At 66.8% G+C, this 57671-nt stretch carries 45 protein-coding genes (2 of these 45 cut by a window edge); 25 read left to right on the top strand and 20 right to left on the bottom strand.

The features are described from left to right. Window positions 1-1723: the 3' portion of an NAD-binding protein gene (locus AC5Y4H_RS18330; RefSeq protein WP_499983782.1), read on the top strand. 5 nt of this gene lie to the left of the window's left edge; 1723 of the gene's 1728 nt are visible here — the last part of the coding sequence; its start codon lies off the left edge, out of view; it ends in the stop codon at window positions 1721-1723. A 30-nt stretch (window positions 1724-1753) separates the two neighbouring features. Here AC5Y4H_RS18330 and AC5Y4H_RS18325 read toward each other — a convergent pair whose 3' ends face one another. Next, window positions 1754-2632, bottom strand: coding sequence for an LLM class flavin-dependent oxidoreductase (locus AC5Y4H_RS18325; protein ID WP_499983812.1), 879 nt, complete (start codon window positions 2630-2632; stop codon window positions 1754-1756). 66 nt (window positions 2633-2698) lie between these two features. Here AC5Y4H_RS18325 and AC5Y4H_RS18320 point away from each other — a divergent pair, with 66 nt between their 5' ends. Together AC5Y4H_RS18320 and AC5Y4H_RS18315 are read left to right on the top strand one after the other, a co-directional pair. Beyond that, window positions 2699-3112, top strand: a complete 414-nt coding sequence (locus tag AC5Y4H_RS18320; protein WP_499983781.1) for a VOC family protein — start codon at window positions 2699-2701, stop codon at window positions 3110-3112. Between the two features lie 48 nt (window positions 3113-3160). Next, on the top strand, window positions 3161-3550 hold the full coding sequence (locus tag AC5Y4H_RS18315; RefSeq protein WP_499983779.1) for a VOC family protein: 390 nt from the start codon (window positions 3161-3163) through the stop codon (window positions 3548-3550). Between the two features lie 17 nt (window positions 3551-3567). Here AC5Y4H_RS18315 and AC5Y4H_RS18310 read toward each other — a convergent pair whose 3' ends face one another. The 3 genes from AC5Y4H_RS18310 to cysD are packed head-to-tail and all read right to left on the bottom strand — an operon-like array spanning window position 3568 to window position 6893. After that, the gene (locus tag AC5Y4H_RS18310) at window positions 3568-4053 is read right to left on the bottom strand and encodes an Rrf2 family transcriptional regulator (protein ID WP_499983778.1); all 486 of its coding nucleotides are present in this window, start codon (window positions 4051-4053) and stop codon (window positions 3568-3570) included. A gap of 57 nt (window positions 4054-4110) precedes the next feature. Next, on the bottom strand, window positions 4111-5952 hold the full coding sequence (gene cysC / locus AC5Y4H_RS18305) for an adenylyl-sulfate kinase (protein ID WP_499983777.1): 1842 nt from the start codon (window positions 5950-5952) through the stop codon (window positions 4111-4113). Then, a complete protein-coding gene (gene cysD / locus AC5Y4H_RS18300; protein ID WP_499983775.1) occupies window positions 5952-6893 on the bottom strand; it encodes a sulfate adenylyltransferase subunit CysD in 942 nt (313 codons plus the stop codon). The genes cysC and cysD overlap by 1 nt, the downstream gene beginning before the upstream one ends. A 187-nt stretch (window positions 6894-7080) precedes the next feature. On the opposite strand from cysD, the gene AC5Y4H_RS18295 reads away from it, so the two are divergent. After that, window positions 7081-7518, top strand: coding sequence for a PaaI family thioesterase (locus tag AC5Y4H_RS18295; RefSeq protein WP_499983771.1), 438 nt, complete (start codon window positions 7081-7083; stop codon window positions 7516-7518). Window positions 7519-7521: 3 nt separating this feature from the next. Here AC5Y4H_RS18295 and AC5Y4H_RS18290 read toward each other — a convergent pair whose 3' ends face one another. Then, window positions 7522-8013: a beta-class carbonic anhydrase gene (locus AC5Y4H_RS18290; RefSeq protein ID WP_499983770.1), complete on the bottom strand. Its 492-nt coding sequence runs from the start codon at window positions 8011-8013 to the stop codon at window positions 7522-7524. A 212-nt stretch (window positions 8014-8225) separates the two neighbouring features. Here AC5Y4H_RS18290 and AC5Y4H_RS18285 point away from each other — a divergent pair, with 212 nt between their 5' ends. The 4 genes from AC5Y4H_RS18285 to AC5Y4H_RS18270 are packed head-to-tail and all read left to right on the top strand — an operon-like array spanning window position 8226 to window position 13639. After that, window positions 8226-9203 (top strand): ABC transporter permease, encoded by a 978-nt coding sequence (locus AC5Y4H_RS18285; RefSeq protein WP_499983768.1) that lies wholly within the window; start codon window positions 8226-8228, stop codon window positions 9201-9203. Continuing rightward, entirely contained in the window at window positions 9200-10126 is a 927-nt protein-coding gene (locus AC5Y4H_RS18280; protein ID WP_499983766.1) for an ABC transporter permease, read from the top strand. The genes AC5Y4H_RS18285 and AC5Y4H_RS18280 overlap by 4 nt, the downstream gene beginning before the upstream one ends. Continuing rightward, the gene (locus AC5Y4H_RS18275; protein WP_499983765.1) at window positions 10123-11961 is read left to right on the top strand and encodes a dipeptide ABC transporter ATP-binding protein; all 1839 of its coding nucleotides are present in this window, start codon (window positions 10123-10125) and stop codon (window positions 11959-11961) included. The genes AC5Y4H_RS18280 and AC5Y4H_RS18275 overlap by 4 nt, the downstream gene beginning before the upstream one ends. Then, the gene (locus AC5Y4H_RS18270; protein ID WP_499983764.1) at window positions 11954-13639 is read left to right on the top strand and encodes an ABC transporter family substrate-binding protein; all 1686 of its coding nucleotides are present in this window, start codon (window positions 11954-11956) and stop codon (window positions 13637-13639) included. The genes AC5Y4H_RS18275 and AC5Y4H_RS18270 overlap by 8 nt, the downstream gene beginning before the upstream one ends. On the opposite strand, the gene AC5Y4H_RS18265 is transcribed toward AC5Y4H_RS18270, so the two are convergent. From AC5Y4H_RS18265 to AC5Y4H_RS18255, 3 genes are all read right to left on the bottom strand, one after another. Continuing rightward, window positions 13626-14870 (bottom strand): alpha/beta hydrolase, encoded by a 1245-nt coding sequence (locus AC5Y4H_RS18265; protein ID WP_499983763.1) that lies wholly within the window; start codon window positions 14868-14870, stop codon window positions 13626-13628. The genes AC5Y4H_RS18270 and AC5Y4H_RS18265 overlap by 14 nt on opposite strands. A 104-nt stretch (window positions 14871-14974) precedes the next feature. Further along, window positions 14975-17593, bottom strand: coding sequence for an AAA family ATPase (locus tag AC5Y4H_RS18260; RefSeq protein ID WP_499983762.1), 2619 nt, complete (start codon window positions 17591-17593; stop codon window positions 14975-14977). Beyond that, window positions 17590-18738 carry a metallophosphoesterase family protein gene (locus AC5Y4H_RS18255; RefSeq protein ID WP_499983761.1) on the bottom strand — a complete coding sequence of 383 codons (1149 nt, stop codon included), beginning with the start codon at window positions 18736-18738 and terminating at the stop codon, window positions 17590-17592. Before AC5Y4H_RS18255 ends, AC5Y4H_RS18260 begins: the two co-directional genes overlap by 4 nt. A gap of 1312 nt (window positions 18739-20050) precedes the next feature. On the opposite strand from AC5Y4H_RS18255, the gene AC5Y4H_RS18250 reads away from it, so the two are divergent. Beyond that, window positions 20051-20554: a SixA phosphatase family protein gene (locus tag AC5Y4H_RS18250; protein WP_499983759.1), complete on the top strand. Its 504-nt coding sequence runs from the start codon at window positions 20051-20053 to the stop codon at window positions 20552-20554. Window positions 20555-20567: 13 nt separating this feature from the next. Here AC5Y4H_RS18250 and AC5Y4H_RS18245 read toward each other — a convergent pair whose 3' ends face one another. Both AC5Y4H_RS18245 and AC5Y4H_RS18240 read right to left on the bottom strand, forming a co-directional pair. Then, entirely contained in the window at window positions 20568-21128 is a 561-nt protein-coding gene (locus AC5Y4H_RS18245; protein WP_499983758.1) for a DUF3558 domain-containing protein, read from the bottom strand. Between the two features lie 8 nt (window positions 21129-21136). Then, window positions 21137-21694 (bottom strand): DUF3558 domain-containing protein, encoded by a 558-nt coding sequence (locus AC5Y4H_RS18240; protein WP_499983757.1) that lies wholly within the window; start codon window positions 21692-21694, stop codon window positions 21137-21139. Between the two features lie 182 nt (window positions 21695-21876). On the opposite strand from AC5Y4H_RS18240, the gene AC5Y4H_RS18235 reads away from it, so the two are divergent. From AC5Y4H_RS18235 to AC5Y4H_RS18215, 5 genes are all read left to right on the top strand, one after another. Continuing rightward, window positions 21877-23643 (top strand): ABC transporter ATP-binding protein, encoded by a 1767-nt coding sequence (locus AC5Y4H_RS18235; protein WP_499983756.1) that lies wholly within the window; start codon window positions 21877-21879, stop codon window positions 23641-23643. Next, window positions 23640-25553, top strand: a complete 1914-nt coding sequence (locus AC5Y4H_RS18230; protein WP_499983755.1) for an ABC transporter ATP-binding protein — start codon at window positions 23640-23642, stop codon at window positions 25551-25553. Before AC5Y4H_RS18235 ends, AC5Y4H_RS18230 begins: the two co-directional genes overlap by 4 nt. A gap of 131 nt (window positions 25554-25684) precedes the next feature. Further along, the gene (locus AC5Y4H_RS18225) at window positions 25685-26041 is read left to right on the top strand and encodes a DUF732 domain-containing protein (RefSeq protein WP_499983751.1); all 357 of its coding nucleotides are present in this window, start codon (window positions 25685-25687) and stop codon (window positions 26039-26041) included. A gap of 150 nt (window positions 26042-26191) precedes the next feature. After that, the gene (locus tag AC5Y4H_RS18220; protein ID WP_499983750.1) at window positions 26192-27373 is read left to right on the top strand and encodes a BTAD domain-containing putative transcriptional regulator; all 1182 of its coding nucleotides are present in this window, start codon (window positions 26192-26194) and stop codon (window positions 27371-27373) included. A 167-nt stretch (window positions 27374-27540) separates the two neighbouring features. Beyond that, window positions 27541-29415 carry a serine/threonine-protein kinase PknH/PknJ gene (locus tag AC5Y4H_RS18215; RefSeq protein WP_499983749.1) on the top strand — a complete coding sequence of 625 codons (1875 nt, stop codon included), beginning with the start codon at window positions 27541-27543 and terminating at the stop codon, window positions 29413-29415. A 23-nt stretch (window positions 29416-29438) separates the two neighbouring features. Here AC5Y4H_RS18215 and abmR read toward each other — a convergent pair whose 3' ends face one another. Further along, window positions 29439-30023 carry an ATP-binding transcription factor AbmR gene (abmR, locus tag AC5Y4H_RS18210; RefSeq protein WP_499983747.1) on the bottom strand — a complete coding sequence of 195 codons (585 nt, stop codon included), beginning with the start codon at window positions 30021-30023 and terminating at the stop codon, window positions 29439-29441. A gap of 325 nt (window positions 30024-30348) precedes the next feature. Next, window positions 30349-31485 carry an adenylate/guanylate cyclase domain-containing protein gene (locus tag AC5Y4H_RS18205; protein ID WP_499983744.1) on the bottom strand — a complete coding sequence of 379 codons (1137 nt, stop codon included), beginning with the start codon at window positions 31483-31485 and terminating at the stop codon, window positions 30349-30351. A gap of 25 nt (window positions 31486-31510) precedes the next feature. Here AC5Y4H_RS18205 and AC5Y4H_RS18200 point away from each other — a divergent pair, with 25 nt between their 5' ends. Then, window positions 31511-32035 (top strand): DNA-deoxyinosine glycosylase, encoded by a 525-nt coding sequence (locus AC5Y4H_RS18200; RefSeq protein ID WP_499983742.1) that lies wholly within the window; start codon window positions 31511-31513, stop codon window positions 32033-32035. A gap of 49 nt (window positions 32036-32084) precedes the next feature. Here AC5Y4H_RS18200 and AC5Y4H_RS18195 read toward each other — a convergent pair whose 3' ends face one another. Next, window positions 32085-33428 (bottom strand): amidase, encoded by a 1344-nt coding sequence (locus AC5Y4H_RS18195; RefSeq protein ID WP_499983811.1) that lies wholly within the window; start codon window positions 33426-33428, stop codon window positions 32085-32087. Between the two features lie 124 nt (window positions 33429-33552). Here AC5Y4H_RS18195 and AC5Y4H_RS18190 point away from each other — a divergent pair, with 124 nt between their 5' ends. Then, the gene (locus AC5Y4H_RS18190; protein WP_499983741.1) at window positions 33553-33987 is read left to right on the top strand and encodes an HIT family protein; all 435 of its coding nucleotides are present in this window, start codon (window positions 33553-33555) and stop codon (window positions 33985-33987) included. A gap of 97 nt (window positions 33988-34084) precedes the next feature. Here AC5Y4H_RS18190 and AC5Y4H_RS18185 read toward each other — a convergent pair whose 3' ends face one another. From AC5Y4H_RS18185 to AC5Y4H_RS18175, 3 genes are read right to left on the bottom strand one after another with little or no spacing between them, the layout of a single operon-like run. Continuing rightward, window positions 34085-35116, bottom strand: a complete 1032-nt coding sequence (locus AC5Y4H_RS18185) for an LLM class flavin-dependent oxidoreductase (RefSeq protein WP_499983739.1) — start codon at window positions 35114-35116, stop codon at window positions 34085-34087. 53 nt (window positions 35117-35169) lie between these two features. Beyond that, window positions 35170-36300, bottom strand: a complete 1131-nt coding sequence (locus tag AC5Y4H_RS18180; RefSeq protein WP_499983738.1) for an FAD-binding protein — start codon at window positions 36298-36300, stop codon at window positions 35170-35172. Further along, a complete protein-coding gene (locus AC5Y4H_RS18175) occupies window positions 36297-37124 on the bottom strand; it encodes a uracil-DNA glycosylase (protein ID WP_499983736.1) in 828 nt (275 codons plus the stop codon). The genes AC5Y4H_RS18180 and AC5Y4H_RS18175 overlap by 4 nt, the downstream gene beginning before the upstream one ends. 61 nt (window positions 37125-37185) lie before the next feature. On the opposite strand from AC5Y4H_RS18175, the gene tap reads away from it, so the two are divergent. The 4 genes from tap to AC5Y4H_RS18155 all read left to right on the top strand — a co-directional run bounded on the left by tap (window position 37186) and on the right by AC5Y4H_RS18155 (window position 41713). Continuing rightward, on the top strand, window positions 37186-38451 hold the full coding sequence (gene tap, locus AC5Y4H_RS18170; protein WP_499983733.1) for a multidrug efflux MFS transporter Tap: 1266 nt from the start codon (window positions 37186-37188) through the stop codon (window positions 38449-38451). Further along, window positions 38448-39815 carry an FAD-binding oxidoreductase gene (locus AC5Y4H_RS18165; RefSeq protein WP_499983730.1) on the top strand — a complete coding sequence of 456 codons (1368 nt, stop codon included), beginning with the start codon at window positions 38448-38450 and terminating at the stop codon, window positions 39813-39815. The genes tap and AC5Y4H_RS18165 overlap by 4 nt, the downstream gene beginning before the upstream one ends. Before the next feature lie 81 nt (window positions 39816-39896). Continuing rightward, window positions 39897-41138, top strand: coding sequence for a cytochrome P450 (locus AC5Y4H_RS18160; RefSeq protein ID WP_499983727.1), 1242 nt, complete (start codon window positions 39897-39899; stop codon window positions 41136-41138). Further along, entirely contained in the window at window positions 41138-41713 is a 576-nt protein-coding gene (locus AC5Y4H_RS18155; protein WP_499983725.1) for a TetR/AcrR family transcriptional regulator, read from the top strand. Before AC5Y4H_RS18160 ends, AC5Y4H_RS18155 begins: the two co-directional genes overlap by 1 nt. Before the next feature lie 192 nt (window positions 41714-41905). Here the strand turns inward: AC5Y4H_RS18155 and AC5Y4H_RS18150 are convergent, their stop codons facing one another. Next, on the bottom strand, window positions 41906-43045 hold the full coding sequence (locus tag AC5Y4H_RS18150) for an acyltransferase family protein (RefSeq protein WP_499983724.1): 1140 nt from the start codon (window positions 43043-43045) through the stop codon (window positions 41906-41908). Then, entirely contained in the window at window positions 43042-44745 is a 1704-nt protein-coding gene (locus tag AC5Y4H_RS18145) for a DEAD/DEAH box helicase (RefSeq protein WP_499983721.1), read from the bottom strand. The genes AC5Y4H_RS18150 and AC5Y4H_RS18145 overlap by 4 nt, the downstream gene beginning before the upstream one ends. A 165-nt stretch (window positions 44746-44910) precedes the next feature. On the opposite strand from AC5Y4H_RS18145, the gene AC5Y4H_RS18140 reads away from it, so the two are divergent. Then, entirely contained in the window at window positions 44911-45504 is a 594-nt protein-coding gene (locus tag AC5Y4H_RS18140) for an LppP/LprE family lipoprotein (protein WP_499983720.1), read from the top strand. Between the two features lie 59 nt (window positions 45505-45563). After that, on the top strand, window positions 45564-48980 hold the full coding sequence (locus AC5Y4H_RS18135; protein ID WP_499983718.1) for a TM0106 family RecB-like putative nuclease: 3417 nt from the start codon (window positions 45564-45566) through the stop codon (window positions 48978-48980). A gap of 52 nt (window positions 48981-49032) precedes the next feature. On the opposite strand, the gene AC5Y4H_RS18130 is transcribed toward AC5Y4H_RS18135, so the two are convergent. Both AC5Y4H_RS18130 and AC5Y4H_RS18125 read right to left on the bottom strand, forming a co-directional pair. Next, window positions 49033-50250 carry an N-acetylmuramoyl-L-alanine amidase gene (locus AC5Y4H_RS18130; RefSeq protein ID WP_499983716.1) on the bottom strand — a complete coding sequence of 406 codons (1218 nt, stop codon included), beginning with the start codon at window positions 50248-50250 and terminating at the stop codon, window positions 49033-49035. Window positions 50251-50483: 233 nt separating this feature from the next. After that, complete coding sequence (locus AC5Y4H_RS18125) at window positions 50484-52469, bottom strand: MFS transporter (RefSeq protein ID WP_499983715.1); 1986 nt, start codon at window positions 52467-52469, stop codon at window positions 50484-50486. A gap of 269 nt (window positions 52470-52738) precedes the next feature. Here AC5Y4H_RS18125 and AC5Y4H_RS18120 point away from each other — a divergent pair, with 269 nt between their 5' ends. The 3 genes from AC5Y4H_RS18120 to AC5Y4H_RS18110 form a co-directional block, all read left to right on the top strand. Next, window positions 52739-53518, top strand: a complete 780-nt coding sequence (locus tag AC5Y4H_RS18120; protein WP_499983712.1) for a hypothetical protein — start codon at window positions 52739-52741, stop codon at window positions 53516-53518. A 257-nt stretch (window positions 53519-53775) separates the two neighbouring features. Next, window positions 53776-57495: a multifunctional oxoglutarate decarboxylase/oxoglutarate dehydrogenase thiamine pyrophosphate-binding subunit/dihydrolipoyllysine-residue succinyltransferase subunit gene (locus AC5Y4H_RS18115; RefSeq protein ID WP_499983710.1), complete on the top strand. Its 3720-nt coding sequence runs from the start codon at window positions 53776-53778 to the stop codon at window positions 57493-57495. Window positions 57496-57589: 94 nt separating this feature from the next. Further along, on the top strand, window positions 57590-57671 hold the 5' end (the start) of the coding sequence (locus AC5Y4H_RS18110) for an SDR family NAD(P)-dependent oxidoreductase (protein WP_499983709.1). 746 nt of this gene lie beyond the right edge of the window; the window shows 82 of its 828 coding nt (coding positions 1-82); it begins with the start codon at window positions 57590-57592; its stop codon lies off the right edge, out of view.

Raw genomic sequence — 57671 nt, 5'->3', positions numbered from 1 at the left:
CACACGCCGACACATCATCGTCAGCGGTGAGGATGTGCTCGCGACCACGATCGCGGAGGAATTGAACCGCGCGGGCGCCACGATCGTCAAGCTGCACAGCGAGGAGCTCAGCGGTGCCGACCTTGCCCGCGCAAGCGCCATCGTGTGCGCGGGGGCCGACGACGCGAAGAATCTCGAAATCGCTTTGCTGGCAAGGAAAACGAATCCCAACGTGCGGGTGGTTGCCCGCCTGGGCAACGACGTGCTGCGCGCAGCGGTGGCCGCCGACAACGGTCCGGGCGCCATCTTGGACGTCGCCGACCTTGCGGCGCCGTCGGTCGTCGAGGCGTGCCTGTCGAGCCACACGCACCCGGTCGAGGCGGCCGGGATCGAATTTCTGGTGTCGGGGGCCGAAGCGCCCCGCGACGCGACCCTTCGCGAAATCTACGGCGACCTGGCGCCGGTAGCCGTGATTCACGGCGAGAACTCCGCCACGCCCGCCGAGGTGGTGCCGTGTCCGGGACGAGATCATCAGGTGCGTGCCGGTGACTGGACGGCCATGATCGGCAGCGCCGATGAGCTGGCCGCGCGCGGGATAAAGACGCCCCGGCCGAGCGCCACACGCTCTCGGCAATCGTGGATGCGGCGCATTTCAGACGCCGCGCGGGCGATGCGCGACGACGTCAATCCCATGCTTTTCCCCGCGATACTGCTCGCGATCAGCCTCTTGCTCGCGTCGACGGTCGTCGTGCACTTCTCCTATACGAAGCCGCGGCTGTCCTGGCTGGATGCGCTGTATTTCACCGCGGAGACCATCACCACCGTGGGCTATGGCGAATTTGGCTTCGCCCAACAATCGGCGTGGTTGCGGATATTCGCCGTCGCCTTGATGTTCGCAGGCGTGACGACCACCGCGCTGCTCGTCGCGTTCCTGGCGGACTTGCTGCTGTCACGTCGCTTCCTGCAGTCGGCTGGGGTCCGGCGGGCGCGCCATCTGCGCGACCACATCATCGTGGTCGGGCTGGGCTCGTTCGGCAGCCGCGTCGTCGGTGACCTGACCGCCGCCGGATATGACGTCGCGGTGATCGAGCGCGACGAGAACAACCGGTTCCTGTCGACCGCAGACGAACTGGACGTGCCGGTGATCTTCGGGGATGCAACCCTGCGCCAGACGCTGGAGGCGGCCCGCGTCGACCGCGCCCGCGCCGTCGCGGTGCTGACTCAGGACGACATGGTCAACATCGAGACCGGAATCGTGCTGCGCGAGATGCTCGGTCCCCGGGTGATGCCTGAGGTCAACCGGCCCGACGTGCCGATCGTGCTGCGAATCTATGACCGTACCCTCGGCGACGCGGTGGCCAAGCGGTTCGGTTTCGAGAACGTTCGCTCGACCGTCGACCTCGCCGCGCCCTGGTTCATCGGAGCCGCGATGGGCCTGCAGGTGCTGGGGACGTTCTCGGTCGGGCAGCGTTCGTTCATGGTCGGCGCCATGCACGTGGCGGACGGTAGCGAACTCGACGGGCTGCGGATGTTCGAGATGTCCACCCAGACTCGTGTCATCGCGATCACCCGCCGGGACACGCCCCTCGAGCTGCACCCACGCCGGGACGCGTGGCTTCGCGGCGGCGACACCGTGTACCTGGTGGGGCCGTACCGCGAGCTGCTGGAGACGCTGCGCAAGGGACAGCCGCCCCAGGAGCCTGCGGCGAATGACGAGCGCCGGACCGACAAAGCGACGACCTGAGGCCGGCCGGTTCCGCCATGGCGCGGGAGACTACAGCCGTGCCGCCACGTCCGCGGCGCGACGAAGCTGATCGACATCCGAGCTCGTCGGGATGAGCTGAACCTCGTCGGTGCCGATCGCCTCGAAGCTGCGCAGCACGTTCAGCAGCTCGTCTTCGCTGCCGGCCCAGCCCGTCATCGGCGCCATCGCGTCGACGTATTCGGCCGGAATCCAGTTCATGTAGCGCCGCAGATGACTGTGGATCTGGGCGCGAGACCCCTCGGGCGACCCGAACGCAAACCAGAACGACGTGATCAGGTGCGGTTTCGGCTTGCCGGCCTCGACCCAGGCTGCTCGGGTCACGTCGAACAGCTCGTTCTGCTTGGCGACGTCGAGGTCGAGGGTGGTGCCGGCCAGCCCGTCGGCCCACGCGGCCGCGCTGCGGATGGTTTTAGGCCCGATAGTCCCGACGAACAAGGGCGGCCCGCCGGGCTGGACCGGCGCCGGCCCGACCGGCAGCACCGAGTCCGAGGTCTTCTCCCCCGCCCAGACGCGCCTCATCACCGCCACGCGTTCGGCCATGCCGCGCATCGTCTGTGTCGCCGGATCGGCGCTCACGGCGTGGTAGTCCTCGTGCCGGCCGCCCACCCCGATGCCCACGGTCAACCGGCCGCCGCTGAGCAGATCGCCGGTGGCCAGGCCTTTGGCGAGCATGACGGGATCATGTAGCTGCGGCACGATGACGGTCGTGAGCAGCCGCACCCGGTTGGTCCAGGCGGCCAGCGCTCCCAGGAGTGTCAAATTGTCCGGGTTGTCGAAGGCGATCCGCTCGCCCCAGCACAGCGACGAGAAGGGTCCCTCGTCGATGGCCCGCGCCCACGTCTCGAGCACCCTCGCGTCCAGATCCGGCTCCATCACCGGCATGGTCATCGCAATCCGCACGACGGCGATTCTGGCATGTTTAACATGCGGCCTTTCAGTGGAACCATGGTGCGAATGGCGTTCACGAGTAGTTCCATCGCGCATGTGCGACTGACCGTCACCGATATCGAGCGGTCGCGGCAGTTCTACGAGAGCGTGTTCGGTTGGCCGGTGCTGCTGGAAGTCCCCGAAAACGCCGACGAACCCACCCGCAATCAGTTGAGCTTCCTGTTCGGCGGCGTCATCTACGACCTCGGCGGCACGCTGCTCGGGCTGCGGCCGGTCGCCGCTGACCGCTTCGACGAGGATCGTGTCGGGCTGGACCACATTGCCTTCCGCCTCGCCAGCAAAGATGAATTGGATTCGGCGGCAGCGCATCTCGATGACCTCGGCATCGTTCACGAGCCGGTCAAAGACATCGGGCCCTCCTACATCCTGGAGTTCCGCGACCCCGACAACATCGCCCTGGAGCTAACCGCGCCGAAGTAACGCGGGCGTTGGCGGGCCGGGCATCGGAGTGGTTGACTGGAAAGAACTATGACCATCAGCTTCAACCACACCATCGTCGCGTCACGGGACAAACGCGAATCCGCCGAGTTTCTCGCCGAGCTCCTCGGTCTGCCGAGCCCAAAGCCGTTCGGCCACTTCATGGTTGTCGAACTCGAGCACGGCGTGAGCCTCGACTACGCGGACGCGCCCGAAGGCGCGGACATCCCACGGCAGCACTACGCGTTCTTGGTTTCCGAGCAGGAGTTCGACACCATCTACGACAGGATCCGGTCACGCGGTCTGCAGCACTGGGCCGATCCGGGCGCCAAGCGCCCCGGCGAGATCAACCACAGCCACGGCGGCCGGGGGGTTTATTTTCCGGATCCCTCCGGCCATGCCATGGAGATCCTCACCAGCCCGTATGGATCGGCGGGCTGAGCGAGCGACCGCTGCGCCTAGTCGCCGGTGCGGGCTGTGCCGTGTCGCCGGCTTTCCTGGTCGCGATAGTCGTCGGCCAGCTGCACCACATGCTTGGGCAGGCCACCGGTGGCGACGTCGGCCAGCGTCGTTTCTTCGAGCACCGACCGCATGCTGGCCCGCAGCGCGCGCCAGACATCGGTGAGCGCCGCCGTCGGTCCGGAGTACGGCAAGTCGCCGAGTCCGATGTCGCGGACACTGGCCAGCGGTCCGTCGATACAGCGCAGCACGTCGGCGATGCTGATGTCTTTCCCGGAGCGGGCCAATTCGTAGCCACCCTCGCGACCGCGATGGCTTCGCACCAGCCGGTCGGTGCGCAGGTTGGTCAGGATGTCGACGAGGAATTGCGGCGGAATGCCCTGGGCGTGGGCGAGATCGTCGGTCTTCACCAGCGTTCCGTCGGGCACCGTGGCGAGCTGAATCATCGCCCGCACGGCATACTCCGCCTTCGCCGACATGCGCACGCACAGGATTGTGCCACCCGACGACACAAATTCGGCGCAGCCTGGCTGATCCGGCGGCTAACCGCGTGATTCGAGCAGGTCGATGAGCGCCTGGGCCTGCTCCTCGACGGTCGCGTCCGGGGTGAGCCGAAGATCGGGGTGCACCGGCACCTGATATGGGCTGTCGATGCCGGTGAACTGGCTGATCTCCCCCGCGCGCGCCTTGGCGTACAAGCCCTTGGGATCGCGCTTCTCGCATTCCTCGATCGGGGTGTCACAGAAGACCTCGATGAAATCGAAGCCGGCGTCGGCGTGCACATTGCGGGCCAGTGCGCGTTGCTCGGCCAGCGGACTGATCGCCGGCACCAGCACGACGTTGCCACAGTCGGCCAGCAGTGCCGCAACGTGCGCAAGCCTGCGCAGGTTTTCGGCTCGGTCGGCCATGGAAAAGCCCAAGTCGGCGTTGAGCCCGTGCCGCAGATTGTCACCGTCGAGAACGTAAGCCAGAGCTCCCCTTTCGAGCAGCTTCTGCTCGACCAGCATGGCCACCGACGACTTGCCGGAACCGGACAAGCCCGTGAACCACACCGTCTTGCCCCGGGGCCGGGCCTCGGCGATCGCGGATGACTTGTGCCGCACGGTGTTCGGGCTCGCGGCCTGCGCGGACGCGTCGCGCAACACCATGCCGGCCGCCACCGTTCCGTTGGTGTGCGGGTCGATGAGGATGAACGACCCGGTGCTGGGGTTGCGGGTGTACTCGTCGAGCAGCAGCGGGACCTGGGTGCGCAACGAAATGCGGCCGAGTTCGTTGAGCTGCAACGCCGTTGCTGACTTGTCGCGGTGCAGCGTGTTGACATCCAGTCGGTAGTCGAGCGCGGTCACCTTGGCGTGCGTGGTGCGGGTGGTGTGCTTGATGACGTAGTCCCGCCCGGGTTCGAGAGTCGCGGTGTCGGCCATCCAGCACACCGTCGCATCGAACTCCCGCGCCACCCGGGGCTGATTGTGGGTGCGGGCGATCAGATCGCCGCGCGAAATGTCGATCTCGTCGGCCAGGGTCAGCGAAACGGCCATGGGCGGGAAGGCTTCTGCCACTGGACCGTTCGGCCCATCGATGGCGGTGATGCGGGTGCGCTTGCCGACCGGCAGCACCACCACTTCGTCGCCGGGGCGCATGACCCCGCTCGCAACGGTACCCGCGTAGCTGCGGTGGTCCTGGTGCTCGCGAGTGTGCGGGCGGATGACGTACTGAACCGGGAATCGCACGTCGACCATGTTGCGGTCACCCGCGATGTACACCTCTTCGAGGTGCGAGAGCAACGCCGGGCCCTCGTACCAGGGGGTGTGGTCCGACTTGGTCACCACGTTGTCGCCGTGCAGCGCCGAAAGCGGGATGGTGGCCACGTCGTGCACGTCCAGGCGTGCGGCGAAGGCGTGGAATTCATCCCTGATCGCCTCGAATTTTTCTCTGTCCCAACCGATCAGGTCCATCTTGTTCACAGCGAGCACGATGTGCTGGATGCCCAGCAGGGACGCCAGAAAGGCGTGCCGGCGGGACTGCTCGAGCAGGCCGTGCCGCGCGTCGACCAGCACGATCACCAGTTGGGCGGTAGATGCGCCGGTCACCATGTTGCGGGTGTACTGGATGTGGCCGGGAGTGTCGGCGATGATGAATTTCCGCTTGGGAGTGGCGAAGTAGCGGTAGGCGACGTCGATGGTGATGCCTTGTTCGCGCTCGGCCCGCAGGCCGTCGGTCACCAGCGCCAGATCGGTGTAGTCGTGTCCGCGGTCCTTGGACGTCTGCTCCACCGCCGCCCACTGGTCTTCCATGACGGCCTTGGAGTCATACAGCAGGCGACCGATCAGCGTGGACTTGCCGTCGTCGACGGAACCCGCTGTCGCCAGGCGCAATAACGTGGTCATCAGAAGTATCCCTGCCGTTTGCGGTCTTCCATGCCTGCCTCAGAGATCCGGTCGTCGGCCCGGGTGGCCCCGCGTTCGGTCAGCCGCGACACCGCGGTCTCGGCGATGACCTCGTCCACCGTCGCGGCCTCGGACTCCACGCATCCGGTGCATGTGACGTCCCCGACGGTGCGGAAACGCACGGTCGTTTCGAACACCGGCTCGTCGGCACCTGGGCGCATGTTGCGGTCCACCGCCAGCAGCATGCCGTCGCGGCGAAACACCTCGCGCCGGTGCGCGTAATAGATCGAGGGCAGCGCGATGTTCTCGGCACCGATGTAGGACCAGATGTCGAATTCGGTCCAGTTGGACAACGGGAACACCCGGATGTGCTCGCCCTTGTGATGGCGGCCGTTGTAGAGGTTCCACAGCTCGGGGCGCTGGGCCTTCGGATCCCACTGACCGAACTCGTCCCGGAAGCTGAACACACGCTCCTTGGCGCGGGCCTTCTCCTCGTCGCGCCGCGCTCCCCCGAACGCGGCGTCGAACTTGTTCTCCCGGATGGCGCGCAGCAGAGTCACGGTCTGGATCGAGTTGCGTCCCTGGCGTGGCTCGACGACCCGCCCGGCGTCGATGTCCTCCTGGACCGAGGCGATCACCAGGCGAACACCGTGCTCGGCCACCAACTCGTCGCGGGTCGCGATCACCTCGTCGAAGTTGTGGCCGGTGTCGACGTGCATCACCGGGAAGGGCAGCCGGCCCGGACGGAACGCCCGCAGCGCCAGATGCAGCATGACGATGGAATCCTTGCCGCCGGAGAACAGCAGCACCGGCCGCTCGAACTCGGCGGCCACCTCACGAATGATGTGGATCGCCTCTGCCTCCAGCGAGCGCAGATGACTCAATTCGTACTGTCCGGCGGCGGGGGCCACCTGCAGATCACCGGCCATAGCTTTCCTCATAAAACTTGGTAGAACTGGCCATATTTAGCATCTTAACAAGCTATAAGACCAGTTCGGGCCGGCGCTGTCAACCTCAGCGCTTGCGACGGTCCGCACCGCGTGACGCGCACGCCAGACGCCGGACACATCGGGCCACGAGTCGCGGCGGCACTTTCCCGCCCGTCCGGGGGTACGACAGCATGGACGGATGACCGTCTCCCCCGAACCTGTCTCGTCCGCACCGAGCGGTCGCGACGTCATCGCGCAGTTCCTCCCTCACTCCCCGTTCGTCGTCAAGCTGGGCATCGTCGCCGACCGGCTCGAAGAGGGCGAAGTGCGGTTACGGCTGCCCTGGGACCCTGCCAACGTGACCATCGGCGACATGGTCCACGGCGGAGCCATCGCCACGCTCGCCGATCTCACCGTCATGGCGGCGGCGTGGTGCGGCGCGCAGGCGCCGCCCGAGCTGCGGGGCGTAACGGTGTCGATCACGCTCGACTTCATGGCACCGGCCCGGGCCACCGACCTGATCGGCGTCGGCCGGGCGCTGCGGCGCGGCCGGTCACTGGTCAATTGCGAGGCCGAGATCGTCGACCCGCAGGGCACGCTGGTCGCCAAGGCGCTGGCGACCTACAAGGTCGGCTGAGCCCTAGAGCGTGACCTCGTCGAGCTTGCCGGTGGCCACGTCGAAGACGAATCCGCGCACGGAGACGTGCTTGGTGACGAACGGGCTGCCCTCGATGCGGCGCAGCGATTGCCGGACATCCTCGGCGAGGTCGCCGAAAGCCTCTGCCGCCCATGGCGGTTTGACCCCGGTCTCCTCCTGGATACTGCGCTTGAAGTCGTCGTCGGTGAAGGTGAGCATGCCGCAATCGGTGTGATGGATCAGGATGATCTCCCGCGTCCCGAGCAAGCGCTGGCTGATAGCCAGCGAGCGGACGACGTCGTCGGTGACCACCCCGCCGGCGTTGCGGATGACGTGAGCCTCCCCTTCGTTGAGCCCGAGGATGCGGTACACGTCGAGCCGGGCATCCATACACGCGACGACCGCGACATGTTTGCCCGGCGGCATCGGCAGCGGACCCTCGAAGGTGCTCGCATATTCGGCGTTGTTGGCCAGGTATTCGTCGGTAACCGTCACGCAAGCCTCCTCGACAGTGTCACGGCCTGATCCGTGCTGCGTTTGCTGCACGGCTCGGCACCGCGGTGGATCCTAACAACCGATCACACGCGATTCACGCATGAGAATCAACCGGATCCGAAGGCGAAACAACGCGCCGGGCGCCGCAGGAGCGACGCTGTGCTGCCGGCTCGATAGCCTGTCCCAATGCGGCGTGGGGTGTGCGGGCGGCAATGACTCGGTTCCTGGCACGCCGGTTGCTCAACTACGTTGTGCTGCTGGCGTTGGCATCCTTTCTGACGTTTTGCCTGACGTCGGTGGTCTTCAGGCCACTGGACAGCCTGTTGCAGCGCAACCCCCGCCCGCCGCAAGCCGTGATCGACGCCAAGGCTCACACGCTCGGTTTAAACGAGCCGATACCGATCCGCTACGCGCATTGGGCGTCGCACGCGGTGCGCGGAGACTTCGGCAAGACCGTCACCGGGCAGCCGGTCGGAACGACGCTGGGTCGTCGCATCGGGGTCACCCTGCGCCTGCTCGTCATCGGTTCGCTGGTGGGGACCGTGCTGGGCATAGCGGCCGGGGCGTGGGGTGCCATTCGCCAGTATCGACTCAGCGACCGCGTGGTCACCATGGTGGCGTTGCTGGTTCTCAGCACGCCGACATTCGTGATCGCCAGCCTGCTGATCCTTGGCGCACTGCGGGTGAACTGGGCCGTGGGCGTCCACATCTTCGACTACACCGGGGAGACCTCACCGGGGGTGAGCGGTGGGACGGGCGCGCAACTGCTCGACCGGTTACGGCATCTGGTCTTGCCGTCGCTGACGCTGGCGCTGGCCGCCGCGGCGGGATACAGCCGATATCAGCGCAACGCGATGCTGGACGTCCTCGGCCAGGATTTCATTCGCACGGCGCGCGCAAAAGGGCTCACCCGCCGGCGGGCGCTGGTCAAGCACGGGCTGCGTACCGCACTGATCCCGCTGGCCACCCTGTTCGCCTATGGCGTGGCCGGACTGGTCACCGGCGCGGTGTTCGTGGAGAAGATCTTCGGCTGGCACGGCATGGGCGAATGGCTGGTGCAGGGCATCGCGACTCAGGACACCAACATCATCGCGGCGATCACGTTGTTCTCCGGCGCCGTGGTGCTGCTGGCCGGGCTGCTGTCGGACGTGTTCTACGCGGCCCTTGATCCACGGGTGCGGGTGTCATGACATCCCAGGCGAACATCGATGCCGCCCACGGGTTTTCGAGCCACGAAGTCGCGGACTTCACCTCACGCCGCACCCTGGTGCTTCGGAGGTTCGCCCGCAACAGGTTCGCGGTGGCATCGCTGACGTTGTTGGTGTTGCTGTTCGTCGGTTGCTACGCCTTGCCCGCGGTGCTGCCCTATTCCTACGAAGACCTCGATTTCACCGCCCTGCTGCAGCCGCCGAACGCGCGCCACTGGCTGGGCACCAACGCCCTGGGTCAAGACCTGCTGGCGCAAATCCTGCGCGGGATGCAGAAGTCGATGCTGATCGGTGTCTGCGTGGCGGTCATCTCCACCGGCATCGCCGCCACCGTCGGGTCCGTGGCAGGCTATTTCGGCGGCTGGCGCGACCGCGTGCTGATGTGGCTGGTCGACCTGCTGCTGGTGGTGCCCAGTTTCATCCTCATCGCCATCGTGACACCGCGAATCAAGAACTCGGCCAACGTCTTGATGCTGGTCCTGCTGCTGGCCGGATTCGGCTGGATGGTCAGCTCGCGCATGGTGCGCGGTATGACCATGAGTCTTCGGGAACGCGAATTCATCCGGGCTGCAAGGTATATGGGGGTTTCCAGTCGCCGCATCATCGTCGGTCACGTGGTGCCCAACGTGGCGTCGATTTTGATCATCGACGCCGCGCTGAACGTCGCATCGGCTATTCTGGCCGAAACCGGCTTGAGCTTCCTCGGTTTCGGCATCCAGCCACCGGACGTGTCGCTGGGAACGTTGATCGCCAACGGCACCCAGTCGGCGACCACCTTTCCCTGGGTGTTTCTGTTTCCGGCGGGGGTGCTGGTGCTGATCCTGGTGTGCGCCAACCTCACCGGCGATGGCCTGCGGGATGCGCTCGACCCGGGCAGCTCGGTGCTGGGCGGTGGTGGTCGATGAGCACGCTGCTCGAGGTGACCGACTTGGCGGTCACCTTCCCGACGGGTGGCGCGCCGGTGACCGCGGTGCGCGGTGTCAGCTACCGCATCGAACCGGGCGAGGTCGTGGCGATGGTCGGCGAATCCGGTTCGGGCAAGTCTGTCTCGGCCATGGCGGCCATCGGCCTGTTACCCGAGTACGCGCGGGTGCGCGGCTCGGTACGGCTGCATGACACGGAACTGCTGGGCCTTGGCGACGACGCGATGTCGCGCTTCCGGGGCAAGGCAGTCGGCATGGTTTTCCAGGATCCGATGTCGGCGCTGACACCCGTGTACACGGTCGGCGACCAGATCGCCGAGGCGATCGAGATCCACCAGCCGCGGGTGGGCAAGAAGGCCGCCCGCCGCAGAGCGGTCGAATTACTCGAGCTGGTGGGAATCGCGCAGCCAGAGCGGCGCGCCCGCGCGTTTCCGCATGAGCTATCCGGTGGCGAACGACAGCGGGTGGTCATCGCCATCGCCATCGCCAACGACCCCGACCTGTTGATCTGCGACGAACCCACCACCGCGCTGGATGTCACGGTGCAGGCGCAGATCCTCGAGGTGCTCAAAACGGCACGCGACATCACCGGCGCCGGGGTGCTCATCATCACGCATGACCTCGGCGTGGTCGCTGAGTTCGCCGACCGCGCCCTGGTGATGTACGGCGGGCGGGTCGTCGAATCCGCTTCCGTACGCGACCTTTACCGGGATCGTCGAATGCCCTACACCGTAGGGCTGCTGGGCTCGGTTCCGCGGCTCGACGCCGCCCAGGGCACGCGGTTGGTGCCGATCCCCGGAGCGCCGCCATCGCTGGCGGCCCTGGATCCGGGGTGCCCCTTCGCTCCACGCTGCCCGCTGGCCATCGACGAATGTCGGCTCGAGGAGCCGGAATTGGTCTCCGTGGGCACCGACCACCGGGCGGCGTGCATCCGCACCGACGAGGTCGACGGGCGCAGTGCCGCGGACATCTACGGCGTGCGCACCGAAGCTCGCCCAGCGGAAGAATCCGCTGACACATCGGTAGTCGTCCGCGTGCGTGACCTGACCAAGACCTACCGGCTGACCAAAGGCGTGTTCCGCCGCAGCGCCGGCGAGGTTCGCGCCGTCGACGGCGTCAGTTTCGAATTGCGGCAGGGCCGCACCCTGGGGATCGTCGGCGAGTCCGGTTCGGGCAAGTCGACCACCCTGCACGAGATCTTGGAACTCGCCGGGCCCCAATCGGGTTCGATCGAAGTGCTGGGCACCGATGTCACCGCGCTGAGCGCCGCCAGCAGGCGATCGATGCGGCGCGACATCCAGGTCGTGTTCCAGGACCCGGTCGCCTCGCTGGACCCGCGGCTGCCGGTATTCGAGCTGCTCGCCGAGCCCCTGCGGGCCAACGGATTCGACAAGGGCCGCGCCAACGTGCGCGTGGCCGAGCTACTCGACACCGTGGGACTGCGTCGCGCCGATGCAGACCGATACCCGGCGGAGTTCTCCGGCGGGCAAAAGCAGCGCATCGGCATCGCCCGCGCCCTGGCATTGCAACCGAAGATCCTGGCGCTCGACGAACCGGTTTCCGCGCTCGACGTGTCCATTCAGGCCGGGATCATCAACCTGCTGCTCGACCTGCAAGAGCGGCTGGACTTGTCTTACCTTTTTGTCTCCCATGATCTTTCAGTGGTCAAGCACCTCGCGCACCACGTCGTCGTGATGTATGCCGGCGCCATCGTGGAGCAGGGCGACAGCCGCCAGGTCTTCGCCCATCCGCAACACGAGTACACCCGCCGCCTGCTGAACGCGGTGCCGCAACCGGATCCGGGCCGGCGTGGCTAGCCGGGTCCTCAAGGCGGCCCGGGTCGCGACGGCTTTTGCCGCGATCGCCCTGGCGCTCGCGGGCTGCTCGCCGGCCGTCAACCTGATTCCGGAGACCGGCCACAACGCGCAGATCGGTTCGACGAGCGACGTCAACCCACACGATCCGGCGACCCTGCAAGACGGCGGCGACCTGCGACTGGCGCTGACCGACTTTCCGCCGAACTTCAACATCCTGCACATCGATGGCAACTCGGCCGACGTCTCCGCGATGATGAAGGCCACCTTGCCACGGGCTTTCATCATCGGGCCGGACGGCTCGACGACGGTCGACACCGACTACTTCACCAGCATCGAGCTCACCGGCACCGCGCCGCAGGTGGTTACGTACACGATCAACCCCCGTGCGGTGTGGTCCGACGGCACGCCGATCACCTGGGAAGACATCGCCAGCCAGATCCACGCTTTGAGCGGGGTCGACAAGGCCTTCGAGATCGCCGGGCCGAGCGGCGCCGACCGCGTCGCGTCGGTGACCCGTGGTGTCGACGACCGCCAGGCAATCATGACGTTCGCCAAGCCCTACGCCGAATGGCGGGGCATGTTCGCCGGCAACGGAATGCTGCTGCCCAAAAGCGTGACGGCCACGCCGGAGGCGTTCAACAAGGGTCAGCTGGAGGGACCAGGGCCGTCGGCCGGCCCGTTCGTCGTCTCCTCGCTGGATCGGACCACCCAGCGGATTGTGTTGAGCCGCAACCCGAAGTGGTGGGGGACGCGGCCTCGCCTGGACACCATCACCTACTTGGTGCTCGACGACGCCGCGCGGCTTCCGGCGTTGCAGAACAACACGATCGACGCGACCGGGGTAGGCACGATCGACCAGCTGACGATCGCTCAGCGCACCAAGGGGATCGCGATCCGGCGCGCGCCCGCCCCCGCCTGGTCGCACTTCACGTTCAACGGCGCCCCGGGCTCGATCCTGGCCGACAAGGCGCTGCGCGTCGCGGTGGCCAAGGGCATCGATCGGCAGACCATCGCCAAGGTCGTCCAATATGGCCTCACCAGTGACCCTGTGGCACTGGGCAATCACATCTATGTCGCCGGGCAGCAGGGCTATCAGGACAACAGCGCGGTCCTGCCCTACGACCCGGCAGCCGCCAGCCGGGAGCTTGACGCGTTGGGCTGGAAGCGAACCGGACAGTTCAGGGAGAAGAACGGACGCCGGCTGGTGATCCGCGATTTGTTCTACGACGCCCAGGGCAGCCGGCAATTCGCCCAGATCGCCCAGCACAGCCTCGGCCAGATCGGCGTCAAGCTCGAGCTCGTCTCGCGTTCGGGCAGCGGCTTTTTCACCAACTACATCAACGTCGGGGCCTTTGACATGGCTCAATTCGGTTGGCTCGGAGATGCTTTCCCGCTCTCGTCGCTGACCCAGATCTACAAGTCGGACGGCGAAAGCAATTTCGGTAAGATCGGCAGTGAGCAGATCGACGCCGCCATTGAAAGCACGCTGGAAGAACTCGATCCGGCGAAGGCGCGAGCGTTGGCCAGCGATCTCGACAAGATGATCTGGGCGGAGGGATTCAGCCTTCCGCTGACCCAGTCGCCCGGTGACGTCGCTGTACGCAGCACGCTCGCCAATTTCGGCGCGGCCGGTCTCGCCGACCTCGACTACACCGCCATCGGTTTCACGCGGAGTTGACCCGCCGCCGCAGCCGGTTCGGAATCGGTAGGGCGCCCTCGGCGACGGCCGCCGCTGCCAGCGCCTTCCACAGCAGCCGCACCTCGGGACGCGGCGGGAGCGCGTCCAGCGCCGATGCCTGTGCAGCAAGGCCATTGAGGTCGCCCCGCCGCACCGCATCGGCACTGGCGAGCGCCACGGGCTCACGAAAGTCCAGCGCGCTGTGTGCCATGTTCGGCAAGCTCAGGAGCACCGCATTAGGCAGCAGCGACGCGACACGTTGCGCGATGGCCGGAGGGGTGATCAGGTCACGGCCCCCGGAAACCACCGCGGTGGGCCAGGAGAATTTCGGCATCTCGGCCGGCAAGTCGTACGGCTCGTCCTCGAAAGTTACTCGCTGCGTGCGCGTTCTACTTTCGGCGACCGCGGGATCGAGCGGTAGGCCGTCAGGTTCCGCAGCGTAGTCCAGTTCGCGAAACGCGATGCGGCTCACCAGGTCTTCTTCATAGCGGAACGGCAGGTTGCTCAGGCTGGTGAACCGGGATAGCGTCCACCACAGCAATTTTCGACCGTCTAGCAGCAGGTCGAGTTGACGCTCGAGCAGGTCGGTTCCGCCGTAGCCGTAGATTGTCGCGACGACCTGGGTGGCCGTGGCATCCATGACGCCCGCATCGACGAGTTTGCGCATTTTCGGTGCTACCGAAGCGGTCTCGGGGCTTTCGCCCTTCAGCAGCAGCCGCCGGATCGCCCGGCGCACGATGACAATGTCGTGCCGGGACAGCAGCGGTGAATCGAGCACCATGCCGCGAACCCGATGTGGATGACGCACGCCGACGCCTGCCGCGATGTAAGTGCCGTAGGAGGCCCCGTAGATGACGGCCGACTCGACTTGGGCGTCGTCGAGCACCGCGGCCACGTCGTCGACCACCTGGTTCACGGTCATCGATTGCGGCGGCAGATCCGCGCCCGAATCGTCGTGGCGCGACATCCCCACCCCGCGGTGCTCGATCATGATGACGTCGAGACCGGCTACGGCGGCGCGCCGCCGTAGCCCTTTGTACATCTGCACCGACGCGACTCCCGGCCCGCCGGGGATGATGACCAGCGGATTGGCGGACTTGCGACCCGAGCGAACGTAAAACAGATCGAACTCTGCGGCACTGTGCGGTGAGATCGGCCGGCGCACGGGCCGAACGCCCGGCAGTTCGGCCAGCTTCTCCTGTATCCGGCTGCGCTTCGCGTTCGTCGTCATCAGTTCGGGTCCACCATGAGCCCATTCTGCAGGCAAGGCGACAGCGCGCGGCACCAAATCGCTCTGACCAGCGGTACCGGCGGTGGGCGGCCGGGCCGCCAGGGCTAAGCGCTGAGAACGATGCGGTGCGCGCCTTTGACACCGTCATAGCGATCGGGGCTACAGGTGAGCACGATCACCTGTCCATGGGCACCCACGGTGTCGAACAACTCCCCCATCTTGGTCAACCGGTCCGGGTCGGTGAAACCGAGCGCGTCGTCGACCACCACCGGGACGGCGTCCTCCTTGGCGACCAGGGCCGCGCCGGCCAGCCGCGCCAGGATGCCGAGTTGCTCCTTCGCGCCACCCGATAAGGATTCGTAGGGCACCGTGATCCCATTCAGGGTGCGGCTGCGGATGCACAGGTCGCTGTCGATCTCGACCTCGAAACTCGGGCCGAACACCGGGCGGCCGAGCCTCTGCAGTTCCGCGCGGTAGGGCTCAACGTAACGCTGCCGGGTGGTGTCGCGGTGGCGCGTCATGACCGAGCGCAACAGCTGCGCGGCCCGTGCGCGGCCGCCGACCTGGCTATGTTCGGCGGCGGCGTGCTCGCGTTCAGTTTCGGCGGCGTCGAGCTTGCCTTGGCGACCCTCACCGCCGAACACCGAGAGTTCGATGGTGATCTCACGCAACACGCGCGCGGCTTCTTCGTAGCGCTCGCGCACCGACTCGGCTTCGCCCTTTGCATCGGCCAGTTCAACGGCGACCGCGTCGGGTGCGGCCGCGGCCAGGGCGCCGGCGAGTTCGGTAACCCGTTGTTGCGCGGCCTGAGCCGTAACCAGCGCTGTGGTTACCGAGCCCGCGAGTTCGTCGTCACCGGCCGACGCGCGCTCGGCCGCCAGCCGGGCGGCGGCGGCGTCCAGCTCGGCGCGCTGAGTCTCCAAGCCGCTCTGCAGAACCGTTGCCCGCGTGGACAACTCGGCGAGCGCGGTCGCGGCAGCGGTGACCGCCTCGCGGTGGGCCTCGCATTCGCTCGACGCGGTCGCGTGGGCCTGAAGGAACGCGGCGAGTTCGGTGCGGGCGGCGCCGATATCCGTGGGAACGAGTTCAGCGCCGGCGAGGTCTTCATGCAGCTGCGCCAGCCGCGACCGCAGCTCGTCAACCTGTTCGTCGCCGCACAGGCCGGCCAGAGTCGCGATGAGCTGATCGCGAATGCCGTGCAGCTCGCGGCGACGCTGATCGGCGGATCGCGCCGCGGCGAGGTCGGACACCTCACCGGCCGCCAACGCGGCTGCCAACTCCTCTTGTGCCGCTGCGTATTTGGCGTGGATGTCTAGTGCGTTGGCGCTCGGAATGACCCTGGCGGTCAGGATGCCGGGAACTTCCACCGCGGTGGGCCCTGCGGCGGTGATCGACCAGCTTTGCCCGGCAGACAGCGTGATCTGTTCGCCGCCGACAACCAGTTGAATGTCTGCGGCAGCGCTGAATTCGATGGCCGCCGACGTCAGCGCCAGCTGGTCGCGGCTGCGATCGGCGAGGGCCGCGGCATCCTCGATTCGTCGCAGCAGCGCCTCGGTGATGGCGATGGTGCCGAGCTCGGCGCCAATCCGCTCGCGATGCTCCTCGATGGCGTCGATCTTGGCTAACCGGGCGGTCAACCGGTCGGCCTCTTCGCGGTTGGCGAGTTGGTCGACCGTGCGTCGCGCGAATTCGGTCCGGCGTTGCAGCTCGGCAAGGGCCGCGGTGGCCTGCTGCAAAGCGGCGCCGGCCGCTTCGGCCTCCGCACGGGCCGCGGCTTGGGCTTCCGCGGCTTCCAATGCCTGCGTTTGCATTTCGGCAACTGCGCCGGCCCGGGTATCGATTTCGGTGAGCAGTTGCCGACGTGCGTTGTGGGCGCCGTTCGCCGCTGCGGCGGTCGCGGCAGCGGCCTCGGCGACAAGCTCAGCTTCACGCCGCTGTGCTGTCAGCGCCGCAATTTTGTCGGCGGCTTCCTGCGCGGCGGCAACCCGCGGCCCGACGGCGATCCGCTGCTGCGAGAGTGCGGCAACCTGCTCGGTCAACATGGCATGTCGACCCACCCGGTCGTCGACCTCGGCGACGGCCGCCGCACTCTCGGCGACCGCGGCCTCGGCGTCGGCCAGCCGGGTTATCGCGGCGGCCCACTCGCCCGTCGGCCGCCCGGTCGGGGTGAAGTAGCGTGCGTACTCGGCGTCGATGCGTTCGATCAGCAACGGCTCGGTGCCGCACAAACTCCCTATATCGTTGGCGGCAACATCGAGCGCGCGCGAGAGCGCGTCACACCCGGACAAGTCCACCGCCGCAGTCGACGCCGACTGCAGGACCCGCTGGGCGTGCCACAGGTCGCTGTCCACCGTCTCGGCCAGCATCGCTCGGACCCGTTCGTGTGCTTCGTCGCCGGTCAGCTGTTCGCGGCACGGCCGGATCACCGTCAGCTCCGTCTCGCACTTCTTGTGAAATCGCTTGCGGTAAACGAAACGGTAAGGGCCGCAACTGATTTCTGCGGATACCTCCGAACCCACATCGCTGTGAGTGGGTTTGACCTGCTTGACTTCCTTCTTCGTCGAGCGATCCCGCGCCTCCAGGAGGAGGTCCAGGGCTTCGATCATCGACGACTTGCCGATCTCGTTCTCGCCGCACACCACCACGACGCCGTGGTCGGGAAATTCGATTTCTCGGTGCGAGATACCGCGGTAGTTGGTCAGGGTCAGCCGGTGCAGCTTCACGCCGCGCCCCGGTCGGTGAGGCGTAGCAGTAGCGCCAGCGCCGCCTGCGCATCGGCTGCGGTCGCGGAGTCCTCTCGCGCGGTGGTCACCAGCTCCTCGACCGCCGCGGCGGCGAAGCCTCCGATACCGAGGTCGCTGAATTCGCCGTCGGCCGGGATCACCGCGAGGTCGGTGCGGCGTTCCCATGGGCCCAGCCAGGCGAACAGCCGCGCGTACTTGTCCAGGCAGGCGTCCAGCGCGGCGCGATCGGTGACCGTCAGCGAGCCGGCCAGCCCCAGGCGCACAACGGTTCGCTCCTTGTCGGTGATCAGGTCAAGGTTCATGTCGAGGTCGGCGATGTCGCGGCTGCTGTCGACCTGCCGATGTATCGTGACGAAACGCCAGCTTCCGACGTGCTGCGGCGAGACGGCGACCGCCCGCTGCTGGTCGGCCTCGTCGATGTGAACGATCAGGACGTGACCGGGGTCGGATTCGACGTCGTCGAAATTGGTGACTTCCGGGGAGCCGGAGTACCAGATCCGCCCGCTGTCGCCGACCCGGGTGAGTGAGTGCTTGTCCCCCAGCGCCACATAGTGCACCGCGCCGCGGGTCAGCGCGTCGTCGATCTTGGCGAGCCGGATCAGCGAGGGCTTGTCACGATCGGGATCCAGGACGTCGACACCGCCGTGCGCGACGAGGATCCGGGTGCCCGCACCCGCGGGCAGGTCGTCGAGGACGTCGGCCACCAGGTCGGTGGTGGGCACCTTCGACCGCCACGGCGCGGCGACGATCTCCAGCCCTGGACGCACCTGATGCACCCCGGCCCGATCGAGTACCACGATGTTGTCGGGACGCTCGGCGGTGAACAGTGCGCTGGTGTACACCGACGAGGCGTCCAGGGGATCGTGGTTGCCCGGCAACAGGTACACCGGAATTCCGATGGCGCGCATGGCTTCCAGGGACTGCCCGATCACCTTGGGCGGAAGTTGATTGTGTTCGAAGACATCACCCGACACCACGACGAACTCGGCGCCGACTTCCGCGGCCAGCGCGCCCAGGCCGGCAACCGCGTCGCGCCGCGCCGCTGAATAGCGCGGCTGCGCGTCACCGGCGAGAAAGTGCCTGGTCATGCCCAGCTGCCAATCGGCCGTGTGCAGGAATCGCATGCCCGCTTGCCCCCCTTCGAAGTGCGTGTTTACCAGGGCATCGCGAGTTTAGGTCGGCCCACCGACAAGACGCGGGACCTCGATCGGCAGGTCTTGGCCCGAGAAATCCGGCGCCATCCACGGGGGCCCTGATCCGCGGGGCGAATGATGTGAAACCGGCTCAAGGCCCCAGTCAGGAACTGCTCGCGACAATGCCTCAAATGAGTTGCGCGACTGTAATCCATTTGGCGGCCTGCACAAGCTCACCATTCACGAGCCCGACCGAACCACATTGGCGAACAACACTTTCAATACGATCTCGCGAAACCCGATGAGCTTGTAGCTGCTGTGACGACCGATGCGCGTCGCGCAATGTTTGTCAGATTGGCACCGACCGGAGTCTGTTTGCGCCTGATGCGCCGTCTGCGCCGCACGCTCGAGAAGAAGCGAAGCTGGAGATGGGTGCGACACAAGCTAACTTGGCGGGTTCACCGGCCTGCCGGGATTCGGAAACGCCGGGTTCGTGTAGGCCGGTGTCTGTGGCTCATCGCCGGGATTCGGAGTCATTACCGGTGGTGGTCCGGACTCTGGCTCGGCTGATGGAGGCGGGGGTGCCCGATGTTCGGGCGGTGGCGGCTTGGGTACCAAATAGTTCTTCCACGCGCCGGGTGGATTCGGTGCAGGGCCGACGGTGTTATCCGGCCAGCGCCATGAACAGCTACCGGAAGCGCCCCCGAAATCGCCTGCAGGAATGGTCAACCCGAAACCCATGAAGCTTCCACCGATGGGGGCGTTGCCACCTGGGCCGCCCAGGTTCCATCCGCCATATTCGCAGTGCCAGTGCGTGCTGTTCTCTTCGAGAGGAAAATCGCAGTAGTACGTCGTGGCCCCCGCCTCGAAAGTACTTCCGCCAACACCGGGATAGTCACACACGCCGGGGCCTGGAAGGTTGCCGCCCGGCCCGGCCCAGGCCACCGGCGAATTGGAGATTACCCACGCGGTAACCCCCAGTGCCGCAAGTAATCTAATTTCCGTGCGCAACGACTCTTTCACTGTGACGCCTTCTGGCTTCGGCAATGGCAGCGTGTGCCTTGAGCGGCGGACTGCTATTCCAAGTTCTACAACGCTCGGGACAAATTCGCAGAGGATTTAGGATTCGTCCTCACCAGCTTGGTTCTGGCCATCGCGGGCGCGACTGTGCTGGCTCTCGGCCGACCATCTCCACTCGTCGCGCCGGCCGGATACAACCGAGCTCGGCCACTTCGTCTGCGGACCAACACGGGGGCGATGGTCATGACGATGACTCGCGCCGCACTGATTAATCTGATTTCTCGTGACCGGGAAGCGAACGTTGCTGTTGATGCGGCATGCCAAGTCCGATTACCCGCCCGGTATCACCGACCACGATCGGCCGTTGGCGCCGCGCGGCATCCGGCAGGCCGGCCTCGCCGGCGACTGGCTGCGCGCCCATGCGCCCACCATCGACTACGTACTGTGCTCCACGGCTACGCGCACCCGCGAGACGCTACTGAATACCCGCATCGGTGCGCCCGTGCGATACAGCGAGCGCCTCTATGCGACCACGCCGGGCACGATGATCGACGAGATCAACACGGTGGACGACAACGTCAGCACACTGCTCGTCATCGGCCACGAGCCGACGGTGTCGACCCTGGCGCTGGGACTCGGCGGTGCCGAAGATGCGAATACTTCCGCGGCCGAACGTATTTCAGCAAAGTTCCCAACATCGGCGATCGCGGTGCTTACTGTGCCGTGCGCCTGGAAAGAGCTGGAACTCGGGGTGGCGACGCTGATCGACTTCGAGGTGCCGCGCTGAAGCGTCAGCGCAGCTAGGAGTTGGTGGCCAGCGTCAGTTCCATCAGCTTGATGGCTTGCCCACACGCATCGATGCCCGGCGCCTGCGGGTTGATCCACCATCCGACCACCCCGGCCGCGTCGCTGGCGACACCGCACGCACCATTGGCGTCGTCGGGCCGCATCACGATCGAGTCGATGCCGGCGATCGAACGCGTCTCGATCTTGTACTTCAAGAATTCGGCGACCTTGCGCTCGTTGGACAGGCTGCCCTGCTCGAACCAGAACCGGGTGATGTCGATCAGGCCGGCCGGATTGGCAGCCTGCCAGCGGCAGATCGCACCTACGAATGTGCTCTGAATGTCGAGCGGGTCGGCGCCCACGGTCTTGGCCAGGATGTCACTGGTCAAGACCTCGCATTCCTTGAGCAGGTTCGGATACTGCTGCTGGGAGTTGTTATTGCGCGGCGCATTGCCACCCGCCTTGACCGCGTTGCCCCCGATCGAGCGCGAACAGCCGGTCAACACCAGCAACGCGGCGACCACCACGGTCGCGGCAATGCGGGCAATCCTCCTGCTGCGCGATTCGGCACGCATCACGGCTATCATTTCGAGTTCGCAATCGATTGACGAGCCAATTCTTTCGCTATGTCGCACGGCGGCGGGAACGGCTTCTGACTGAAACTGATCGACCACTCAATAAAGTCGTCCTGGAACTGAATGCCCACCTCGCACAGCGAGTCACCCAGGTTCGGCTCGTTGCCCACGGCGATGAAACCGCCGTGCCCGTTGATGTTGATGTCGTCGACGCTGGCACGCGAGAGTTCCTCGGTCTTGCGTTCGCGTCCGATGGGGCTACCGCGATACCAGGAAAAGGAGAAGTGCGGCCCGAGGATGCCGCCGCCCGCGAGCCATTGGCACCCGACGGAATTGCGGGCCGTGTTGATCAGGCCGGTGACCTTGGTCAGCTCAGCTACGGTCTGGTCGCTGATGCCGCCGCATTGCGGGAACATCGCACCATGGCTGCCCTGGCCGTTCTGCGGCGTCGACGACGCCGTCGCTCCAGGTTTGTTGCCGCCGGAATCCGAGCAGCCCGCGGTCGCGGGGATCAGGATCGCCAATGCTGACGCCACAAGAGCCAGCGCCCTCGTGTCACGCCGCACCGCTACCCTGCTTCCGTTCCGCCCACTGCTGGTCCACACGATGCACTGTAGCGGCAGCCCAGCGGGTCAACCACCGACGCGCCTGAGCAGGTAATTCGAGGCCGCCAACAAGGGCGGCGCGGACTTTGACCGTCCGGCGGTTGGCGGGGACGGCCGGGCGGACGGTATGCGACAGTTACCCAATGCTCCTGGCACTGCTGCGCCAGTACGTCCAGCCGTACCGACGGCTGGTGGCGGTGCTGATGGCGCTGCAGCTGATCAGTAACCTCGCATCCCTGTATCTGCCAACCGTCAACGCCGCGATCATCGACCATGGCGTCGCCAAGGGCGATACGACCACGATCGTCCGGCTCGGCATGGAGATGCTCGGGGTCACCGCGGTGCAAGTCGTGTGCTCGGTCGGGGCTGTCTACTTCGGCTCGCGCACCGGAATGGGCTTCGGACGCGACCTGCGCGCGGCGATGTTCGACCACGTCACCACCTTTTCCGAACGCGAGACCGCCCGATTCGGAGCGCCGACGCTACTGACACGCAGCACCAACGACGTGCGGCAGATCCAGTATCTGGTCCAGATCACGGGCACCGTTCTGGTGACGGCCCCGATCATGTGCCTCGGCGGGATCTTCATGGCCATCCGCCAAGAGGCTGCGCTGACGTGGCTGCTGTTGGTCAGCGTGCCGATCATGGCGGTGGCCAACTACTGGGTGATGTCGCACATGCTGCCCCTGTTCCGTCGCATGCAGGGCCTGATCGACGGCATCAACAGAGTGATGCGTGACCAGCTGGCCGGCGTCCGGGTGGTCCGGGCATTCGCCCGGGAGGATTTCGAGCGTGACCGCTTCGCTCGCGCCAACACCGCGCTCTCGAAGACCGCCCTGACCGCGGGCAACTGGCAAGCCTTGATGCTGCCCGTCACCACGCTGACCATCAACGTGTCCAGCGTTGCGCTGATCTGGTTCGGCGGATTGCGCATCGACCGCGGGCAGATGCAGGTCGGCTCGTTGACCGCCTTCCTGGCCTACTTCACCCAAATCCTGATGGCGGTGTTGATGGCGACGATGACGCTGGTGGTGTTGCCGCGGGCCGCCGTCTGCGCCGAACGGATCACCGAGGTGCTCAGCACCCGCCCCGCCGTCACCGACCCCCCGAATCCGCGGTCCCCACGCGGCGCGATCACCGGGGCGGTGCGCTTGGACGACGCAACGTTCACCTACCCGGGTGCCGATCGCCCAGTCCTGCAGGGAATTTCCCTCACCGCGTCGCCCGGAACCACCACCGCGGTCGTCGGCAGCACCGGTTCGGGCAAGTCGACGCTGGTCTCACTGATCTGCCGGCTTTACGACGTGACCGGCGGAGCCGTCACGGTCGACGGCATCGACGTCCGCGATTACCAGACCGAGCGGTTGTGGTCCGCGATCGGCCTGGTTCCCCAGCGCGGCTACCTGTTTTCCGGGACGGTCGCCGACAACCTGCGCTATGGGGCCGTCCCACACCAGCCCGTCACCGACGAACAGATGTGGGAGGCGTTGCGGGTAGCCGCCGCAGACGATTTCGTGCGAGCCCACGACAACGGGCTGCACATGCGCGTGGCCCAGGGCGGCATCAACTTCTCCGGCGGACAACGCCAACGACTCGCCATCGCCCGGGCGGTGATCCGCCGCCCGGCGATCTACTTATTCGACGACTCGTTCGCCGCGCTCGATGCGCGCACCGACGCACGGGTCCGTGCCTCGCTGCGGGACGCTTGCGGTGATGCCACCATCGTGATTGTCACACAACGTATCTCGATCGCTGCCAATGCCGACCAGGTGGTCGTGATCGACAACGGGAACCTGGTGGGCGCGGGCACGCACGAATCGCTGCTGACCGACTGCGCGACTTACGCCGAATTCGCCGATTCGCAGTCGGTCGGCGCCGTGCGATCGGGCCGAGTCGGGGGCCCGCCGTGACCCGCGCGACCGTCCAGGCAGCCGGCCGGCCCACCCCCGGCACCCGGTCGCGTGACTTCTGGGGCTCTGCCGCCCGTTTGGTGAAACAGCTTGCGCCGCAACGACGGCTGTGCGTCGCGGTCATCACCTTGGGAATCACCGGCACGGCGATCGGGGTGGTCGTTCCGCGGATCCTGGGGCATGCCACCGATCTGCTGTTCAACGGCGTCATCGGACGCCAGCTCCCCGCGGGGTTGACTAAGGCGCAGGCGGTCGCCGCCGCACGCAGCCGAGGCGCCAACACTTTCGCCGACTTGCTGTCCGGAATGAACGTGGTGCCGGGCCACGGCGTCGACTTCGGGGCGGTCGCCCGGACCCTGACGCTGGCGTTGGGCCTTTATCTTGTTTCCGCGGTGCTGCTTTGGGCTCAGGCCCGGCTGCTCAACGTCACCGTGCAGCGCACGATGGTAGCGCTGCGCTCCGATGTCGAGAACAAGATCCACCGGTTGCCCTTGTCGTACTTCGACGGCCGCCAGCGTGGTGAATTGCTCAGCCGCGTCACCAACGACATCGACAACATCCAATCGTCGCTGGCGATGACGATCAGCCAGCTGCTGACATCGATTCTGACCGTGGTGGCGGTGCTGGCGATGATGCTGTCCATCTCGCCGCTGCTGGTGGTGATCACCGTGCTGACGGTGCCCTTGTCACTATTGGCGACGCGGGCGATCGCGCGGCGTTCCCAGCGGCTGTTCGTCGCCCAATGGTCCAGCATCGGTCGCCTCAACGCCCACATCGAGGAGACTTACAGCGGTTTCACCGTGGTCACGACATACGGGCACCAGGCGGCGGCGCGCGAGCAATTCCGCGCCCTCAACGAGGACGTCTACCACGCCAGCTTCGGCGCTCAATTCTTCTCCGGGCTGGTCGCACCAGCGACAACGTTCATCGGCAACCTCGGCTACGTCGCCGTCGCGGTGGTGGGAGGTCTGCAGGTGGCCACCGGTCAGATCACGCTGGGCAACATCCAGGCGTTCATTCAATATGTGCGGCAATTCAACTCACCACTGAGCCAGCTGGCGGGGATGTACAACACGCTGCAATCGGGGGCGGCCAGTGCCCAACGCGTCTTCACGCTGCTCGACGAACCCGAGGAATCGCCGGATTCCGCGCCTGCCGCGCAACCCAGGCCGGCCGCCACCGCACCGCATCAGGGGGGACGGGTCGAATTCGCCAACGTGAGCTTCTCCTACCGCCCGGGCACTCCGGTGATCGAAGACCTGTCCATGGTGGCCGAACCGGGCAGTACTGTGGCGATCGTCGGGCCGACCGGAGCGGGCAAGACCACGCTGGTGAACCTGCTGATGCGGTTCTATGACGTCGATGCGGGCCAGATCCTGCTCGACGGTGTCGACATCACCACGATCGACCGCCGGTCGCTGCGATCGCGAATCGGCATGGTACTGCAAGACACCTGGCTTTTCGAAGGGACGATAGCGGAGAACATCGCCTACGGACGTCCCGATGCCGGCGACGACGAGGTTCGCGACGCCGCGAAGGCCGCGTACGTCGACCGTTTTGTGCGGGCGCTACCGGCCGGCTATCTGACGCGAATCAGCGGCGACGGCGGCAACATCAGCGCCGGAGAAAAGCAGCTGATCACCATCGCGCGCGCATTTCTCGCCCGCCCACAATTGTTGATCCTCGACGAGGCGACCAGTTCGGTCGATACCCGCACCGAGGCGCTTATCCAGCACGCGATGTGTGAACTGCGTCGCGATCGCACGAGTTTCATCATCGCGCACCGACTTTCGACGATCCGCGATGCCGACCGAATCTTAGTGGTCGAGGCCGGCCGGATCGTCGAACAGGGCAATCACGCCGAATTGCTGGCACGGCGCGGCGCGTATTACGCGATGACCCAGGCATAGGGCCGCGGGTCCGGCAGTCGCATCGACAAGCGGCCGCGATCGCTGCCAAGAAGTTATTGAGAAGACACCCAGGAACAAACGAGACGCTGGGATCGTCCTACTCAGGAACGCACCTGAAAGGGGTGGCAGCAATGTTCTCCCGCCGCATCATCTCCCGCCTCATCACCATGGCCACCACCGCCATCGGCAGCGCCGCCGTCGGGCTTGCGGCCGTTGGCATGGCCGGCAGCGCCGCAGCGATGTCAGTGCAGACCGCGGATCAGGCGTTCCTGGGCCAGATGCAAAGCCTCGGCGTCGCTTTCCCGTCGACGCAAGATGCCGTGCGAGCGGGCCACGAGGTGTGCACCGGCCTAGCCGCCGGCCAGACCCGGATCGCCGTCACGGTCCAGATCTTCCGTCACACGAACCTGACTCCGCCGCAGGCGGCCGAGGTGGTCAGCGCGGCGACCGACGCCTACTGCCCGCAATTCTCCGGACAGCCCGCCTAGTCGACCCGCCGGCCGCTGAAACAACTCCTCGCGTCGCGCTGCGTACGAACAGATTTCAGTCATTCGGTATCCATTGCGGTGATGCGGCGAGGTTTGTCGCAATCGTGCCCGAATCCGCGCGGTTGGCGTCACAATCACAAACGTGAGCTCATGGCATCCGGCGCCGCGGACGCGGAAAGCCTGGTAGGCGCGATGGCGGACAAACGTCTCGAATTCGGTCTGCTCGGACCGTTGGAGTTGGGCGTTGACGGTGCTCTGGTGCCGTTGGGCACGCCCAAACAGCGAGCGGTGCTGGCCATGCTGCTGATGAACCGCAACGGTGCGGTCGGCGTGGACCGGCTGATCACCGCCCTGTGGGACGAGTCGCCACCGTCGGGGGCGCGGGCCAGCATTCACTCCTACGTCTCCAACCTGCGAAAGCTGCTGACCGGTGCGGGCGTCGACCCGCGCACGGTGTTGGTCGCGGCGCCGCCGGGTTATCGGCTCAACATCCCCGATGGCGCTTGCGATCTCGACCGCTTCACCGCCGAGAAGTCCGCCGGCGTGCACGCGGCGGCCGCGGGCCGCTTCGAGCAGGCCAGTCAGCACCTGTCGGCCGCCCTGGCCGAGTGGCGCGGCTCGGTGCTCGGCGATCTGGAAGACTTCCGCTTCGTCAACGCCTTCACCACGTCCCTCGTCGAGGAGAAGATACTGGCCCACACGGCGCAGGCCGAGGCCGAGATCGCCTGCGGACGTGCCCATACCGTGATCACCGAATTGGAAGCCCTGACGGCAGAACATCCTTACCGCGAGCAGCTATGGGCTCAGCTGATGACCGCCTACTACCTCACCGATCGCCAATCCGACGCGCTGGCCGCATACCGCCGCGTGCAAAAGTCGCTTGCCGACGACCTCGGAATCGACCCAGGCCAGAACTTGCGGACGCTCAATGACCGGATCCTGCGCCAAGAACCGCTGGACGCCAAGAAGATCGCCATGACGACCGCGGCGGTGGCGATCACCGTGCTCGAGCAGTACACGTCAGAGAACAGGGCGGTCGCCTACCTGCACGAGATGTCCGGGCGCAGGTATCCACTGCAAGGGTCGACAACGATTGGGCGGCTTGGCGACAACGACATCGTCCTGGACTCTCCCAAGGTGAGCCGCCACCACGCCGTCATCGTCGACACCGGAAGCGGTTACATCATCGACGACCTGCGGTCCTCGAACGGCGTGCACGTGCAGGACCAACGAATCCGTTCGGCCGCGACCTTGCGGCACGGCGACCGCGTCCGGATCTGCGACCGCGAATTCACCTTCCAGATCGCCGCTCACAACGGCGGCGAGGGGTAGGACCTCAGCACCCGCCCCGACACGCGCGGCAATTGTTCCCGTTATCGTGCGGTGGGACGCCTGCGCGCTTACCGTCATGATTGCTCAGTCACGGGTTGCGATCATGTTCGGTCCGCAAAGTCTTGGATGAGACCGGCGGGCCAGGGGTTGGGTTGGAAGGATGAGGAATGAGTGACGAGCAGTCCTCACGGGCGGGGTCGATGTTCGGTCCCTACCACCTGAAGCGGCTGCTGGGCCGCGGCGGGATGGGTGAGGTCTATGAGGCCGAACACACCGTCAAGGAGTGGACGGTCGCGGTCAAACTTCTCTCCGAAAGCTTCAGCAGAGACCCGGTGTTTCGCGAGCGTTTGAAGCGCGAGGCGCGCACCGCCGGTCGTTTGCAGGAACCGCACGTGGTGCCGGTGCACGACTACGGCGAGATCGACGGCCAGATGTTTCTCGAGATGCGCATGGTCGAGGGCACCGACCTGGACAGCGTGCTCAAACGCTTCGGCCCGCTGACCCCGCCCCGCGCGGTCGCCATCATCACCCAGATCGCCTCGGCGCTCGACGCCGCCCACGCCGCCGGAGTGATGCACCGCGACATCAAACCGCAGAACATTCTGGTCACCCGTGACGACTTCGCCTACCTGGTCGACTTCGGCATCGCCAGCGCCACCACCGACGACAAGCTCACGCAGCTCGGCACCGCGGTCGGTACCTGGAAATACATGGCGCCAGAACGGTTTTCCGACGCAGAGGTCACCTACCGCGCCGACATCTACGCACTGGCCTGCGTGCTGTTCGAGTGCCTGACCGGATCCCCGCCCTATCGTGCCGACAGCGCCGGCGTCCTGGTCTCCGCGCACATGATGGACCCCATTCCCGCGCCGAGCGAGCAGCGCCCCGGCGTCCCCAAGGCCTTCGATGCGGTAATCGCTCGCGGCATGGCCAAAAAGCCCGAGGACCGCTACGCCAGCACGGGTGACCTGGCCCTGGCCGCCAAGGAGGCGCTCAGCAACCCCGACCAGGACCGCGCCGCCACCATCTTGCGCCGCAGCCAGGAAGCCGCAGTGCCCACCGTGGACATCCCCGGCGCGCAGGCCCACGCCGCCCCAGCGTTTCCGCCGGCGTACCAGCCCACGTTCAACACCCCACCGCCATCGCCCTTCGAGCCGCCGTCTGCGCCCAGTTCCGGTCCGATACCGTCACAGGGCGCTCAGGCGTGGACCCCTACCAGCGGGCCGATCCCGGCGGCCGGACAGCCCGGGCCGCCCTATTATCAAGGCGGCAATGCCAATTGGGGCGGCCCGCCACAGTTCACCAGCTCGACGCCGTGGGGCCAACCCGCGCCCAAGCCCCACCGCAATATCTGGCCCATCGTCGCGGCCGTCGCCGTGGTGCTCGTGGTCATCGCGAGCGGGGTGGGTATCTGGCTCGTCTTTCGGCCCAAACCGGAACCACCGCAGGCGGCGCCGTTGGGGCCTGACCGCCTCAGCGGGCTGCTACTCAGTCCGGCGGACATCAACACCGTGATGGGCTCGTCATCGATGCAGCCGGGCAAACCGATCACGTCGACGGACACCTCCTCGGTGACGGTGTCCGCGCCCGATTGCCAGGGCGCGCTCTACACCACCCAGGATCCCGTGTACGCGGGCACCGGTTACTCGGCCGTGAGTGGACTGGTGTCTTCGGAGGCGGGCGACAACTACGACCACTGGGTCAACCAGGCCGTGGTGTTGTTTCCGTCCGCCGAGAAGGCCAAGAGCTTCGTGGAGAACTCCGCGGAGAAGTGGAAGGGCTGTGCCGGGAAGACGGTGACCGTCACGAACAAGAGCAAGACCTATCGGTGGACGTTCGCCCAGGTTCAGGGTGCCCCACCGAAGGTCACGCTGATGGACACGCAGGAGGGCGCGGACGGCTGGGAGTGCCAGCGCGCGCTCAGCGTGGCCAACAACGTGGTCGTCGACATCAACGCGTGCGGGTACCACATCAGCGATCAGGGCGGCCAGATCGCCGACAAGGTCGTCGCCAAAATCGACAGCGAGAAGCCGGAAGGCTGACCGCTACGGCGCGACGGCCGTGGTCACGACGAAAGATCGGGTCCCTGCGCGCGGAGGTCATCGACCGCCGACATCGCGCCGCGCAATTTGGCCAGCCACTCGTCGGCGTGTTCACCCACCAGCTTCACCGACCACGCGAGGGCGTCGGCGCGCGAGCGGGCGACACCGGCGTCGACCAACGTGTCCAGCACCTGGCGTTCGGGTTGCTTCAGCCGCGTCATGACGGGTACGGCGATGTGGGTGAACAGAATTCGCTCGGTGCCCGTCGTGGAGCCGACCTCCACGCCCCAGGAAACCTTGCGTCCATAGCGATCCTGCGCTTCGTCGGCGATATGCATCCGCTCCGACCGGGTGTCTTCGCGGAATCGTGAAGCTCGCCCGGCCGCGCGGGCCTCGCTCGCTTCACTTTCGGTGCTTCCCGGATCCGGGAGCTTCCCGATGACGGTGATTTCTTCGCGGTCCACGACGACCGTGGGGTCGCCATCGAACCAACTATCCGGAAGGCGTCCGGCGAACCATTCTGCGGCGTCGCCGGCGTCGGGTTGCTGGGCTTGCTGCCAGCCCCCGGAGCGGCCGTAGCGCCGCCCGTGTGTGTGATGAGGCTTCATGATTACATGATTACACCGTTACAAGTCCGAGGGAATAGCGTTTCACCGGCGGCGAACACGGGTCGGGACGAGGAGCCGCCTCCCGCGGTCCGGCTCCCCGGGCAAGGGGTCTGTGAGGACACAAGCCGACCGAGGAAACCCGTTGATCTGGGTTGTTCGACGGCGTAGTTTGGGGAGCGAAGCAGGCCCGGAAGCGACCAATTCGAAGCGCCGGAACACGGGGTAGGAATCCGGCCGCGTAGGACACGCGTAAGACGGAGTCAGACGCCCCCTGGAGTCGCGCCGGGCCTGCCCATGTACCGGTCGCCGGCCGGACAGCGTGCCATCAATCGTCGCCGCCCCGTCGGATGCGAAAGAGTTTCACCTCGTTCTTGATGCCCTTGAGGCGACGGGCGCCCGCGAACGACCCGGAGAACTCCCCGCCGTCGCCGATCTCGTCCCAGACCGAATCCGCGACCAGGACGGTGCCCGGGCGCGCAACATTGGTGACGCGGCTTGCCACGTTGACGGGACTGCCGAACCAATCGCCGGCCCGGCTCACCGCCATGCCGGACGCCAATCCTGCTCGCAATCGGGGAAAGTCGTTGTCGGTGTCGACGGCTTCGACGAGCTTCACGATGACGTCGAGCAACGGCAGCGGGTCGGGGCAGACAAACATCACCGCATCACCGATGGTCTTGATGAATCGCACCGGTGGCACGGTCATGTCCCGGGCGAGGATCGCCAGCCGGTTGGCCAGGTGGCCAAGCTCTTCGGGCGTCACCGCCTCGCCGATCCGGGTGAAGCCGACCAGGTCCGCGAAGGCCACGGTGATCTGGCGCGCACCGGGGAGTGGCTTACCGGCCGCGCGCTCCGCGGCATTGACCGCCTCGGTCTCCATCATGTGCCGCAGCTGCATGAACAACATGTGCTCGATCATGGGGCCCAGTATGGGAGCGATCTCGGTCACCAAAGCCTTTGATGCTTTGGCGATTTCGAGCTCGGTGGCCCCGGGGCGCATGATCGTCGACAGCGCCGTGTATCGCATGACTTCGGCCGCGCGTGACAGGCCCTCGGCGAGTACCCGGACCACCAGAACCAGCTGTTCGGGATCCAACCCCAGCTCCACGAATCGCTGAGTGAAGGCGGCGGCCTCACCGTCGGCACGCATGTGCACCACCGCGTCGGGGTCGTCCACACGGACCAGGCCGATCGCGCGCTGCACGCGCTGCAACAGCCCCAGGTCGATGCCATGGGCCTCGCTGATCTCGCGGGTGGACACGTAGGTGCCGTCGTCGCCGATGAGGTGTCGCGTGGCCAGCAGCAGCGGCGGATTGGTCGCGCGGATCTCCTCGGCCGTCACGCCCTGCTCGAACAGCCATTTCACCAGTTCGGCCCGTTCGGTGCGTGCGCTTCCCTCGAGCCCCTCGAGCAGATCGTCGATGTTGTCGTCGGCCCCGTCCTGCACGTCGCCAACGTACATCGCGGACGAGCCATGATGTGAGGTGATGAGCACACCGCTGCTGCGGGGATTCCCGCCGGTCGTCGATGAGCGCGCCAGATTGCTGATCCTGGGTTCGTTTCCCAGTGCGCAATCACTGGCGGCGGGCCAGTACTACGCCAATGCGCGCAATGCGTTCTGGTCGATCACCGGTGAGCTGTTCGGCTTCGAAGCCGCCGCACCCTACGACAGGCGGCTGGCGGCTCTGCAGTCACATGGTGTCGCGGTTTGGGATGTGATTCACGCGTGCCGCCGGGTCGGCAGCGCCGACTCGGCGATCGAACTGAAGAGCTTGGTTGCCAACAATTTTGGTGATTTTTTCGCGCAGCACCCGACCATCACGACGGTGTACTTCAACGGAGTCAAGGCCGCCGACCTCTTCCGCCGGTTGGCGCCGGCACCCGATCGGATCCGGTATCAGCGCCTGCCGTCGACCAGCCCGGCCCACGCGGTGCGGCCGGGCGCCAAGCTCGCGGCCTGGCGGGTGATCGCGAGCGCGGCGCAGCCGGGCGAAGCGGGTCACCGCCCATAGACCCAGCGGGTGATCGCGAGCGCGGCGCAGCCGGGCGAAGGGTAAGCGCCTATGACACCGGCGGCCGGTGGACCGCCCACGGGTGAGCCGCTTCGATCTGCGCCGACAGCGACAGCAAGGTCGCTTCGTCGTATGGCCTGCCGACGAGTTGAACCGACATCGGCAGGCCGTCGCCGTCGAAGCCCCACGGCACCACTGCTGCGGGCTGTCCGGTCAGGTTCCAGACCTGTTGATAGGGAACGTATCGTCCCACCCTCAGCAGCGTCGACACGGCGCCGCGGCGTTGATAGGCGCCGATACGGGAAGGGCCGGTCGCGGTCCCGGGGGTGACGACGACGTCGACATTGTCGAAGATCGCCTGAATCCGCGAGACCACCGCACCCTCGTTCGCCCGGATGGCCTCCATTCGCCGGTCCGAGAAGAAAGATCCCAGTCGGGCGATGGTGCGGGTGCGCGGTTCCAGCCGTTCGGGGTGAGCGAGGGCGTCCGCGTCGTCGCAGATACCGCGCAAATAGCGGGGCAGGTAGTTGGTGAGGATCGCCGAAACCGGATATTCGGGGTCGGCCGTGATGACGTCATGGCCAAGGTCGCGAAGCAAGGCACCGGCCTGGTCGACCGCAGCCAACTCCGCCTTGCCGACCCTGACCGGCAGCGGGGTTGGAACCTTAATGCTCAACGCGATTCGCAACCGGGCCGGACTGCGCCCCGCCGCGCTCACGAATTCGCCTTCGGGACCGGACACCGTCGACGTCGCATCCAGGAACACCGCCGCATCCATCACCGTCCGCGCGATCGGGCCGTTGACGCTCAGCCCATACCAGGCATCGTCGTGCGGTTCCAGCGACACGCGATCGCGTTGCGGCTTCAGGCCGAACAGGCCACACCACGTCGCCGGGATGCGAATCGACCCGCCCCCATCTGACCCCAATGCCAGCGAAGCCAACCCCGCGGCGACCGCGGCGGCGCTCCCACCGCTACTGCCGCCCGGGGTGCGGGTCAGATCCCACGGATTACGGGTGGCTCCAAAGTTGGTCGACTCCGTGTAGGGCAGCATCATGAGCTCGGGCACGTTCGTCTTGCCGATGATGACCGCACCCGCGGACCGCAACCGGCGCACCACCTCCGCGTCCGAGGTGACGGCGGGCCGGTGACCACCGCTGCCGAACGTCGTCACCTGGCCGGCGACGTCGACATCGTCTTTGATCGCGATCGGGACCCCGAGCAGCGGTAGCCGCTCGCCCGCATCCAGGCGCTCCTGCGCCACCGCGGCCTCATACCGAGCCTGATCGGCGAGCACCACGCGGTAGCACCGCAGCTGGCTGTCCAGCCGGGCGATCCGCTCCAGGTAGACCTCGAGCAATTCCGGCGCGGTCAGTTCACCGTCGGCGAGCATGCGCGCGTGTGCCGCCGCGCCGGCGAAGACGAGATCGTCCACCGCGGCAGCGTATCCCCCCAATCGCAGCAGGCCGCGACTGGTCTCGCGTGGCGATAACGCAGCAACCAGTACCGTGGGCGACATGTCCTGCGTGTTCTGTGCGATCGTCGCCGGCGAAGCCCCGGCCATCCGGATCTACGAAGACGACGACTACTTGGCCATCCTCGACACCCGCCCGTTCACCCGAGGCCACACGCTGGTCGTGCCGAAACGGCACAGCATCGACCTCACCGACACGGCGCCGGAGACACTGGCCGGCATGGTCACGCTGGGCCAACGCATCGCCAGGGCCGCCCGCACCACCGAATTGGCCGATGCGACCAACATCGCCATCAACGACGGCAGCGCCGCGTTTCAGACCGTATTCCACATCCACCTGCATGTTTTGCCACGGCGCAACGGCGACAAGCTGTCGGTAGCCAAAGGACTGCTGCTGCGCCGCGACCCCGACCGGGAAACCACCGGCCAGATTCTGCGCACCGCATTGGCCCGCATCGATGCGAGTCAGTCGGATTGAGCCCATCGTTGGGCGTCCAACGGTCCGCGCGACCAGAGCGGCGGCCAGGCGCTCGACCGTTATCGCGACAGGTCCGCCACGCCGGCGCGTCGGAAGGCTAAAACAGCTCCTTGGCCAGTAGCTCGAGCGTGGCGACGCGTCCCGGTGCGGTGGCAGGATCGGTGCCGCGGCGGGCCGAGGCCACCGGGTTCACCATGACTTCGTCGACGACAAACCGGTCGGCCAGTGCCCGGATCTGGTCGGCGGCCTCGGCCGGTGCCCCCAAAACGGCGCGTTGCAAACCACTCTCGACGATCCGCTGTTGTTGGCCGGTCAGCTGGGCGACCGCAGCCTCCTCGACGAGTGGCACGGGCCCGAGTGGCTGGCCGGTCCGGAGCCGGGCCATCATCTGCAGGTTGGGCAACATCAAAGCCGTTGCCTCTTCCCGGGTTTCGGCCACCGCCGCATTCACCGTCAGAAACGTCAGCGGCTCGGCCGTCAGCTTACTGGGCTTGAATCGCGAGCGGTACAGCTCGAGCGCCTCTTCGGTTCCGTTGCCGGAGAAGTGATGCGCGAACACGTACGGCAGGCCCTTGGCAGCGGCCAGGTGCGCCGAGTACATCGACGAGCCCAGCAGCCACAGGCGCGGTTCAGCTACCGCGGCCGGGGTGGCCTTGAGGGTGTAGTCACCCGAGCGCAGCGGAACCCGCACGCCGCGTGCGCTCATCAGCGCCGCCACGTCGTCGAGGTATTCGGGGAAATTCTCGATGTCGCGATCGTCCCGGGCTCCGCGCAGCGCATAGGAGGTCACGGGATCGGAGCCGGGCGCCCGGCCGATGCCGAGGTCGATCCGGCCCGGGGCGGCGGCTTCCAGGAGTGCGAACTGCTCGGCCACCGCCAACGGGGCGTGATTGGGCAGCATGACGCCACCCGAGCCCAGCCGCAGCTGCGAGGTCTGCGCGGCCAGGTAGGCGAGCACCACCGGTGGGCTGGTGGCACCCACCGACGGCATGTTGTGGTGCTCAGCGACCCAGAAGCGGGTGAAACCCAGCCGATCCGCGGCTTGCGCCAGCTGCACGGTGGCCGCCAGCGCGTCAGCGGTCGTCTGGTCGGTGCGCACCGGGATGAGGTCAAGGACGGAAAGACGCACGATGGCGTCAACGCCCGCGGGCCCGCAAACGTTCCCGCTCCCCTTGATCCGGCTCAGTAGTCCTTCAGCGTGATAGAGGCGACTATCCGGTCGAATACCTCTTGCGGTATCGGCGCACCGCCCGGAATGTTGTCCACCACCAACCACTGATTGCGCTTGACATAGTCGCTGAATTCGCGGTGATAGTTGGCGAACGCGGCTTCGTAGTCGACCGTCCCGTCTCGCGAGGCCGCCTTGAGCTCACCGGCCAGGATGTAGGCGCCCAGCAGCGCGACACTGGTGCCCTGGCCCGACAGGGGCGAACAGCAATATCCGGCGTCGCCGACCAGCGCCACCCTCCCCCGCGACCAGCGATCCATCTTGATCTGCGACATCTCGTCGAAGTAGAAATCGGGCGCGCCGCGCATGTACTCGAGCAGTTGCGGGCGCACCCAGCCGTCGCCGGCCATCCGCCGCTCCAGCTCGGCGAACTGCGCCGCGGTGTCGCGGTAGTCGATCCGCAGGTCGGTGTCCATGAAGCCGATCATGGCCCGCGCCTCGGCGTTGTTGCGCGCGCTGTAGACCCCCGCCATGCTGGCATCGCCGTAGTGCCACATCTGCCAGTAGTCCAGATCCAGGAAGTTGGGCACCGTGAAGATTGCCGCGTGCGTGCCCAGCCTCTCGATGAAATCCTCTTCGGGCCCGAAGACCAATCGCCGCACATTCGAGTGCAATCCGTCGGCGCCGACCACGAGGTCGAAGTTGCGCGGCGCGGCGCGCTCGAAGGTGACGCGAACCGCCGCGCCATCGTCCGCCACGGCGGTGATGGTGTCATCGAAGAGATATTCGGCCGTCCATTGGCTTGCGCCATAAAGCAATTCGACCAGGTCGTCGCGCAGCAGCTCGATGTTGGGGCTATCAACGGGCCCATCGGTGGGTGTCGATTCGGTGTCCCGGGACAATTCGTTGCCGTCGCGGTCTACGACGGAGGAGCCCTGGATTTGCGTCTTGCGTTTCTGGGCCGCGCCCAACAACCCCATGCGCTCGAGCACCGTCAGCGCCGGCCCCCGCACGTCGATCGCCTGACCGCCCGGCCTCGGCCCCCGATGGCGCTCGACCACGGTCACCGAAAAGCCGTGCCGCCCAAGCCAAAAGGCCGCCGCCGCACCCGCGACACTGGCGCCGGATACCAGAACCTCGGTCACTTGATCCCTGCCAGTTCCTTTGCGTTGCGGAAGACGTCGTCGAGCATTGCTGGTGTCAACCTACCGGTGAACATGTTTTGCTGGCTCGGGTGGTAGCAGCCGAGCAATCGCACACCGGGGGCCAGGTCGGCAACGACGCCGTGACCGAAACGGGGCTTACGCCCGGTCGAGGTCCCCGGTAGGCGCAGCGCGATCTGCCAGCCGAACCCGCCCAGGGCCACAACCACGCGAACATCGTCTGCCACCAACCGCCATTCGGCCTGCAACCACGGCCAGCAGGTGTCCCGCTCCTCCGGCGTCGGGGCGTTGGCGGGGGGCGCGCACCGCACCGGCGCGACGATGCGAATCTTCTTGGTCTGCAACCCATCCGCAGCGTCGACACTGGTCGGCTGGTTCACCAGTCCGGCCCGGTACAGAGCCGCGTACAACTGGTCGCCCGAGCGGTCGCCGGTGAACATCCGTCCCGTCCGGTTGGCGCCGTGCGCGGCGGGCGCCAACCCGACGATCAGCAGCCGGGGCCGCCCCGACCCCCAACTCGGTACCGGCCGCCCCCAGTACGGTTGGTCGGCAAAGGCCCGGCGTTTGACGACCGCGATGTCCTCGCGCCAGCTGACCAGTCGCGGGCAGGCCCGGCAGACGCTGACCAGCGCGTCGATTTCGGGGATCGAGCCGGCGTGCTCGGCGAGGTCGGCGACCGCGTCGGCATCGGCCGCCACGGGTGTCCGCGGGGTGGCCGGATCGCCCGGCCATCCGGTGCCGGCGCCAACAGGGGAGCTGAATGCCTGGCCGGTACGTGGGTGGGCGAGCACACGAACATCCTGCACGAGTGGAAAAATTGGGTCGCCGCAAATACCGCTTTGGCATACATTCAGCGGCGATATTCCCATGAAAAGCGGCGGCCCAGCATTTCTCATCCTGTTCGCCACGTTGATGGCGACGGCGGGTAGCGGCATCTCGATAGTCGCGTTTCCATGGCTGGCGCTGCAGCACCACAACAGCGCGCGCGACGCTGCGGCCGTGGCCTTGGCCATGACGCTGCCGCTGGTGCTGTCCACACTCGTCGCCGGTGCCGCGGTCGACTTCTTCGGGCGCCGCCATGTGTCGCTGATCTCCGATTCGCTGTCCGGGACGGCGGTGACAGCCGTGCCGCTGATCGCGTGGGGGCTCGGTGTGGACGCGCTCAACCTCGCGGTGCTGGCCGTCCTGGCCTTCTTTGCGGCCGCGTTCGACCCGGCCGGGACGACGGCGCGCGAGTCGATGCTGCCCGAGGCCGCCGCCCGCGCGGGGTGGTCGCTGGCCCGAACCAACAGCCTCTACGAGGCGATTCTCAACCTGGGGTTCATCGTGGGTCCTGGCATCGGCGGCCTGATGATCGCCACCGTAGGCGGCATCAACACGATGTGGCTGACGGCCGGACTGTTCGGGCTGTCCCTCCTGACGATCGGGTCGCTGCGACTCGAGGGCATCGGTAAGCCGGGGCGTGAGACCCGGCGCGGAGGCTGGATGGCCGGCATCGCCGAAGGGTTGCGCTTCGTCTGGAACATGCGGGTGCTCCGGACGCTGGGCCTGATCGACCTCGCCGTCACCGCGCTTTACCTGCCGATGGAAAGCGTGCTGTTTCCGAAGTACTTCTCCGACCACCACCAACCCGCGCAACTCGGGTGGGCGTTGATGGCGATCGGGTTCGGCGGCGTAGCGGGGGCGCTCGGCTATGCCGCGCTGTCGAAACGTCTCTCACGGCGCACGGCCGTGCTGACGGCGACCCTCACCTTCGGGGCGGCGACCGTCGGCGTCGCGTTCCTGCCGCCGTTGCCGGTGATCCTGGTGCTGTGCGCGGTCACCGGCGTGGTCTACGGACCGATCCAGCCGATCTACAACTACATGATGCAGACGCGGGCCCCGTCGCGGATGCGCGGCCGAGTGGTCGGGGTGATGACCGGATTGACCTACGCGGCGGGCCCGTTGGGCTTGATGGTGGCCGGTCCGCTGACCGACGCGGCCGGGCTGAAGGTGACGTTCCTGGTGCTGGCGATACCGATCCTGTTGATCGGCCTCGTCGCCTGCCGGCTGCCGTCGCTGCACGAACTGGACCGGCCGCCGGAGTTCGCGGAAGACCCGGGCCCGTCGGGCGGGCTTAGTATCGGGCCGTGAGCTCTGACGCCCTGGCCAGCCTGATCGCCAACCTGCCCGATGGGATGGTCGTCACTGACCCAACGGTGACCGAGGGCTATCGCCAGGACCGCGCCTTCGACCCTTCGGCCGGCAAGCCGCTGGCCGTGGTGCGGCCGCGGCGCACCGAAGAGGTGCAGACCGTGCTGCGCTGGGCCGCCACCCACCGGGTGCCCGTCGTGACGCGCGGCGCCGGCAGCGGCCTGTCCGGCGGGGCGACCGCACTGGATGACGGGATCGTGCTTTCCACCGAGAAGATGCGCGACATCGCCATCGACCCGGTGACCCGCACTGCGGTGTGCCAGCCCGGGCTGTTCAACGCTGAGGTGAAGAAGGCCGCCGCCGAGCACGGCCTGTGGTATCCACCGGATCCGTCGTCGTTCGAGATCTGCAGCATCGGCGGCAATATCGCCACCAACGCGGGCGGGCTGTGCTGCGTGAAGTACGGCGTCACCACCGATTACGTGCTGGGCATGCAAGTGGTGCTGGCCGACGGCACCGCGGTGAGGCTGGGCGGACCGCGGTTGAAAGACGTCGCGGGCCTTTCGCTGACGAAGCTCTTCGTCGGCAGCGAGGGCACGCTGGGCGTCGTCACGGAAGTGACGCTGCGGCTGGTGCCCAAGCAGAACGCGTCCAGCATCGTGGTGGCCAGCTTCGCGACCGTCGAGGACGCGGTCGAGGCAGTGCTCGGAGTCACCGGGAAGCTTCGGCCCTCGATGCTGGAATTCATGGACTCGGTGGCGATCAACGCCGTCGAGGACAGCCTGCGCATGGATCTGGACCGCGGGGCGGCCGCCATGTTGGTGGCCGGGTCGGACGAGCGCGGCCGCGCCGGCAGCGAGGACGCCGAAATCATGGCCGAGGTCTTCGCGGAACACGCTGCGACGGAGGTGTTTTCGACCGACGATCCCGATGAGGGCGAGGCGTTCGTCGTCGCACGGCGGTTTTGCATCCCGGCCGTCGAGGCCAAGGGATCGTTGCTGCTCGAGGATGTCGGGGTGCCGCTCCCGGCGCTGGGCAAGCTGGTGACCGGGATCGCGCGCATCGCCGCGGAACGTGACCTGATGATCTCGGTGATCGCGCACGCCGGTGACGGCAACACCCACCCGCTGATCGTCTACGACCCCGCCGACGCCGACATGACCGAACGCGCCCACCTGGCGTTCGGCGAGATCATGGACCTGGCCGTCGGGCTGGGCGGCACGATCACCGGGGAACACGGCGTCGGCCGGTTGAAGCGTCCCTGGCTGGCCGGGTATCTGGGTCCCGACGTGATGGACCTCAACCGGCGCATCAAGCAGGCGCTGGATCCGCAGGGGATCCTCAACCCCGGATCGGGTATCTAGCTGCGCGGCCGGGCGCCCGGCTGGCCGGGGCGGGCGTCGAAGGTGGTTGACATATTGCTGGAACTGTCGTACGAATGAGACATGGCTGCCGTTGTGTCTCACGAAGCCCCGGTTAAGTTCCAGCTCGCCACCGCCGACACGTGGCCGAATCCGTGGCCGATGTACCGCGCTCTACGCGATCACGATCCGGTGCACCACGTCATTCCGGCGAAGCACCCCGAGGATGACTACTACGTGCTCTCCCGGCACGCCGACGTGTGGGCCGCGGCCCGCGATCACGAAACCTATTCCTCGGCACATGGATTGACCGTCAACTACGGTGACCTGGAAATGATTGGGCTGCAGGACAATCCACCATTTGTTATGCAGGACCCTCCGGTGCACACGCAGTTCCGCAAGCTGGTGTCGCGCGGCTTCACCCCGCGACAGGTCGAGGCGGTGCAGCCCAAGGTCCGGGAGTTCGTCGTGGAGCGCATCGAGGGGTTGCGCTCGGCTGGCGGCGGCGACATCGTCGCGGAGTTGTTCAAACCGCTGCCGTCGATGGTGGTCGCCCACTATCTCGGTGTCCCGGAAGAGGATTGGGCCCAGTTCGACGGCTGGACCCAGGCGATCGTCGCGGCCAACACCGTCGAGGGCGGGGTCGCGGGCGCGCTGGAAACCGTCGGCGACGCGGTCGGGTCGATGATGGCCTACTTCACCGCGCTGATCGAGCGGCGCCGGACCGAACCCGAGGACGACACCATCTCGCACCTGGTGGCCGCCGGGGTGGGCGCCGACGGGGACATCGCCGGCACGCTGTCGATCCTGGCGTTCACGTTCACCATGGTCACCGGCGGCAACGACACCGTCACCGGCATGCTCGGCGGCTCGATGCCGCTGTTGCACCAACGGCCCGACCAACGTCGGCTGCTGGTGGACGCCCCGGGCCGCATTCCCGACGCGGTCGAGGAACTGCTGCGGATGACCTCACCGGTGCAGGGACTGGCCCGCACGACGACCCGGGACGTGACGGTCGGCGAGACAACCATCCCGGCCGGGCGCCGGGTGTTGCTGCTGTACGGTTCGGCCAATCGTGATGAACGCCAATACGGTTCGGATGCAGGCGAACTCGACCTTACCCGTTGCCCACGCAACATCCTGACGTTCAGCCACGGCGCACACCATTGCCTGGGCGCCGCCGCGGCCCGGATGCAGTCCTGCGTTGCGCTGACCGAACTGATGGCGCGCTGCCCGGACTTCGACGTGGACGAATCCGGCATCGTCTGGGCCGGCGGCAGTTACGTCCGCCGTCCGCTGTCGGTGCCCATCCGGGTGAGATTCTGATGCCCGACTGGCTGAGCACGCACCGCATTGAAGCGGCCGCCGACCGGATCCTGGACGCCGCCGAGCGGCTGTACACGCAGCGCGACTCGGACTCGATCGGCATGAACGAAATCGCCCGCGCGGCAGGCTGTTCCCGCGCAACGCTGTACCGGTACTTCGAGAACCGCGAGGCGCTGCGCACCGCCTACATCCACCGCGAAACCCACCGGCTGGGCCGCGAAATCATCGCGCGCACCGGCGATATCGAGGACCCACGCGAGCGGCTGGTCGCGAGCATCCTCGTCACGTTGGGCATGGTTCGCGAAAGCCCCGCGCTGGCGTTCTGGTTCGCCACCACCCGACCACCGGTGGGTGGCGAACTGGCCGGGCAGTCCGACGTGATCGCGGCCCTGGCGGTGGCATTCCTACGCTCGCTGGGACCCGACGACCCCGCCGTGGTCGAACGCCGGGCCCGCTGGACGGTGCGGGTGATCGTCTCGCTGCTGACTTACCCGGGCCGCGACGAAGACGACGAGCGGGCGATGATCGAAGAGTTCGTCGTCCCGATCGTCACGCCGGTCGCTGCGCGCGGTTAAGCCAACGACGGGCGCTTTCCAATCACTGTGGAAAGGCCCGCCTCCAAGCGACAACCTGTTTCCGCTGGTCTCGCGCGCTAACGCGGATGTCGCTGTGAGGCGGGCACATTGCCTGTCTACCGCGCGAAGAGAACTCCGGGACCGCTGGGTGCGCGGCGGTGCCCGGCTGCGCGTCCGACCGGGGGCGCCGCCTCAATCCCGGACGCGGGTGAACCGGTGCAGTAGCCACGCAAGCGGGATCGTCACCGCCAGCGTCGCGACGTACAGGTACAGCATCGAACCGGTGTAGACCCGCGCGCCCACGATGTAGTCCATCGCGAATTCCATAGTGATCAGGTGGATCAGGAAGATCTCGTAGGAGATCTCCCCCAGCCACACCATCGGGCGGCTGGCCAGTATCTGGGAATACCAGCCGTGGTCGCCCAGGGCCAGCGGTGCCACCGCGAGTGCGGCGACGACGGCATAGAAACACGTTTTGAACAGCGCCTCGCTCAGCGTCGCCGGGGAGGTCGTGGGTGCGCCGGCAATGGGCGTAGAGACGATGAAATAACAGATTACGGCCAGCGGTATCGCCACGAACCCGTAGGCACGCACTCCCATCTCCTGCAACACCGTCAGCATCATCCCGGCAAGGAACCACGCCAGATAGGTGGGCAGCCACAGCCGTGCGCCGTCCGGGAACCAGTGATCGGTGTGCACCAGGACCAGCCAGGCCGGGCTGATCAAAGCCATTCCCGCCAGGGCACCCAGCACGCGTTTCGGCTGCCACTGGCGCCGGCAGATCACCGCCAGCAGCAGGTATGCGAGCAGCGGCAGCACGACGTAGTACGAGCCCTCCACCGCAAGGCTCCACATCTGGGTCAGCCCCTGGTGCAGGTACTTACCCAGGTAGCCGTTGCAGTAGATCTGCGTCAGCGTCAGGTTGCGCGCCAGCCCCAGCCAGCTGTGTCCGGGGTTCGGCCCGGCATCGCGGTAGTGGTAGAGCACATAGGCGAACAACACGGTGATCACGTAGGCGGGCATGATGCGCCGAACCCGGTGCCACGCATAGCGACTGAGGGACGGCGGTGTGCCGTTACCGGCCGCCGTCTTCACCCACGGGCGAAACAGCAGGTAGCCGGAGAGCACGAAAAAGATCGGCACGCCGATCTCCATCCGAGAACCGACCAGGCCCCAATACCCGTGCGTGTATTTGCCGGTGGTGTAGGCCGCGTGGGTGCCGACGACGAGGAGCGCCGCGACCGCGCGAATCCCGGTCAGCGAGGCGATCCGGTCGACGCGAGAGGTCTGCTCGAGGCCGCCCTGGGCGTCTTGCTCTTCGGACAGCGTCATCCGCCGTGTTTCCTACGCGGCTTGCCACCGTCTCTGCCGCGGGGTTTGGTGCTGGACGAGCGCTCCGGCTGGAGGTTGATCAAAACCCCCGAGATCCGCGTGTGCTCAAGCCGTTTCAACGTCGACTTGCCCAATTTGGCCGGCAGCTCCACCAGCGAGAAATCCGGCCCGATCGCGATGTGGCCGAAATCGCTGCGATGCAGCCCTCCCTCGTTCGCGATGGCGCCGACGATCGCGCCCGGGCCGATCTTGTGCCGCTTGCCCACCGCGATGCGATAGGTGGCCAATGGGCGTGCATCCCTCGGCCTCTCGGGACGGTCACGCCGTTCGGTGCGCCGCTCACGGCGCTCCGGCGGCGGTTCGGGCGACATCAGGAATTCGTCGCCGTCCCGGGATTGCAATGCCAGCGCGGCGGCGATGTCGGCCATCGGGGTGTCGTGCTCGCGTTCGTAGTCCTGGACCAACTTGCGGAAGAGGTCGATTCCGGGCGAACCGAGCGCGGTGGTGATGGAATCGGCGAACTTGGCCACCCGCTGCGCGTTGACATCCTCGACGGTGGGCAACGCGGTTTCGGTGAGCGTTTGGCGCGTGGCCTTTTCGATGGCCCTGAGCAGGTGGCGCTCGCGCGGGGAGACGAACAGCAGCGCGGTTCCCGAACGACCTGCCCGACCGGTACGCCCGATCCGGTGCACGTACGACTCGGTGTCGTGCGGAATGTCGTAGTTGACTACGTGCGATATCCGCTCGACGTCGAGCCCGCGCGCGGCCACGTCGGTGGCGACCAGGATGTCGACGCTGCCGTCCTTCAGTGCGGCGACGGTGCGCTCGCGCTGGCCCTGCGGTATGTCTCCGTTGATGGCGGCCGCGGAAAAACCCCGGGCCCTCAACTTTTCCGCGACTTCCTCGGTGGCCTGTTTTGTCCTGACGAAGACGATCATCGCCTCGAACGGCTCGACCTCCAGGACCCGAGTCAGGGCGTCCATCTTGCGTGGGCCGGCGACCTGGATGTAGCGCTGCGAAATGTTCTCGGCGGTAGCGGTTTTGGCTTTAGTGCTGACCTCGAGCGGATCGTGCAGGTACTTGGTGGTGATCTTGCGGATCGCCGGCGGCATGGTCGCGGAGAACAACGCCACCTGTTTGTATTCCGGGGTTTCGGAGAGTATGCGATCCACTTCTTCGGCGAATCCCATGGTGAGCATCTCGTCGGCTTCGTCGAGCACCAGGTAGTCGACGTGGGACAGGTCCAGTGTCCCGCGCTCGAGGTGGTCGATGACGCGGCCCGGGGTGCCGACCACCACGTGGGCGCCGCGGCGCAGCCCGGCCAGCTGCACGCTGTAGGAGGAGCCGCCGTAGATCGGCAGCACGTTGATCTTGGGCAGGTGGGCCCCGTACCTGCTGAATGCCTCGGCCACCTGCAGCGCCAGTTCCCGCGTGGGGGCAAGCACCAGCGCCTGCGTGGCGGTGCTGGTGACGTCGATCTTGGACAGGATGGGGATCGCGAACGCGGCGGTCTTGCCGGTGCCCGTCTGGGCCAGCCCGACGACATCGGAGCCCGCCATCAGCGCCGGGATGGTCGCCGCCTGAATGCCGGTGGGCGACTCGTAGCCGACGTCAGCGATCGCCCGCAAGACCGAGGGATTGATCTGCAGGTCGGCAAACGTCGTTGAGGCAGCTTCAGTGGAGCTGTCCGAGGGGGTCATCGTCCAAGGAGTCTAGTGGTGATCGCGAGCTCAACGGAGTTGAGCGCTGCGGGTCACCACCAGCAGGGCCCCGTGGTGATCGCGAGCTCAACGGAGTTGAGCGCTGCGGGTGATCGTCGGCACACCCGGCCTGCCTGCCACAGTCCCGGTCCCGTTGAAGGTACGGTGCCCGATGTGTGGTCGTCGCCGTGTCGTACCGAGCCACTGACCGGCTCGGCCGCTGTCGCCCTAATCGCCCTCACCATGACCGGCTGCGGTTCGGGGGACTCCACCGCCGCCAAGACGCCCCAGGCCAGGACCACTTCGGAGGTCGCGTCGATCACGGCTCCGGCCACGGTCCCCGCGGCCGCGCCGCCCGGCAACGCCCCGCCGGCCGATCCCTGCGCCGTCAACCTGGCCTCGCCCACCATCGCGAAAGTGGTCTCCGAGCTGCCGCGCGACCCGCGCAGCCAGCAGCCCTGGAACCCCGAGCCGCTGGCCGGCAATTACAACCAGTGCGCGCAGCTATCCGCGATCATCATCAAGGCCAACACCAACGCGGTGAGTCCGACCACCCGCGCGGTGCTGTTCCACCTCGGCCAGTTCATCCCGCAGGGCGTGCCCGACACGTATGGATTCAACGGCGTTGACGCGGCGCAGACGACGGGCGACACCGTGGCGCTGACCTATCCCGGCGGAATCAACGGCTTGAACACCGACGTGAGATTCCACTGGAACGGCAACGCGGTCGAACTCATCGGCAACACCCCCGCCCACTAATCCGGGGCGCGCCCGCGCGGGGCGCTCACCTGTCGGAGCGCTGACCTACAGTGGCAGCAGTGTTGGTCTCCGGCGACAGCATCGTCTACAGCGCATCGGATCTTGCCGCCGCGGCGCGCTGCGAATTCGCGCTCCTGCGAGATTTCGATGCAAAGCTGGGCCGCGGGCCCGCTGCCGTCACCGTCGAGGACGAACTCCTCGCGCGGACTTTCGAGCTCGGTAGCGAACACGAGCGACGCGAACTCGCCTCGCTGCGTGACCGGTTCGGGCAGGCCGTCGCGATCATCGGCCGCCCGGCCTACACGCCCGCCGGCCTAGCGGCGGCCGCCGAAGCCACCCGGCGGGCCGTCGCCAGCCAGGCGCCCGTGGTGTATCAAGCCGCCATGTTCGACGGCCGCTTCGTCGGTTTCGCCGACTTCCTGGTGCGCGACGGCGAGCGGTACCGAGTCGTGGACACCAAGCTGGCCCGCTCTGCCAAGGTGACCGCGCTGTTGCAGCTGGCCGCCTACGCCGACGCGCTGGCCGCCTCGGGTGTCCCGGTCGCGCCGGAGGCCGAGCTGCGCCTGGGCGATGGAACCGTGGTGCGGCACCGGGTTCGCGACCTGATCCCGGTGTACCGCTCGCAGCGAGCCCGCCTGCAACGCCTGCTCGATGAGCACCGCGCGGGTGGCGCGGCGGTCCGCTGGGACGACGAGGGCGTTGCCGCCTGCTTTCGCTGCCCGCTGTGCCTCGAGCAGTTGCGGGCGGTCGACGACGTGCTGCTGGTGGCCGGTATGCGAGTAAGCCAGCGCGACAAGCTCATTGACGCCGGCATCAGCACCGTCGCCGACCTGGCCGACCTTCGCGAACCCGTGCCCGGCCTGGCGGCCAGCGTGCTGAACAAACTCGCCGTCCAGGCCGAACTGCAAGTGCGCCAACGTGAAACCGACGTTCCGCAAGTCGAGGTCATCGACCCGCAGCCGCTGACCCTGCTACCCGAGCCCGACCCCGGCGACCTGTTCTTCGACTTCGAAGGCGACCCGCTGTGGACCGCCGATGGACGCGAGTGGGGCCTGGAATATCTGTTCGGCGTAATGGAAGCCGGGCCGACGGGCAAGTTTCGCCCGCTGTGGGCGCACAACCGGGCCGACGAACGCAAGGCGCTGATCGACTTTCTGGCGCTGGTGGCCAGACACCGCAAGCGCCCCCCCAACATGCACATCTACCACTACGCGCCCTACGAGAAGACGGCCTTGTTGCGACTCGCCGGGCGCTACGGTGTGGGCGAGGACGAAGTCGACGAACTGCTGCGCAGCGGTACGCTGGTCGACCTTTACCCGTTGGTGCGCAGGAGCATTCGCGTGGGTGCGGAGTCATTCAGCCTCAAGGCGCTGGAGCCGCTCTACATGGGAGCTCAACTGCGGGTGGGTGACGTCACCACGGCCACCGCGTCGATCACCTCCTACGCAAGGTACTGCGAACTCCAGGCGGACCGCCGCGGCGACGAGGCCGCCTCCGTGCTCAAGGAGATCGAGGACTACAACCATTACGACTGCCGGTCGACTCAGGAACTGCGGAACTGGCTGATGTTGCGCGCCTACGAGTCCGGCGTGGTGCCGATCGGTGCCCAGGCCGTGGCCGACGGCAACACCGTCGATGACCGCGACCAGCTGGCGGTGACACTGTCGACGTTCGCCGGAGCCGCCGGCGTCGACGACCGCACTCCGGACCAGACGGCGGTGGCACTGCTGGCGGCGGCCCGCGGCTACCACCGGCGCGAGGATAAACCCTTCTGGTGGGCGCACTTCGACCGGCTGAACTTTCCCATCGACGAGTGGGCGGATAACACCGATGTGTTCGTCGCCGAGCACGCGTCGGTCAGCGTCGACTGGCACACGCCCCCACGCGCGCGCAAACCGCAGCGGCGGCTGCAGCTGCGCGGCGAGCTGGCGCGCGGCGACTTGAAGAGCGATGTCTTCGCGCTCTACCACCCACCGGCTCCGCCCGGCATGACCGACAGCCCGGACCGGCGGGCGGCCGGGCGGGCATCGGTGGTCGAGGCCGACGATCCTGCGGTCCCCACCGAAGTGGTGGTAGTCGAACGAGTTGGCAGCGACGGCAAGACTTTTCACCAGTTGCCGTTCGCCCTGACACCGGGGCCGCCCATCCCGACGACCGCCCTGCGGGAGTCGATAGAGGCGACCGCGACCGGGGTGGCTCCCGGATTGCCGCAACTGCCCCGCAGCGCCATCGTCGACGTGTTGCTGCGGGGCACGCCCCGCACCCGGGGCGGCACTCCCCTCCCGCGTAACGACGACATCGTCGCCGACATCACCGCCGCGCTGCTGGAACTCGATTCGTCATACCTGGCGGTGCACGGTCCGCCCGGCACCGGCAAGACGCACACCGCCGCCCGCGTGATTCACGACCTGGTCACCCAACACGGCTGGCGGGTGGGTGTGGTCGCGCAGTCGCACGCCACCGTGGAGAACGTGCTGGACTGTGTGATCGACGCCGGTCTGGATCCCCAACGGATCGCGAAGAAGCGCAACGACCACCGGGCCCCGCGGTGGCGGGAGATCGACGGCGGCGCCTATGCCGCGTTCCTCGCCGAAGCACCGGGATGTGTGATCGGCGGAACGGCATGGGATTTCGCCAACGCCAACCGGATACCGCCGGGAAGCCTGGATCTTCTGGTGATCGACGAAGCGGGTCAATTCTGTCTGGCCAACACCATCGCTGTGGCCCCGGCTGCCGCAAACCTGCTGCTGCTCGGTGACCCCCAGCAGCTGCCGCAAGTCAGCCAGGGCACTCATCCGGAGCCGGTGGACGCCTCCGCGCTGGAGTGGCTGGTCGACGGTCAGCGCACGCTGCCCGACGAACGCGGCTACTTCCTGGACCTGTCATACCGCATGCATCCGGCGGTCTGCGAAGCGGTATCGGCGCTCTCCTACGAGGACAGACTGCATTCCCACGAGTGCACAGCCGCCCGCCGCCTCGACGGCTATCAGCCTGGCGTGCAACTGTTTTCGGTTCAACACCAAGGTAATTCGACCGAAAGCCCCGAGGAGGCCGACGCGATCATCGCCGAGATCAACCAGTTGCTCGGCGCCTCGTGGACCGACGAATACGGCACCCGCGACTTGGCCGCCGCCGATGTATTGGTGCTGGCACCCTACAACGCCCAGGTGGCGCTGCTACGTCACCGGTTGACCGCCGCGGGGCTCGCGGGAGTTCGGGTCGGCACGGTCGACAAGTTCCAGGGCGCACAGGCACCGGTGGTATTCATCTCGATGACAGTGTCGTCCATGGACGTGGTGCCCCGGGGAATCTCTTTCCTGCTCAACAGGAATCGACTCAACGTCGCGGTAAGTCGAGCTCAGTACGCGGCCGTGATCGTGCGCTCCCCGTCGCTGACGGAGTATCTGCCCGCCACACCCGAGGGCCTGATCGACCTGGGCGCCTTCCTGGCGCTCACGCAGCCCGATCTGCGGTGACCGGCAACCGGTTACGAAAACCAAGAGGAATGTGGCCCGCGGGATCTTCGCATCAAACTCGATTGCGCATCGGTGAAAAGCGTTCAACCTGCACGGGCGGGCCATCTGCTGAAGGCGGCGGTACGACGGCAGCAACACCGTTGATCACGGTAACGACCGTCCCGCTCCGACGCTCAATGTTCAGGGTGCCATGTTGAAAATTCTGGACGACCCACTCCGGCTCCTGGATTTCGGTGCTGGTCGGCAGCCCCAGAGCGCTATGTTCGTAGCCCAGGGTGCCCCACGCGGCATAGATGGTGCCAGTCACGGGCTGCGCCCCGGTGGTCGGCGACCAGTACATTGCCCCTTTCTCGAAGATGACGTAGCGCGTCGCTTCCGCCCCGGTCGATTCCGACGACTTTGGTGCGCCCAAGACGCTCTTCATGCCGCCCATCGCCTGCCACCGGTCATAGATCGCACTACCTTGCAGCGACTGCGCCAGATCGTCGGCGCTGGGGCGTTTGTTGAATCGCGCAGCAATGTCACGAATCTGGTTCATCAAAGGGAATCCAAGGTTGCCGGGACAATCGGTATCGCCGACGTCGCGGTGAGCGAAAATGCACGGCAAGCCCACGGGGGTGCCTTGAGGGAAACGGGTGTAGGGGCCCCCCTCCGATGTCAACGCGACGCTGTCCTGCGGATCGACGCCGTCGAGGGCCAGACGCCACCCGAGCAGGCGTCCCACGGTGTGCAGTTGAACCGGCGTGGGCGCCACCGCGTCGAAGTCTCCGATCATGCACACCGCCCACGTGTTGCGGTTGAACCCTCCAGTGTGAGTGCCCAGAACCGCTCTGGTCATCCCGCCGAAGCGGCCTTCGAATACCTGACCGTACTTGTCGACCAAGGCGTTGTACGCGATGTCCGACCAGCCCAGAGTGCGGGTATGGTACTCGTAGATCGACCGCACCGTTGCCGCCGAATCTTGCTGCGCGTATTCATTTACACCGGCGGTGTGGTGCACGACGGCTGCCTTGATTCCGTTGTCGTAGATCGGCGCTCGGCTGCGAATCGACTCGTCGGCGCCCCACCCGGCCCGGGTGACGATAGTGAGGTCCCGCCCCGGCGCTCCGACCGCCGAAACCAAGGACGTATCGGCTGCCGCACTCGAGGGTTGGACCAGACCTGATGCGGCGGTGCCGATAGTCAGCATAATCGGCGCCGCCGCAGCGTATTTGAGCACATCACGGCGCGAGAGAGGCGGTGTCGCACTGCACCCGCACCGATCACGCACGGCGCCACGATAGCTCGCGGTCGCGCTATTCCTCGCGCGACCCGCCGGAGCTCAATGTGGTTGTAGAGGACGGGTTCATAGCGCTAGGCGCTCCCAGTCGACCAGTGCACCGAAAGACAAGCTAAGTGCCCGAAGCGATCAGCGAGCGGACCGGACGCATCGGTTGCGGTGTTGATTGCCTAAGACGCTGCGGCACAGTGGTTTCGTACCTGCGCTCTGACACAAATCGACTGCTAGCCGGTTGACGAGTGCCGGCCCGAACCGGTGGGATCGTCGTCCGGATCGGAACGGTGATGCTGACCCCGCCGGGATTCGCCCTCGGGGAATCCCGGTACCGCCGAGCCGTTGTGCGGGCGGCGCGGCGGCCGGGTGAGGCGATCGCCGGGCGGGAAAGATTTAGGCGGGCGCCGCACCGCCACCTGGCGAAGGCCTCTGCCGCTGTCTACATGAGACCCGTTGTGGGCGTGCCCGATTGGTTGGACCTGCGCGGCCGCGCCGCGCCGCGGCATTCCGGCGGACGCCGGACGCGGGCGTTCGACCGCCGGCCGGGGCGGCTCGGGATCGCTTTCCCCGCGGGCGTCAGGCTCGCGGACCAGGACGAATTCCACGTAGTGGTCATCGTCGTAGTCGTCGTCGACGACGTCGTCGTCAGGACCGAGTGGATCGTCGCTTCCCCTGCCATCGCCCTTGCCCGACCACGGCGCGAAGCCCACCAGAAACAGTGCGGCGATGATCCCGAACAGCGCGATAAACGCCGGCAGCAATACCGATTGCGACATCGCGGCCGCGAATGGTTCGCGCAGGAACTCGGGTAACTGCAAGGTGAGCGCCTGCCCACCGGCGGCCCCGCCGGACGGCTGGGGCGGCATCTCATCGGTTATCCGCCATGTCATGAACGCGGCCATGCTGGCGCTGCCGAGCACAGCGCCGAGCTGGCGCACCGAGTTGTATACCGCCGAGCCTGCGCCAGCCAGCTGCGGCGGCAGGTTACGCGTAGCGGTGGCGGTCAGCGGCGACCACACGAACGCCATCCCGACGCCCATCGCGAAGAACGGCAACACCAACCGCCAGATCGGTGTCGTCGGTGACATCTCGAAGGTGAGCCAGGTCAGCGCGATCGCCAGCACCGAGAACCCGAAGCCGAGCACGGGCTGCGGATGGTATTTGTCGACGATCCTGCCGACGAAGGGCGCGAAGACGCCGTTGGCGATCGCCATCGGCGCGATCAGCAGCGCCGAGCGCGTCGGCGACAGCCCGCACACGGCCTGCGCGTAGAACGTCAGCGGCAGCATCATTGCCGTCGCGGTGAACGAGATGATGGCGACCCCGACGTTGCACAGGCTGAAATCTCGGTCGCCGAAGATCATCAACGGAATCAGCGGCTCGTGCGCGTTCAGCGACTGCCAGAATGCGAAGGCCGTCATCAATCCGACGCCGGCGACGATCAACGCCCAGATCCAGGGCTGCCAATGCGCGGCCTGCCCCTGTTGCAGCCCGAACACGATCAGGAAGATGCCGACGCCGGACAGCACGACCCCGATCACGTCGAAGCGGTGTGACTGGGTGGGCAGCACCGGAATCAGCCAATACGCCAGGACCAGGCCGATGACGCCGATGGGGACGTTGACGAAGAAGATCCACTGCCATCCCAGCCCGTCGACCAGGACACCACCCGCCAGGGGGCCCACCAGGCTGGCGACACCGGCGGTGGCACCCCACAGGCTCACCGCGACGCCGCGCCGCTCCGACGGGAAGATCCGGGTGATGGTCGACAAGGTCTGCGGGGTGAGCAGCCCCGCCCCGACGCCCTGCACCACACGCGCCGCGATGAGCATGGCGGCGCTGCCAGCCAAGCCGCACCACACCGAGGACGCGGTGAACACGACCAGGCCGATCAAATAGAGGTTCTTGGGGCCGAACCGGTCACCCAGGCGCCCGGCCACCAGCAACACGACCGCATACCCCAGCAGGTAGGCGCTGGTCACCCAGACCACGGTGTCGTAGCCGATGCGCAAGCCGGCCATGATGGTCGGATTGGCGATGGCGACGATGGTCGAGTCGACCATGATCATGAAGAAGCCGATCATCATCGCCCAGAGCGGGTTCCAAGGGTTCTGCGACTGCGGTGAGCTTCGGGTGAGAAAATCCCAGCGGTTGGCGGCCCGGGTCGGCGCCGGTCCCGCGCGCCCCCCGGGCGTGCGGGGCGTAGCCGTCGTCATCGACCCCACCTCGCTTCGCTTTCGCTCCCGACGATGCTGTTCAGCCCCGGTTAGTCGACCGGTTCAACCCACGCAGGTCATACACGACGCGCGCCGCGGTAACCAGCATGAGGGCCGGCAAACGACACCGACCGCCGCAGACATCCAGCCTGCATTATTCCCGGTGAGGCAATAGGCCGGCAGCCTAGGACCCGGCCAGCGTGCGTAACGCGTCAGGATTTGCCCCGGGCGCGTTAGCCTGGGGGAACGCCGTTTGCAGGAGAGAGAGTATGCGGGCTCGACGGAAAAGGTCGCCGAACCGGTTCTTCACCATGTCCAACCCGGGACAGCAGCCGACCGTGGACAACGGTCGACCCAAGATGTCCACGCGGGCATTGGCGCAGGTCATCGAGAGGAGCTCGTGGGTGCAGGGCCCGGCCGCCGAGGCCTATGTGACCCGACTGCGCAATGCGAACCCGAATGCCGGCCCGGCGGAGATCCTGGCCAAACTGCAGAAGCGGTACCTGGCGATCGTGACGGCCGGCGGCGTTGCCGTGGGGGCCGCCGCGACCGTCCCCGGCATCGGCACGATCAGCGCCCTGTCCGCGGCGGCCGCGGAGACGGTGACGTTCCTGGAGGCCACCGCGTTCCTCGTGTTGGCGGTGGCGGTGGTCTATGACATCCCGGCCGATCACCGGGAACGCCGCCGCGCGCTGGTGCTGGCGGTCCTGGCCGGCGACAACAGCGAGCACGCCGTCGCGCAGCTGATCGGTCCGCGCCGCACCAACGGCGGCTGGATTTCCGAGAGCCTGGCCGCGGTGCCCCTGTCGTCGATGTCGAAGCTGAACTCACGGCTGCTCAAGTCGTGGGTCCGAAAGTACACCGTGCGGCGGGGCGCCCTGTTGTTCGGCAAACTGCTGCCGGTCGGCATCGGGGTCGTGGTCGGCGCCATCGGCAACTACCTCGCCGGCAAGAAGATGATCCGTAACGCCAACCGGGCGTTCGGCGTCCCGCCCGCGCGCTGGCCCCGCGCGCTGCACCTGGTGCCTCCGATCCACGAAGCCGGCTAGTGGCGATCGCAGGCGCGGCCGCGGCGATCGCAAGCGCGGCGTAGCCGGGCGCAGCGGGTCGCCACCATGGGGACCGCCTCGGTGCTCCTCGTGTCCCCCGGTCAACCTGGCGGATCGGCGGCGAAAGGTTAGCCTTTATAGGGCGGAACAATGGGTATCGCCATCGGTGTGAGGTGTTCGGTCGTCCGGGACCGACAAGTGAGCAGGCGCCGCGGGAATGCGCGTGCGGAACAGAAGGATTGAGGCGAACTGCGGTCGTGAGCAACATAAGTTCACCATTCGGGCAAAACGAATGGCTGGTCGAGGAGATGTACCGCAAGTTCCGCGATGACCCCTCGTCAGTCGATCCGAGCTGGCACGAGTTCCTGGTCGACTACAACCCGGAGCCCGCAGGCGAACCCACGCAGGTAGCCCCGACCAGCGGTGATGGGCCGCCAGCCGCCCCCGCGGCGCCGGCGAAACCGGCTCCGGCAGCCCCACAGACCACCGAGGCCGCCAAGCCCGCGGCGCCCGCCAGTGCCGCCGCCGGCAATGGGGTCGCGCCGCGACCGGCCAAAACCCCCACTCCCCCGCCGGCGGAAGGCGACGAGCTGCAGACGCTGCGCGGCGCCGCGGCGGCCGTCGTCAAAAACATGTCGGCGTCGCTGGACGTGCCCACGGCGACCAGCGTCCGCGCCGTCCCGGCCAAGCTGATGATCGACAACCGGATCGTCATCAACAACCAGCTCAAGCGCACCCGCGGCGGCAAGATCTCGTTCACCCACCTGCTGGGCTATGCGCTGGTGCAGGCGATCAAGAAGTTCCCGAACATGAATCGGCACTACGCCGAGGTCGACGGTAAGCCCACCGCGGTGACGCCGGCGCACACCAACCTCGGCCTGGCCATCGACCTGCAAGGCAAAGACGGCAGGCGTTCCCTGGTGGTCGCCGGGATCAAGGGCTGCGAAACCATGCGGTTCGCGCAGTTCGTCACCGCCTATGAAGACATCGTCCGGCGCGCCCGCGACGGCAAGCTGACCGCGGAAGACTTTGCCGGAGTGACGATTTCGCTCACCAACCCCGGAACCATCGGCACCGTGCACTCCGTGCCCCGGCTGATGGCCGGCCAGGGCGCCATCATCGGGGTCGGCGCGATGGAATACCCGGCCGAGTTCCAGGGCGCAAGCGAGGAGCGCATCGCAGAGCTGGGCATCGGCAAGCTGATCACCTTGACCTCGACCTACGACCACCGCATCATCCAGGGCGCCGAATCCGGCGACTTCCTGCGCACCATCCACGAGATGCTGCTGTCGGACGCCTTCTGGGACGAGATCTTCCGCGAGCTGGGCAACCCGTACCTGCCGGTGCGGTGGAGCACCGACAACCCGGACTCGATCGTCGACAAGAACGCCCGGGTGATGGAGTTGATCGCGGCCTACCGCAATCGCGGTCACCTGATGGCCGACATCGACCCGCTGCGATTGGACGGCAGCCGGTTCCGCAGCCACCCCGATCTGGAGATCCTCAACCACGGCCTGACGTTGTGGGATCTCGACCGGGTGTTCAAAGTCAACGGCTTCGCCGGTTGCGAGTACAAGAAGCTGCGGGACGTGCTGGGCCTGCTGCGCGATGCCTACTGCCGCCACATCGGCGTGGAGTACACCCACATTCTCGAACCCTCACAACAGGAATGGCTGCAGCAGCGCGTCGAGACCAAGCACGTCAAACCGACGGTGGCCGAGCAGAAGTTCATCCTGAGCAAGCTGAACGCGGCCGAGGCCTTCGAGACCTTCCTTCAGACCAAATACGTTGGCCAGAAACGCTTTTCACTGGAGGGTGCAGAAAGCATCATTCCGATGATGGACGCGGCGATCGACCAGTGCGCCGAGCACGGACTCGACGAGGTGGTCATCGGCATGCCGCACCGCGGCCGGCTCAACGTGCTGGCCAACATCGTCGGCAAGCCCTATTCGCAGATCTTCAGCGAGTTCGAGGGCAACCTCAACCCGGCACAGGCGCACGGCTCGGGAGACGTCAAGTATCACCTGGGCGCCACCGGCGTGTACCTACAAATGTTCGGCGACAACGACATTCAGGTGTCGCTGACCGCCAACCCCTCGCACCTGGAGGCCGTTGACCCGGTGCTGGAGGGTCTGGTGCGCGCCAAGCAGGACCTGCTGGACCACGGCGCCGAGGACCAAGGGGACGAGAAGGCCTTCTCGGTGGTCCCGATGATGCTGCACGGCGACGCCGCGTTCGCCGGTCAGGGCGTGGTCGCCGAAACCCTGAACATGACGCACCTGCCCGGCTACCGGGTCGGCGGCACGATCCATATCATCGCCAACAACCAGATCGGCTTCACCACCGCGCCGGAGTACTCGCGGTCCAGTGAGTACTGCACCGACGTCGCGAAGATGATCGGGGCGCCGATCTTCCACGTCAACGGCGACGACCCGGAAGCGTGCGCGTGGGTGGCCAAGCTGGCCGTCGACTTCCGGCAGGAGTTCAAGAAGGACGTCGTCATCGACATGCTGTGCTACCGCAAGCGCGGGCACAACGAGGGCGACGACCCGTCGATGACCAACCCCGCGATGTACGACGTCGTCGACATCAAGCGCGGCGTCCGCAAGAGCTACACCGAAGCCCTGATCGGCCGCGGTGACATCTCGATGAAAGAGGCCGAGGACGCGCTACGCGACTACCAGGGCCAGCTGGAGCGGGTGTTCAACGAGGTCCGCGAGCTCGAGAAACACGGCGCGCTACCGAGCGAATCGGTCGAGGCCGACCAGATGCTGCCGGCGGGCCTGGCCACCGCGGTGGACAAGGCGCTGCTGGCCCGCATCGGTGACTCCTTCCTGGCGACACCGGACGGCTTCACCGCCCACCCGCGGGTGCAGCCGGTGCTGGAGAAGCGGCGCGAGATGGCCTACGAGGGCAAGATCGACTGGGCCTTCGGCGAACTGCTGGCGCTCGGCTCGCTGGTGGCCGAGGGCAAGCTGGTGCGGCTGTCGGGTCAAGACACCAAGCGCGGCACCTTCTCCCAGCGGCACTCGGTGATCATCGACCGCAACACCGGCCAAGAGTTCACGCCCCTGCAGCTGCTGGCGACGAACGCCGACGGCACCCCCACCGGGGGCAAGTTCCTGGTGTACGACTCACCGCTGTCGGAGTACGCCGCCGTCGGCTTCGAGTACGGCTACACGGTGGGCAACCCGGACGCTCTGGTGCTGTGGGAGGCGCAGTTCGGTGACTTCGTCAACGGCGCGCAGTCGATCATCGACGAGTTCATCAGCTCCGGTGAGGCCAAGTGGGGCCAGCTGTCCAACGTCGTTTTGCTGTTGCCGCACGGCCACGAGGGCCAAGGTCCCGACCACACCTCGGGCCGCATCGAGCGCTTCCTGCAGTTGTGGGCGGAGGGTTCGATGACGATCGCGGTGCCCTCGACGCCGTCCAACTACTTCCACTTGTTGCGGCGCCACGCCCTCGACGGCGTGCAGCGGCCGCTGATCGTGTTCACACCGAAGTCGATGCTGCGCAACAAGGCGGCGGTCAGCGACGTCCGGGACTTCACCGAGATCAAATTCCGCTCGGTGCTTGAAGAGCCGACCTACGAGGAAGGTATCGGTGATCGCAGCAAGGTCACCCGGATCCTGTTGACCAGCGGCAAGCTCTACTACGAGTTGGTGGCCCGCAAGGCCAAGGACAACCGCGAGGACGTGGCGATCGTGCGGATCGAGCAGCTTGCCCCGCTGCCCAAGCGCCGGCTGGCGGAAACGCTGGACCGCTACCCGAGCGTCGACCAGTACTTCTGGGTGCAGGAGGAGCCGGCCAACCAGGGTGCGTGGCCCCGCTTCGGGCTCGAGCTGCCAGAGTTGTTGCCCGACAAGCTGACCGGGATCAAGCGGATCTCGCGCCGGGCGATGTCGGCCCCGTCATCGGGCTCGTCGAAGGTGCACGCGGTCGAGCAGCAGGAGATCATCGACACGGCCTTCGGCTGACCGGCGCGACCGCGGGATCTGCGACCCCGCGGCAATCGGGGACCGCCGCTACCGGCTAGCCTCGACGCAAACGTGCCGATAAGGAAGGGTGCTCATGCAAGGGTTCGCCGGCAAGGTCGCGGTGGTGACGGGCGCGGGTTCAGGTATCGGGCAGGCGCTGGCCGTGGAGCTGGCCC

This window comes from Mycobacterium sp. NGS58, from assembly GCF_059812385.1.
Note: the sequence above shows the minus strand (reverse complement) of the source record. Positions and strands in the feature narration are given on the sequence as shown.

Excerpts from the sequence above, each read along its gene's own strand:
- AC5Y4H_RS18235 (WP_499983756.1), top strand. The coding sequence starts at position 21,877 with ATGCTCCTGGCACTGCTGCGCCAGTACGTCCAGCCGTACCGACGGCTG.
- AC5Y4H_RS18285 (WP_499983768.1), top strand. The coding sequence starts at position 8,226 with ATGACTCGGTTCCTGGCACGCCGGTTGCTCAACTACGTTGTGCTGCTG.
- AC5Y4H_RS18155 (WP_499983725.1), top strand. The coding sequence starts at position 41,138 with ATGCCCGACTGGCTGAGCACGCACCGCATTGAAGCGGCCGCCGACCGG.
- tap (WP_499983733.1), top strand. The coding sequence starts at position 37,186 with ATGAAAAGCGGCGGCCCAGCATTTCTCATCCTGTTCGCCACGTTGATG.
- AC5Y4H_RS18200 (WP_499983742.1), top strand. The coding sequence starts at position 31,511 with ATGAGCACACCGCTGCTGCGGGGATTCCCGCCGGTCGTCGATGAGCGC.
- AC5Y4H_RS18275 (WP_499983765.1), top strand. The coding sequence starts at position 10,123 with ATGAGCACGCTGCTCGAGGTGACCGACTTGGCGGTCACCTTCCCGACG.
- AC5Y4H_RS18295 (WP_499983771.1), top strand. The coding sequence starts at position 7,081 with ATGACCGTCTCCCCCGAACCTGTCTCGTCCGCACCGAGCGGTCGCGAC.
- AC5Y4H_RS18215 (WP_499983749.1), top strand. The coding sequence starts at position 27,541 with ATGAGTGACGAGCAGTCCTCACGGGCGGGGTCGATGTTCGGTCCCTAC.
- AC5Y4H_RS18195 (WP_499983811.1), bottom strand. The coding sequence starts at position 33,428 with ATGCTCGCCGACGGTGAACTGACCGCGCCGGAATTGCTCGAGGTCTAC.
- AC5Y4H_RS18205 (WP_499983744.1), bottom strand. The coding sequence starts at position 31,485 with ATGTACGTTGGCGACGTGCAGGACGGGGCCGACGACAACATCGACGAT.
- AC5Y4H_RS18255 (WP_499983761.1), bottom strand. The coding sequence starts at position 18,738 with ATGCGATTCCTGCACACGGCCGATTGGCAGCTGGGCATGACCAGGCAC.
- AC5Y4H_RS18190 (WP_499983741.1), top strand. The coding sequence starts at position 33,553 with ATGTCCTGCGTGTTCTGTGCGATCGTCGCCGGCGAAGCCCCGGCCATC.
- AC5Y4H_RS18160 (WP_499983727.1), top strand. The coding sequence starts at position 39,897 with ATGGCTGCCGTTGTGTCTCACGAAGCCCCGGTTAAGTTCCAGCTCGCC.
- cysC (WP_499983777.1), bottom strand. The coding sequence starts at position 5,952 with ATGACCACGTTATTGCGCCTGGCGACAGCGGGTTCCGTCGACGACGGC.
- cysD (WP_499983775.1), bottom strand. The coding sequence starts at position 6,893 with ATGAGGAAAGCTATGGCCGGTGATCTGCAGGTGGCCCCCGCCGCCGGA.
- AC5Y4H_RS18150 (WP_499983724.1), bottom strand. The coding sequence starts at position 43,045 with ATGACGCTGTCCGAAGAGCAAGACGCCCAGGGCGGCCTCGAGCAGACC.
- AC5Y4H_RS18320 (WP_499983781.1), top strand. The coding sequence starts at position 2,699 with ATGGCGTTCACGAGTAGTTCCATCGCGCATGTGCGACTGACCGTCACC.
- AC5Y4H_RS18280 (WP_499983766.1), top strand. The coding sequence starts at position 9,200 with ATGACATCCCAGGCGAACATCGATGCCGCCCACGGGTTTTCGAGCCAC.
- AC5Y4H_RS18145 (WP_499983721.1), bottom strand. The coding sequence starts at position 44,745 with ATGACCCCCTCGGACAGCTCCACTGAAGCTGCCTCAACGACGTTTGCC.
- AC5Y4H_RS18265 (WP_499983763.1), bottom strand. The coding sequence starts at position 14,870 with ATGACGACGAACGCGAAGCGCAGCCGGATACAGGAGAAGCTGGCCGAA.
- AC5Y4H_RS18245 (WP_499983758.1), bottom strand. The coding sequence starts at position 21,128 with ATGCGTGCCGAATCGCGCAGCAGGAGGATTGCCCGCATTGCCGCGACC.
- abmR (WP_499983747.1), bottom strand. The coding sequence starts at position 30,023 with ATGAAGCCTCATCACACACACGGGCGGCGCTACGGCCGCTCCGGGGGC.
- AC5Y4H_RS18125 (WP_499983715.1), bottom strand. The coding sequence starts at position 52,469 with ATGACGACGGCTACGCCCCGCACGCCCGGGGGGCGCGCGGGACCGGCG.
- AC5Y4H_RS18225 (WP_499983751.1), top strand. The coding sequence starts at position 25,685 with ATGTTCTCCCGCCGCATCATCTCCCGCCTCATCACCATGGCCACCACC.
- AC5Y4H_RS18120 (WP_499983712.1), top strand. The coding sequence starts at position 52,739 with ATGCGGGCTCGACGGAAAAGGTCGCCGAACCGGTTCTTCACCATGTCC.
- AC5Y4H_RS18315 (WP_499983779.1), top strand. The coding sequence starts at position 3,161 with ATGACCATCAGCTTCAACCACACCATCGTCGCGTCACGGGACAAACGC.
- AC5Y4H_RS18325 (WP_499983812.1), bottom strand. The coding sequence starts at position 2,632 with ATGACCATGCCGGTGATGGAGCCGGATCTGGACGCGAGGGTGCTCGAG.
- AC5Y4H_RS18220 (WP_499983750.1), top strand. The coding sequence starts at position 26,192 with ATGGCATCCGGCGCCGCGGACGCGGAAAGCCTGGTAGGCGCGATGGCG.